The organism is Acinetobacter sp. GG2 (genome assembly GCF_000292385.1).
Lineage (GTDB): Bacteria > Pseudomonadota > Gammaproteobacteria > Pseudomonadales > Moraxellaceae > Acinetobacter > Acinetobacter seifertii.
Genome location: NZ_ALOW01000038.1, coordinates 230,686 through 283,090, shown reverse-complemented (window position 1 = coordinate 283,090; position 52,405 = coordinate 230,686). Strand labels below are relative to the sequence as shown.

General features: G+C 40.2%; 49 protein-coding genes and 2 pseudogenes (1 of these 51 cut by a window edge). 22 read left to right on the top strand and 29 right to left on the bottom strand.

Features of this window, described 5'->3' with window-relative positions; genetic code table 11:
• The first annotated feature begins 165 nt into the window (after positions 1-165).
• A complete protein-coding gene (locus B554_RS0114575) occupies positions 166-762 on the top strand; it encodes a glutathione S-transferase family protein (protein WP_019458627.1) in 597 nt (198 codons plus the stop codon).
• Positions 763-809: 47 nt separating this feature from the next.
• Here the strand turns inward: B554_RS0114575 and B554_RS0114570 are convergent, their stop codons facing one another.
• Entirely contained in the window at positions 810-1,502 is a 693-nt protein-coding gene (locus B554_RS0114570; protein WP_025465232.1) for a TIGR04219 family outer membrane beta-barrel protein, read from the bottom strand.
• Between the two features lie 630 nt (positions 1,503-2,132).
• On the opposite strand from B554_RS0114570, the gene B554_RS0114560 reads away from it, so the two are divergent.
• Both B554_RS0114560 and B554_RS0114555 read left to right on the top strand, forming a co-directional pair.
• On the top strand, positions 2,133-3,611 hold the full coding sequence (locus B554_RS0114560) for a sodium-dependent transporter (protein WP_019458625.1): 1,479 nt from the start codon (positions 2,133-2,135) through the stop codon (positions 3,609-3,611).
• A 12-nt stretch (positions 3,612-3,623) separates the two neighbouring features.
• Positions 3,624-3,767 (top strand): methionine/alanine import family NSS transporter small subunit, encoded by a 144-nt coding sequence (locus B554_RS0114555; RefSeq protein ID WP_004704675.1) that lies wholly within the window; start codon positions 3,624-3,626, stop codon positions 3,765-3,767.
• Positions 3,768-3,807: 40 nt separating this feature from the next.
• Here the strand turns inward: B554_RS0114555 and rsmB are convergent, their stop codons facing one another.
• Entirely contained in the window at positions 3,808-5,112 is a 1,305-nt protein-coding gene (gene rsmB, locus B554_RS0114550; RefSeq protein ID WP_019458624.1) for a 16S rRNA (cytosine(967)-C(5))-methyltransferase RsmB, read from the bottom strand.
• Complete coding sequence (gene fmt, locus B554_RS0114545; protein WP_019458623.1) at positions 5,109-6,071, bottom strand: methionyl-tRNA formyltransferase; 963 nt, start codon at positions 6,069-6,071, stop codon at positions 5,109-5,111. The genes rsmB and fmt overlap by 4 nt, the downstream gene beginning before the upstream one ends.
• A 348-nt stretch (positions 6,072-6,419) precedes the next feature.
• Between fmt and ilvD the strand changes: the two genes are divergently transcribed.
• The 3 genes from ilvD (at position 6,420) to B554_RS0114530 (ending at position 10,662) form a co-directional block, all read left to right on the top strand.
• A complete protein-coding gene (gene ilvD / locus B554_RS0114540; protein ID WP_019458622.1) occupies positions 6,420-8,249 on the top strand; it encodes a dihydroxy-acid dehydratase in 1,830 nt (609 codons plus the stop codon).
• A 313-nt stretch (positions 8,250-8,562) separates the two neighbouring features.
• Positions 8,563-9,852 (top strand): hypothetical protein, encoded by a 1,290-nt coding sequence (locus B554_RS0114535; RefSeq protein WP_019458621.1) that lies wholly within the window; start codon positions 8,563-8,565, stop codon positions 9,850-9,852.
• A 78-nt stretch (positions 9,853-9,930) separates the two neighbouring features.
• Positions 9,931-10,662 (top strand): sulfite exporter TauE/SafE family protein, encoded by a 732-nt coding sequence (locus tag B554_RS0114530; RefSeq protein WP_019458620.1) that lies wholly within the window; start codon positions 9,931-9,933, stop codon positions 10,660-10,662.
• A gap of 9 nt (positions 10,663-10,671) precedes the next feature.
• Here the strand turns inward: B554_RS0114530 and B554_RS0114525 are convergent, their stop codons facing one another.
• The 4 genes from B554_RS0114525 to B554_RS0114510 form a co-directional block, all read right to left on the bottom strand.
• Positions 10,672-11,562: a LysR family transcriptional regulator gene (locus B554_RS0114525; protein WP_019458619.1), complete on the bottom strand. Its 891-nt coding sequence runs from the start codon at positions 11,560-11,562 to the stop codon at positions 10,672-10,674.
• Between the two features lie 79 nt (positions 11,563-11,641).
• Entirely contained in the window at positions 11,642-12,937 is a 1,296-nt protein-coding gene (locus B554_RS0114520) for a solute carrier family 23 protein (RefSeq protein ID WP_004704691.1), read from the bottom strand.
• Between the two features lie 297 nt (positions 12,938-13,234).
• Positions 13,235-15,919, bottom strand: coding sequence for a phosphoenolpyruvate carboxylase (gene ppc / locus B554_RS0114515; RefSeq protein ID WP_019458618.1), 2,685 nt, complete (start codon positions 15,917-15,919; stop codon positions 13,235-13,237).
• A gap of 171 nt (positions 15,920-16,090) precedes the next feature.
• Positions 16,091-16,714: a TetR/AcrR family transcriptional regulator gene (locus B554_RS0114510; RefSeq protein WP_025465231.1), complete on the bottom strand. Its 624-nt coding sequence runs from the start codon at positions 16,712-16,714 to the stop codon at positions 16,091-16,093.
• A gap of 149 nt (positions 16,715-16,863) precedes the next feature.
• On the opposite strand from B554_RS0114510, the gene B554_RS0114505 reads away from it, so the two are divergent.
• From B554_RS0114505 to dnaJ, 4 genes are all read left to right on the top strand, one after another.
• Positions 16,864-17,970 (top strand): efflux RND transporter periplasmic adaptor subunit, encoded by a 1,107-nt coding sequence (locus tag B554_RS0114505; RefSeq protein WP_019458616.1) that lies wholly within the window; start codon positions 16,864-16,866, stop codon positions 17,968-17,970.
• Positions 17,967-21,092, top strand: coding sequence for an efflux RND transporter permease subunit (locus B554_RS0114500; protein ID WP_019458615.1), 3,126 nt, complete (start codon positions 17,967-17,969; stop codon positions 21,090-21,092). The genes B554_RS0114505 and B554_RS0114500 overlap by 4 nt, the downstream gene beginning before the upstream one ends.
• 139 nt (positions 21,093-21,231) lie before the next feature.
• The gene (locus B554_RS0114495; protein ID WP_004704698.1) at positions 21,232-21,609 is read left to right on the top strand and encodes a hypothetical protein; all 378 of its coding nucleotides are present in this window, start codon (positions 21,232-21,234) and stop codon (positions 21,607-21,609) included.
• Positions 21,610-21,713: 104 nt separating this feature from the next.
• Complete coding sequence (dnaJ, locus tag B554_RS0114490) at positions 21,714-22,826, top strand: molecular chaperone DnaJ (protein ID WP_004704700.1); 1,113 nt, start codon at positions 21,714-21,716, stop codon at positions 22,824-22,826.
• 114 nt (positions 22,827-22,940) lie between these two features.
• Here dnaJ and B554_RS0114485 read toward each other — a convergent pair whose 3' ends face one another.
• On the bottom strand, positions 22,941-23,297 hold the full coding sequence (locus B554_RS0114485) for a hypothetical protein (RefSeq protein WP_019458614.1): 357 nt from the start codon (positions 23,295-23,297) through the stop codon (positions 22,941-22,943).
• Between the two features lie 184 nt (positions 23,298-23,481).
• On the opposite strand from B554_RS0114485, the gene dapB reads away from it, so the two are divergent.
• Complete coding sequence (dapB, locus tag B554_RS0114480) at positions 23,482-24,303, top strand: 4-hydroxy-tetrahydrodipicolinate reductase (protein ID WP_019458613.1); 822 nt, start codon at positions 23,482-23,484, stop codon at positions 24,301-24,303.
• 51 nt (positions 24,304-24,354) lie between these two features.
• Positions 24,355-25,008 (top strand): START domain-containing protein, encoded by a 654-nt coding sequence (locus tag B554_RS0114475; RefSeq protein WP_004704705.1) that lies wholly within the window; start codon positions 24,355-24,357, stop codon positions 25,006-25,008.
• A gap of 40 nt (positions 25,009-25,048) precedes the next feature.
• Here B554_RS0114475 and B554_RS0114470 read toward each other — a convergent pair whose 3' ends face one another.
• Both B554_RS0114470 and dkgB read right to left on the bottom strand, forming a co-directional pair.
• The gene (locus B554_RS0114470) at positions 25,049-26,239 is read right to left on the bottom strand and encodes an MFS transporter (protein WP_019458612.1); all 1,191 of its coding nucleotides are present in this window, start codon (positions 26,237-26,239) and stop codon (positions 25,049-25,051) included.
• Positions 26,240-26,243: 4 nt separating this feature from the next.
• Entirely contained in the window at positions 26,244-27,047 is an 804-nt protein-coding gene (dkgB, locus tag B554_RS0114465) for a 2,5-didehydrogluconate reductase DkgB (RefSeq protein ID WP_019458611.1), read from the bottom strand.
• Between the two features lie 120 nt (positions 27,048-27,167).
• Here dkgB and B554_RS0114460 point away from each other — a divergent pair, with 120 nt between their 5' ends.
• Positions 27,168-28,070 (top strand): LysR family transcriptional regulator, encoded by a 903-nt coding sequence (locus tag B554_RS0114460; RefSeq protein WP_004704708.1) that lies wholly within the window; start codon positions 27,168-27,170, stop codon positions 28,068-28,070.
• On the opposite strand, the gene B554_RS0114455 is transcribed toward B554_RS0114460, so the two are convergent.
• Positions 28,054-28,428: a hypothetical protein gene (locus B554_RS0114455; RefSeq protein ID WP_019458610.1), complete on the bottom strand. Its 375-nt coding sequence runs from the start codon at positions 28,426-28,428 to the stop codon at positions 28,054-28,056. The two genes, B554_RS0114460 and B554_RS0114455, sit on opposite strands and share 17 nt — an antisense overlap.
• A gap of 90 nt (positions 28,429-28,518) precedes the next feature.
• Between B554_RS0114455 and B554_RS0114450 the strand changes: the two are divergent.
• Positions 28,519-29,944, top strand: a pseudogene (locus B554_RS0114450) (PLP-dependent aminotransferase family protein).
• Between the two features lie 2 nt (positions 29,945-29,946).
• On the opposite strand, the gene ahr reads toward B554_RS0114450, so the two are convergent.
• The 8 genes from ahr to B554_RS0114405 form a co-directional block, all read right to left on the bottom strand.
• Positions 29,947-30,975, bottom strand: a complete 1,029-nt coding sequence (ahr, locus tag B554_RS0114445) for an NADPH-dependent aldehyde reductase Ahr (RefSeq protein ID WP_019458609.1) — start codon at positions 30,973-30,975, stop codon at positions 29,947-29,949.
• Between the two features lie 38 nt (positions 30,976-31,013).
• Entirely contained in the window at positions 31,014-31,574 is a 561-nt protein-coding gene (locus B554_RS0114440; RefSeq protein WP_019458608.1) for a DNA-3-methyladenine glycosylase I, read from the bottom strand.
• 30 nt (positions 31,575-31,604) lie between these two features.
• A complete protein-coding gene (locus B554_RS0114435) occupies positions 31,605-31,850 on the bottom strand; it encodes a hypothetical protein (protein ID WP_001287364.1) in 246 nt (81 codons plus the stop codon).
• A gap of 9 nt (positions 31,851-31,859) precedes the next feature.
• On the bottom strand, positions 31,860-32,396 hold the full coding sequence (locus tag B554_RS0114430; protein ID WP_019458607.1) for a M23 family metallopeptidase: 537 nt from the start codon (positions 32,394-32,396) through the stop codon (positions 31,860-31,862).
• A 47-nt stretch (positions 32,397-32,443) separates the two neighbouring features.
• Positions 32,444-33,478: an A/G-specific adenine glycosylase gene (gene mutY, locus B554_RS0114425; protein ID WP_019458606.1), complete on the bottom strand. Its 1,035-nt coding sequence runs from the start codon at positions 33,476-33,478 to the stop codon at positions 32,444-32,446.
• Positions 33,479-33,619: 141 nt separating this feature from the next.
• The gene (locus B554_RS0114415) at positions 33,620-33,982 is read right to left on the bottom strand and encodes an HIT family protein (protein WP_004704723.1); all 363 of its coding nucleotides are present in this window, start codon (positions 33,980-33,982) and stop codon (positions 33,620-33,622) included.
• Positions 33,983-34,164: 182 nt separating this feature from the next.
• On the bottom strand, positions 34,165-34,902 hold the full coding sequence (locus B554_RS0114410; RefSeq protein ID WP_019458605.1) for a dienelactone hydrolase family protein: 738 nt from the start codon (positions 34,900-34,902) through the stop codon (positions 34,165-34,167).
• Positions 34,903-35,073: 171 nt separating this feature from the next.
• Positions 35,074-35,232, bottom strand: a complete 159-nt coding sequence (locus B554_RS0114405; protein ID WP_002053759.1) for a DUF1328 domain-containing protein — start codon at positions 35,230-35,232, stop codon at positions 35,074-35,076.
• Positions 35,233-35,425: 193 nt separating this feature from the next.
• Here B554_RS0114405 and B554_RS0114400 point away from each other — a divergent pair, with 193 nt between their 5' ends.
• From B554_RS0114400 to B554_RS0114390, 3 genes are all read left to right on the top strand, one after another.
• On the top strand, positions 35,426-35,884 hold the full coding sequence (locus tag B554_RS0114400) for a YcgN family cysteine cluster protein (RefSeq protein ID WP_019458604.1): 459 nt from the start codon (positions 35,426-35,428) through the stop codon (positions 35,882-35,884).
• A gap of 111 nt (positions 35,885-35,995) precedes the next feature.
• Positions 35,996-37,165 carry a PQQ-dependent sugar dehydrogenase gene (locus tag B554_RS0114395; RefSeq protein WP_193760138.1) on the top strand — a complete coding sequence of 390 codons (1,170 nt, stop codon included), beginning with the start codon at positions 35,996-35,998 and terminating at the stop codon, positions 37,163-37,165.
• A gap of 105 nt (positions 37,166-37,270) precedes the next feature.
• Positions 37,271-38,536: a replication-associated recombination protein A gene (locus B554_RS0114390; RefSeq protein ID WP_004704731.1), complete on the top strand. Its 1,266-nt coding sequence runs from the start codon at positions 37,271-37,273 to the stop codon at positions 38,534-38,536.
• Positions 38,537-38,551: 15 nt separating this feature from the next.
• Here the strand turns inward: B554_RS0114390 and B554_RS0114385 are convergent, their stop codons facing one another.
• From B554_RS0114385 to dapA, 5 genes are all read right to left on the bottom strand, one after another.
• On the bottom strand, positions 38,552-39,391 hold the full coding sequence (locus tag B554_RS0114385; protein WP_019458602.1) for a formate/nitrite transporter family protein: 840 nt from the start codon (positions 39,389-39,391) through the stop codon (positions 38,552-38,554).
• Between the two features lie 238 nt (positions 39,392-39,629).
• Positions 39,630-39,833, bottom strand: a complete 204-nt coding sequence (locus B554_RS0114380; protein ID WP_019458601.1) for a hypothetical protein — start codon at positions 39,831-39,833, stop codon at positions 39,630-39,632.
• Between the two features lie 191 nt (positions 39,834-40,024).
• Positions 40,025-40,744, bottom strand: coding sequence for a phosphoribosylaminoimidazolesuccinocarboxamide synthase (gene purC, locus B554_RS0114375; protein ID WP_002119240.1), 720 nt, complete (start codon positions 40,742-40,744; stop codon positions 40,025-40,027).
• Between the two features lie 36 nt (positions 40,745-40,780).
• Positions 40,781-41,380, bottom strand: coding sequence for a lipoprotein-34 precursor (NlpB) (locus B554_RS0114370; RefSeq protein ID WP_081400406.1), 600 nt, complete (start codon positions 41,378-41,380; stop codon positions 40,781-40,783).
• Between the two features lie 15 nt (positions 41,381-41,395).
• Positions 41,396-42,289, bottom strand: coding sequence for a 4-hydroxy-tetrahydrodipicolinate synthase (gene dapA / locus B554_RS0114365; RefSeq protein WP_004704743.1), 894 nt, complete (start codon positions 42,287-42,289; stop codon positions 41,396-41,398).
• Positions 42,290-42,618: 329 nt separating this feature from the next.
• Between dapA and pncA the strand changes: the two genes are divergently transcribed.
• Complete coding sequence (pncA, locus tag B554_RS0114360) at positions 42,619-43,263, top strand: bifunctional nicotinamidase/pyrazinamidase (protein ID WP_019458599.1); 645 nt, start codon at positions 42,619-42,621, stop codon at positions 43,261-43,263.
• Positions 43,264-43,317: 54 nt separating this feature from the next.
• Entirely contained in the window at positions 43,318-44,280 is a 963-nt protein-coding gene (locus B554_RS0114355) for a bile acid:sodium symporter family protein (RefSeq protein WP_019458598.1), read from the top strand.
• Between the two features lie 4 nt (positions 44,281-44,284).
• On the opposite strand, the pseudogene B554_RS0114350 reads toward B554_RS0114355, so the two are convergent.
• A pseudogene (locus tag B554_RS0114350) lies at positions 44,285-44,756 on the bottom strand (DUF523 domain-containing protein).
• A 519-nt stretch (positions 44,757-45,275) separates the two neighbouring features.
• Between B554_RS0114350 and hppD the strand changes: the two are divergent.
• Entirely contained in the window at positions 45,276-46,331 is a 1,056-nt protein-coding gene (gene hppD, locus B554_RS0114345; RefSeq protein WP_019458597.1) for a 4-hydroxyphenylpyruvate dioxygenase, read from the top strand.
• A gap of 65 nt (positions 46,332-46,396) precedes the next feature.
• On the opposite strand, the gene B554_RS0114340 is transcribed toward hppD, so the two are convergent.
• The 4 genes from B554_RS0114340 to fahA all read right to left on the bottom strand — a co-directional run bounded on the left by B554_RS0114340 (position 46,397) and on the right by fahA (position 49,963).
• Positions 46,397-47,176, bottom strand: a complete 780-nt coding sequence (locus tag B554_RS0114340) for an IclR family transcriptional regulator (protein WP_019458596.1) — start codon at positions 47,174-47,176, stop codon at positions 46,397-46,399.
• Positions 47,177-47,471: 295 nt separating this feature from the next.
• Positions 47,472-48,020, bottom strand: a complete 549-nt coding sequence (locus B554_RS0114335; protein WP_004704758.1) for a VOC family protein — start codon at positions 48,018-48,020, stop codon at positions 47,472-47,474.
• 16 nt (positions 48,021-48,036) lie between these two features.
• Positions 48,037-48,669 (bottom strand): maleylacetoacetate isomerase, encoded by a 633-nt coding sequence (gene maiA, locus B554_RS0114330; RefSeq protein WP_019458595.1) that lies wholly within the window; start codon positions 48,667-48,669, stop codon positions 48,037-48,039.
• On the bottom strand, positions 48,656-49,963 hold the full coding sequence (gene fahA, locus B554_RS0114325; protein ID WP_019458594.1) for a fumarylacetoacetase: 1,308 nt from the start codon (positions 49,961-49,963) through the stop codon (positions 48,656-48,658). The genes maiA and fahA overlap by 14 nt, the downstream gene beginning before the upstream one ends.
• A 356-nt stretch (positions 49,964-50,319) precedes the next feature.
• On the opposite strand from fahA, the gene B554_RS0114320 reads away from it, so the two are divergent.
• Complete coding sequence (locus B554_RS0114320; RefSeq protein ID WP_019458593.1) at positions 50,320-51,708, top strand: amino acid permease; 1,389 nt, start codon at positions 50,320-50,322, stop codon at positions 51,706-51,708.
• Between the two features lie 158 nt (positions 51,709-51,866).
• Positions 51,867-52,405, top strand: the 5' portion of a protein-coding gene (locus tag B554_RS0114315; protein ID WP_004704772.1) for a YcbK family protein. 142 nt of this gene lie beyond the right edge of the window; only the first 539 of its 681 coding nucleotides appear in the window; it begins with the start codon at positions 51,867-51,869; its stop codon lies beyond the right edge, outside the window.

Below are 52,405 nucleotides of genomic sequence, written 5' to 3'. Positions count from 1 at the left end.
TCGAAAGAAACCGGGGTGTTTTTTTATGGCTAAAATTAAAATAAAGATAAAACTCTGAATAAAGTAGACAATAAAAGCAGATATATATTAATTCTAAGAAAGAGTTCTGTTATAAATAATAAGAAAATTAATCTTTTAAGTAAGCATAATAAGGGAAGTGAATCGATGATAATTTATGGTGATGTAGGTTCTGGTAACTGTTATAAAATTAAATTATTACTTTCCTTATTAAAAATTAATCATACATGGATCCATGTTGATATTTTAAACAAAGAAACTCAAACAGATGATTTTTTGTCGTTAAATCCGAATGGAAAAATACCTGTATTAGTGCTGGATGATGGTCGTGTTTTGAGTGAATCCAATGCTATTTTAGGTTATGTGGCTGAAGGAACAAAATTTATTCCTACAGATCCTTTTATTAAAGCAAAAATGTACCAATGGATGTTCTTTGAGCAATATAGCCATGAACCGTTTATTGCAGTTGCTCGTTTTATTAATAAATATTTAGGTTTACCACCAGAAAGAATAGATGAATATCATAATTTACAACCAAAAGGGCATAAAGCGTTATCAATTATAGATAAAGCTTTAGTAGAGTATGATTATCTTGTTGGAAATCAATTAACCATTGCGGATATCGCCTTATATGCATATACACATGTCGCTGACGAAGGCGGCTTTGATTTAAAGTTATATCCAAATATTCGAGCATGGTGTCAAAGAATTCGAGAACATTTAGGTTATGTAGATATGATTTAAATAAAAAAGAACTCATATAGAGTTCTTTTTATATCTGAAAGTCTGATTTAAAAATGTGCTTCTAAACCTACATAAGGACCTTTAAACTCAAATTTTAGGTCATTATTATCATAATCATCTAAGTCAATATTGAGTACGCGGTAGCCAGCTTTCAAGCCTAAATCAACTGCTAAATTATCGATGAATTTATACTTTACCTCTGCTAATGCATCAGTAATTTTTGCATCATTAAAGTTTGTATAGGTTGCTTCGCCTTTAGCACTTAAACCTGTGAATGGAAGTTTTACTTCGCCTGACAAATAAGCGATAGGATATGTTTTATCAATATCCACACGTTTGCCAGTATAAGCAGTGATATCACCATTTAATACAGTTGCCCCAAGACCAGCATCTACACTCACAATATTATCGAGTAACTCGTAGTAAAGAATAAAATCGCTATGATCTAAATTAATTTTATAGTTAGCCTGGCCTAAGGTTTCTGACTTGGTTTGCGTATCTAGATTTACATAGCGAATTTTTGCATTTGGAATAAATGGAATTGGGTGCTCAAAAGCTAATGATAGTTGAGCACTACCTTTTCGATCTAAATCTTGGTCATCTGGTAATTGTGAAGACATGTTTGCTTTACCATCGTAAAACCAGTAACTCACGTCTCCTTTAACCCCTATAAAATCCGCTTGAGCAAATCCACTAAGACTCATCCCGAGTGCTAGAAAAGACATTTTTAATATCTTCATCATCATATCCTAAGAAAAAGAAATCTTTGAGCGCATGATATAGATATCTTGGTAGTTATGCATTGATGAAAAATAGTGTATAAAAAACTTATAGAGTTTTAATTTTTTAAAATATTATATATTTTTGATTTTTATATAAAAATATGTATTTTGTTGTGAAAATTATTTTATAGAACTTAGTATAAATTTTGTGAAAAAAGAAAATGATGTTTTACTCATTATTATGAGAAAAATTAGTTGATATATCCACTTTGAGAAATCTAAAAGAATTTAAATGGTAGAAAATATCATTGTATATAGCAGCACAATAATATGCTTTAAAATACTAATATCAGTTAAAAAATGATCAGACTAGATCAAAATTTCTAAAAAAACGTAAAATTTCAGATGGAAATTACAGTAAAAAGAAATAAAAACAGGTATTGTTCAGCTATATAGGGGCAAAAAATGGACAAAAATCTTTAAGGAAGAATTTTCTATTTTTGCTTGTTTGTTTAGGGAAGAAAAATACTCAAAAGGTTCATTTTATTTTCTACAAACACAAAAGTATTTTTTGGTTCTTTTTTTGCATGCGGAATAACAATCAACAATAGCAGTAAAAATAAGTAATCTCTTAACATTAGGTGTTCTATGACAGATTCTCGTGAAAACTGGACGTCACGATCTGGTTTTATTATTGCAGCCGTTGGTTCGGCTGTAGGCTTAGGTAATATTTGGCGCTTTCCATACGTTGCATATGAAAATGGTGGTGGTGCGTTTCTTATTCCTTACTTACTTGCACTCATTACTGCTAGTTTACCGTTACTATTTTTAGATTATGCGGTAGGTCATCGTAGTACAGGTTCACCTCCTAAAGCCTATAGAGCTTTGTTTAAGGGAGGAGAAACTTTAGGATGGTGGCAGGTTTGTGTTTGTATCATCATCGGTTTGTACTACGCAAGTGTACTGACTTGGGCTGGCAGTTATATTTATTTCTCTATTGGTCAAATGTGGGGAAGTGACCCAGAAGGCTTCTTCTTCAATACTTACTTACAGACCTCAAAAGCAACAGGCTTTGATTTGCAGTTTGTAAGTCATCTATTTTGGCCAATTGTGGGAATTTGGGCGCTGACTTTAATCATTTTATATGGTGGAGTGAAAAAAGGTGTTGAATTATCGAATAAGATTTTCATGCCTTTATTATTTGTTTTATTTACTATTTTAGTGATTCAGTCATTGCGTTTACCTGGTGCGGCACAAGGTTTAAATGCATTCTTTACCCCAAACTGGTCTGCCATGATGGACTATAAAGTTTGGTTAGCTGCTTACGGTCATACCTTCTTTTCACTTTCTGTTGGTTTCGGGATCATGGTGACCTATGCATCTTATTTAAAACCAAAAACCAATTTGACAGGTTCTGGTCTTATTGTTGGTTTTGCCAATGCATCGACAGAGATTTTAGCGGGTATTGGTATTTTTGCTGCGCTTGGTTTTATGGCGCATGCGGCAGGTACTGAAGTTAAAGATGTTGTGAGTGGTGGTATTGGACTCGCATTTATTGCTTTCCCTAAAATTATTTCAAGTTTAGGTTCTGGTGCTGACCTATTTGGTCTTTTGTTCTTCTCTTCATTATTTGTAGCTGGTATTTCTTCAATGGTTAGTATTTTAGAAGTACCTATTGCAGCGATGCAAGATAAGTTGAAGTGGGGACGTAAGAAAGCTGTAACCATTATTGGTGGCGGTAGTGCTCTAGTTTCAATTATTTTATTCTCAAGTGTAAATGCAATTAAGCTTGTTGATATTGTTGATCACTTTATTAATAACATTGGGATTATTGGTGGTGCATTGATCTCAATTATTAGTGTAGCTTGGTTTAAACGTTCAGCACTTAAAGAGCTTCGTGACCATGTAAACCGAATTTCAACCATTCAATTGGGTAAAGGTTGGGACTTCACTTTAACAGTCATTACTTCTTTAATCTTATTAACAACACTTTCTATGACTGTTTTTAATTTGATCAAAAATGGCTATGATACTTATAGTATGAGCTTACAAGGTATATTCGGCTGGGGCAGTGTAATTTTCTGTGCAGTCGTTGCTATCGTGCTAAGCAAAATGAAAGATCGCTAGGAGGATAAAGGAATGAATACTTCGGCAATCGTGATGATGATTATTTCAATGGTGTTTGTGTGGGGTGGGCTGGCTTTATCCATCTTACATTTATCTAAGCATCCTGAAGAGTTAGATGAAGTTTTAGAAGAAGTAAAAGACCAGCACACACTTTGATATTGGTCTGGAAAAAAAGCAGGCTTTTAAGCCTGCTTTTTTATGCGATTTTTTGGATTTTACAATAATAAAATCCATCACCAGATTGAGCTTGTGGCAACAATTGTTTGCCATGAGTTTGTTCAATTCCCCAAGCTGCTTCGATTTTCACTTCTTTTGCATCAGTATGCTCTGCAAAGAAGTCGATCATCTGTTGTTCATTTTCAGCTTTAAAAATTGAACAAGTGATGTAGAGCAATGTGCCGCCAACTTTAAGTTGTTGCCACATGTGTTCCAAAATCTGCTTTTGTAGCTCAATGGTTTGCGCTATATCGGTAGATTGACGCAATAGGCGTATGTCAGGATGACGTCGAATGACACCTGTAGCAGAACAAGGTGCATCAAGCACGATACAATCTACTAGTTCAGCTGGAGTCCACTCGGTTGCATCGGCAGCCAGAATTGCAGTATGGCTTTGATCTAGTGCTAGTCGGTTTAAGTTTTCAGTCACGCGGACTAAACGACTCGCGTCCTGATCAATCGCGATTAACTGTGCTGGTTTAAATTTTTCTAGCAAGTGAGCTGTTTTACCACCCGGAGCAGCACAAGCATCAATCACTGTTTTATTGTTTAAATCAGGCAATAGAGTTGCACATAGCTGTGCATGTTCATCTTGTACAGAAAACCATCCATCTTCAAAACCGGGCAGCTGGGTAATTTGTACAGATTGCTCAAGAACAATACCTGCTTCAGATAGAGCACATGCACGTGCCTGAATATCTAGACTTTGTAGTTTTGCTAAATAAGCATCTCGACCAATGTGTCGCTGGTTCACTCGTAAAGTTAAAGGTGCAACTTGTTTTAATGATTGGCAGAGCGCTTCGGTTTGTTCACCCCAATCTTTTTTTAGTCGCTTAAAGAGCCAACTTGGTAAGCCATGCGCTTGCTGTAAACCTTGCTGAAAATCATCAGTTTCACGAGTAGCTCGGCGTAAAATGGCATTTACAATGCCACTGAGTGCAGGGAATCCAAGTTGTTTGGTCGCATCTACTGTTTCCGAAATTGCAGCATGTGCTGCAATACGCGTACATAAAACTTGATAAAGACCAACGTATAGGCAGGTTTCTACTGTCTCATTATTTAAAGGCTTACTGAGTAGAGGTAAGCTAATTGATTTAAGGGCAAACCATTGACGCAATGTACCTAATACAAGCTCATGGAATAAAGCACGGTCACGCTCTGCCACTTGATTGAGCTGTGTATTTAAAATACTAGCAAGTGATTGTCCTTGCTGAACTTTTAATAACGTCTGGACGACTTGAGCACGTAGGTTAAAACGTGATGAATTTGAATTAACCTGACTCATGGCAAAATCTGTCCTACGTGAAGTTTTTGAGTTTGTGCAATTTGCTGAGCATTTAATGCTTTACCACCCGGCCATTGCACACTCGTCAAACAAACAAATGTATTTTCACCGCAAGCAACATGCACGCCTTGTTTATCAATTGCAATAATTTCACCAGCTTGGGCATCTGCTTTGCTTTGACTAGAAACTGTTGAGTTCCAGACACGCAGTGCATTGTTTTCATCAAGCTGAACAAAAGCGACTGGCCAAGGGTTAAATGCACGGATATTTCGGTCAATTTGAACAGCATCTATTGACCAATCAATACGAGCTTCTGACTTTACGAGTTTATGAGCGTAGACCGTTAAGCTTTCGTCTTGGATTTCGCGTTCTGCCAAATATTTTTGTAGTGTTTCTTCTGACTCAAGTACCGCACAAATTGCTGTTGCACCTTGATCTGCAAGTTTGTCATGTAAAGTCGCAGAAGTATCTTCGACAGTGATTGGGCAATAGGTTTTATACATCATATCGCCTGTATCTAAACCAGCAGCCATTTGCATGATGGTGATACCAGTTTCGTCGTCACCTGTTGCAATCGCGCGTTGAATGGGCGCTGCTCCACGCCAGCGTGGTAATAATGAACCGTGAATATTTAAGCAACCATATTTAGGTGTATCGAGCACAGCTTGTGGAAGAATTAAACCATAGGCTGCAACCACCATCACATCAGCGCCTAAAGCAGCAAGTTCTTGTTGAGCAGCCAAGCCTTCTTCAGTTGAAGCTTTGAAGTGGAGTGGTTGATAAACAGGAATATCATGTTCAAGTGCAAGCTGTTTTACAGGAGATGGCGTTAGTTTTTGTCCACGACCCGATTTACGATCTGGCTGAGTATAAACCGCGATAATTTCATGGGAAGTTTTTAATAAAGCCGCCAATGCTATTGCAGCAAATTCGGGGGTGCCAGCAAAAATAATTTTCACAAATGCAATCCAAAAAGAGTTTATGGGTAGTATACGTGAAAAACGCTTGAAGCCCTAAACTCATAGCGCTTGAGCGTTTTAGTTTTTTAATAGTGAACAAAAAATTATTGAAAAAATTTTATTGATAAAAAAAGGTTATAAAAAAATAAAAAATTATTCATGTAAGTTTTGCTAAATATTGACTGAGTATTATCGTTATTGGCTTTCCCTATATTATTTGCTTCTATAGAATGGAGAATGATCAAATTATGATGATGAGTCAATATTCCGACTGATCTAACGCTATATCAGTATCATTCAGCCAGAGTGGAAGAAATTCCGCTCAAGCACAACTTGTTGGAAACACAAATGCCTGACTATCGTTCAAAAACATCGACACACGGAAGAAATATGGCTGGCGCACGTGGCTTATGGCGTGCAACAGGAATGAAAGATGAAGATTTCGGCAAACCGATTATTGCGGTGGTCAATTCATTTACTCAATTTGTTCCGGGCCATGTCCATCTAAAAGATCTAGGGCAGCTTGTCGCAGCAGAAATTCAGGCAGCAGGTGGTGTTGCTAAAGAGTTCAATACAATTGCAGTAGACGACGGTATCGCAATGGGGCATGACGGCATGCTTTATTCATTACCTTCACGTGATTTGATTGCAGACTCGGTTGAATACATGGTGAATGCACACTGTGCAGATGCCATGGTGTGTATTTCTAACTGTGACAAAATTACACCGGGAATGTTGATGGCTGCGATGCGCCTAAATATTCCAGTAGTTTTTGTTTCTGGCGGACCAATGGAAGCGGGTAAGGTTAAATTCCGCGGTAATGAAAAAGCGATTGACCTTGTTGATGCCATGGTTGTTGCGGCTGATGAAAGTTATACAGACGAAGAAGTTGCAGAATTTGAACGTTCAGCATGTCCAACCTGTGGTTCATGTTCAGGTATGTTCACTGCAAACTCAATGAACTGTTTAACCGAAGCTTTAGGCTTATCTTTACCGGGTAATGGTTCGATTGTTGCGACGCATGCAAACCGTAAAAAATTATTCTTAAAAGCAGGTCAGCTTATTGTTGAATTGGCTAAGCGTTATTACGAACAAGAAGATGCAAGTATTTTACCTCGTTCAATTGCAACTAAGGCTGCATTTAAAAATGCGATGACACTTGATATTGCAATGGGTGGTTCAACCAATACAGTTCTACATTTATTGGCTGCGGCAAGTGAAGCTGAAGTTGATTTTACCATGGATGACATCGACGAATTATCACGTCGAGTTCCTGTACTTTCAAAAGTAGCACCTGCAAAACAAGATGTTCATATGGAAGATGTTCACCGTGCGGGTGGCATTATGGCGATCTTAGGTGAGCTTGATCGTGCGAATTTACTTGATGTATCTGTACCGACTGTACATGAGAAAACTTTAAAAGATGCATTAGATAAGTGGGACATTATTCGTACTGAAGATGCAGATGTTTATGAGTTCTATCGTTCATCTCCGGGTGGTGTTCCAACTCAAGTGGCATTCTCACAAAACCGTTACTACTCAACTTTAGATGGCGATCGTGAAAAAGGCGTGATTCGTAATGCAGAGCATGCATTCTCTAAAGATGGGGGTTTAGCAGTTCTATACGGCAACATCGCGCTTGATGGTTGTATCGTGAAAACTGCAGGCGTTGATGAATCGATCCTGAAATTTACGGGTACAGCACGCGTATTTGAAAGCCAAGATGCCGCTGTAGATGCAATTTTGGGCCATGAAATTAAAGCTGGTGACGTTGTGGTGATTCGTTACGAAGGTCCACGTGGTGGTCCGGGTATGCAAGAAATGCTTTACCCAACCAGCTATCTTAAATCGAAAGGTTTAGGAAAAGACTGTGCATTGGTGACAGATGGTCGTTTCTCTGGTGGTTCATCAGGTCTTTCAATTGGACATGTTTCGCCGGAAGCTGCGGAAGGCGGTGCAATTGGTTTAGTTGAAGATGGCGATACCATTGAAATTGATATTCCAAACCGTACGATTCACTTGAACGTTGATGATGCGACTATGGCGCACCGCCGTACAGTTCAGGAAGCGAAAGGCTGGCATCCGAAAGAAGAACGTAAACGTAAAGTATCAAAAGCGTTAAAAGTTTATGCAATGCATACAACAAGTGCGGCAAAAGGAGCTGTACGCGTTCTATAAAATGTTCAATTTTAATAATTGAATAGGAAACATGCACCCATTAACACGATGAATTGCTATCATGTTATGGGTGCATTTTTTATGTCTGGTAAAAAAAATCCGCTTGTAGAAAAAGGTGTTTTCAGATCATTCTATGGGTTTGCCATAAAATGGTGATAAAATCTTCACCTATGCAGAAACTCGCGAAATAACATGACATATTTTCTGCGCGAACTTAGGTAGTCATTTTTCTATCTCGACTACTGCTTAACCTTGCACTATGATCAAATAACTTTTGATCTCGCTTAGGATTTATTTTTTAGAGGCACTACTCATGTCACTGCTACGCCGTTGGTTTGACCCTATCCGATCGAGCTGGTTTTACCAAAAACCTTCTCGTCAAGCGGTGTTACCCACGGAAAATGGTTTAAGTATTTATTTACGACTTGATGATGTGTATAGCTATCTGGCTGTTCAGCAATTGTCTCAGCTTGATGAAATTTTAAGTGATGAGCTTAAACCTTTAAAAATTATTATTTCTCATACAGCTTCTGAACCTCCAAACAGCATGACGCATGAGGAGTGGCAGAATTATTGTTTAAATGATGCCAAGATTTTAGCAAATCAGCATCGATTTGCTTTTGATGAGTTCCCAGAAATCCCAAGCCAAGAAGCTTTAAAACAAGCCACTGTCATACTAAAAAGAACTCCATTACAAGGTCAGAACTTCTTCCATTTACTTGAAGATATCTTTCACATGCTTTGGCAACAGCAATATGGAAAGTTACGTACTTTACATGCCATGGCGGTGAAGCATCAGATGCCACAGCACTTCCCAGAACGTATTTTTACAGATGAGCCTGTACAGGCAGCGTACTTTGAATTTGGTGGACGTAAATATCACGCAGTGGATGATTTATTACGTCTAACCCGTCGTTTAAAACAACAAAAGTTACTGACAGGTATTCCGATTTTTTTAATTAATCATATCGAATGGCGTGAACATTTGATTAATGATGCTGAAGCACTCAATGAAATTCAGGCTCTTCATCCTGAGCTTGATGTATTTATTGCTTTAGAAGATCCAATGAGCTGGTTACTTCTTGCGTATATTAAAGAAGAACTCGCAGACTATTATGATATTCAGTTAAAAGTCTATCCGCTCAGTTACCAAGGTCGAGACTGGTTTGACTGGAGTTTGGCAACACGTGTTTCTAAACGTACTGAGGTGGCTTTTACACCGTTTTGTCGTCCTACAGAAGAAAGTACGCTTGAGATGGCAAAGCTTTTTTATAGTGTGCCGGAAAGTCAGCAACTCGATGCAATTTTTACGATTTTGCAGGCAGTTTGGACGAAAGGAAAAGACCTATCTTTCCAGAGGCATTTTCAAGAGTTACAACAGCAACTTGGCATTGAGCACTTAACTGAACAGGATGTCCCTTCTCTCTTGGAACAAAATGATGCTCTTTGCAAAGACAAGCATCAGCCTGATTTGCCTGTTTTAGAGTTACGTATTGATGGGCAAAGTTATGTATTTAATAGCTTGTACCGAGTTTGGATGATTGAAAGTATTTTTAGTAATTTTTTAGAAGAAAAATACAAAACGGCCTCAACCTCTAATTGAGGCCTACTCCTAAAAACAAGAATAGGGCAAAACCTGTTTTTTCCGTAGCATAACCATGTAGGGAATCGGAGATAAACAGTGACTTTTTTAGCAATTATTATGATGGTGTTCGCCTTTGCTGGCATGATCAAAGGCATGATTGGCCTAGGTTTGCCCGCAGTATCAATGGGCTTACTCACCATCGCAATGAGCCCTTTTCAGGCTGCATCTCTTTTGATTGTTCCTTCAATGGTCACCAATGTTTGGCAGCTTTTTGCTGAGGGGCATGTTTGGGCTTTTATTCGCCGTTTCTGGACCTTACTCGTAGGCATTGTAGTTGGTTCAATATGGAGCTTTTTACCCACTTTAAGTCAAAGTCATGGGCACAGTAGTGAGATTTTGTTGGGCTGTATGTTGGCCTTATATGGCCTTTATGGACTGTGCGTCAAAAAGCTTCCACACTTAGGGAAACATGAGCGTTGGTTATCGCCGATTATTGGATATATTGGTGGGGCAGTCACCGTAGCCACAGGCGTCATTATTATTCCTATCGTGCCTTACTTGCAGTCTTTGCATTTAAAACGTGATGAGTTGGTACAGGCTTTGGGACTAACATTTACCGTCTCTACCATTTGTCTTGCAGTCTTTTTACACCATAACCCGATGTCGGGAGTAACACTGGACTATCGTTTATCTTTTGCTGCGTTGTTGGCTGCACTCATTGGAATGTGGATCGGTAAAAAAATCCGTTATCGACTTAATGAGCAGTTATTTCGCCGTATCTTTTTTATAGGGTTGGTGTCGTTAGGGCTTTATATGATTTTGCACTGAGCCAAATTTCTAAGGGCGATGCTCTAATAGAAAATCTGCAAATTGCTTATAACTGCTAGGCAACTGGCTGAAATTTTGCGTTGCTAAAAGTAGTTTTCGGTTTGCCCATGCGCCGAGTAATTGGATGGAGTGGAAATCATAGTCCGATTGCAGGCGCTGCGCCGCACGGGCAGGCATAATTGCAATACCCACGCCTTTGGCAACGACTTCAGCAATTGCGCTAAAGTTAGGTAAGCGCAAACGGTACTGTATATTAAAGCCTAATAATTTCGCTTGAGTTTCAATGGACTGTTGCAAAGAGTGGTGGGCTTTAAGGCCAATAAAACCATAGCTTAAAGCCTCTACCAAATTCAACTGTTGATATTGTGCTAACTCATGTGTAGCAGGACAAATCAAAACTAGAGGATCACTCGCAAATTCTTTAGTTTGCAAATGTCGGGTATCAAAAAAACTTGAGACTAGGCCAAGACTTGCAATCCCTTGGGTTAATGCATCTACAATTTCTGAACTTTCTGCTTCGTGCAAATCGATATTCATTTCGGGATGAAGCACTAAATATTGCGGTAATAACGGAGGCAAATATTCGCTTTGAGCAGAAGAGTTACACCAAAGCGTTAAGGCTTGTATTGTAGAAGACTTAAAGCGCTGCATTTCTTGTTCGAGTTGATCTTTTTGTGCTAAAAGCTGACGAGCATGTTCTACAAAAGCATGTCCTGCTGTGGTGAGTTCTACACCTGTGGTTTGGCGAATAAATAAAGGTGTTTCAAAATACTGTTCGAGTTTTTTTATACGCTCACTCGCTGCTTGAAGAGAAATAGCAGAGCGGTCCGCACCTTTAGTTAGGCTACCAGTCGAGACAATATGAAGAACGAGCTGTAAATCAAAAAAATCAAAACGCATGATAGGAACGTATTGAAGCGCAAAAATTTATCATACTAAATCGGAATGAAAAAAGGCAGCTTACGCTGCCTTTTTGAATTTAAGTTTTATCTTTTAAACTAAACAGCCAATTTAGAATAATTGCCGCAAATGTTGCGGTACCAATACCGCCTAAATTGAAATTACCGAACAATAATTCAAAGTTACCGGCACCTAAAATAATCGTGACTGAAGCAACAATCAGGTTTTTATTGTTAGAAAAATCAACTTTGTTTTCGATCCAGATTTTTGCACCAGCAATAGTAATTAAACCAAATACGACAATAGATGCACCTGTCAAAACTGCGCTTGGAATGGTACTAATCACCGCGCCAAATTTTGGAGATAGACCTAAGAAAATGGCGAAGACGCCTGCAATCACAAATACAATAGTTGAGTACACACGAGTGACTGCCATCACACCAATGTTTTCACCATAAGTGGTCATCCCCGGCGCGCCGACACTACCAGAAAGCGTTGTTGCCAAACCATCTGCAACAAATGCTTTACCTAATTGTGGTGTTAGGTTTTCGCCAGTCATTGCACCAACAGCTTTAATATGGCCTAAGTTCTCTGCTACTAAAATGAGCGCAACTGGCGCAATAATTAGCATAGCTTTAGTATCAAAAGTAGGATGTGAAAAGCTTGGAATACCGAACCATGCAGCCTGTGAGATCTGGCTAAAATCGATTGGTTTACCTAAACCTAAACCATTGGTCGTGACGGCATAAATTGCATAAGCCAAGATTAAACCAACCAACAGAAGTAGACGTTGTAATAAACCACGGGTAAAGACTGCAATACTGCCCATACAAAGCACAGTAATTAATGCCATCCACATTTCAAATGGTTGGCCTGCAACGCCTTTAATGGTAACAGGTGCAAGGTTTAGACCAATAATCATCACAATTGCGCCAGTCACCACAGGCGGCATGAGTTTTTCAATCCAGCGCGTACCCGTAAGCATGACAATAAAACCGATGAGTGCGTAAAAAATACCACACGCTACGATTCCACCTAAAGCCATAGACAGGTTTGGATTGGCACCCGAACCTGTAATGTGCCCAGTCGCTGCTGCAACCACACCAATAAAGGCAAAACTTGATCCTAAGTAACTTGGAACACGACCACCTGTAATTAAGAAAAACAGGATGGTACAGATACCGGACATTAAAATAGCAAGGTTAGGATTAAAACCCATGAGTAGCGGCGCTAAAACAGTAGCTCCAAACATGGCAAATGCATGTTGGATACCTAAAACGGCACTTTGAACTGGTGGGAGATATTCATTGGTAGAGACCGGTCGATGGTCAACATCACCTTGGTAAGGCTGCCATTTTGGAAACCAGTTGGACATAAAATAAGCTCATTATTCTTTAATTGGTGCAATCATACCCTTTCTTGGGAAAGCATTTAATCTCTAGAGAGAAGTATATGGGAGAAAAGTAATTATTTTTTAACGATTGGTATAATTTTAATAATTCTAAATATGCGGAATTAGTTATTTTTTTATAATAAAGCTTAATTTTATGATTTTAGAAAAATTTTTAAAAAAATAAAAAATCGGGGAAAATTTATGAAAAATGGGGAACTTTGCAAGTAAAAAGCAGCACATCTGTGATGTGCTGCTTTGTCAAACGATTGGTAAAAAAGCTTAACCCGTATTGCGTAAACCAGCAGCAATACCCGCAATACTGACCATCAGTGCATGGTCAACGGGGGTATTCTCTGCCTGACGCTCCGCTAGGTAATCGCGGCGGCGTTTCATGAGTTCAGCCTGTAAAAGATGCAAAGGAAGTAAGTATGGTTTGCGAACCTGCATAGATTGATCAAGAACATCATTATTGCTAAGAAGTTTTGACTCATCTTTTAAGGTTAATAAAGTTTGTACAGCATCTTTTAGGCGCTGACGTAACTGGTTGCCGAGTACTTTTAAATCTTCATCTTCAGTTAAATGAGATTCGTAGTAGAGTGCAATGTTGGCATCGGCTTTAGACAATACCATTTCCAACATATCAATGAGCGTTTGGAAATAAGGCCATTGCTGAAGCATTTCATCAAGTGTTGCTTTTTGCTGATCGGCAATTACTTCATTAATGGCAGCACCTGTACCTAACCATGCAGGTAACATCAAACGGATTTGAGTCCATGCAAATACCCATGGGATGGCTCGTAAAGACTCGATGCCGCCACTCACTTTACGTTTTGCTGGACGCGAGCCTAGAGGCAACATTTGTAATTCAAGCTCAGGCGTGACAGTACGTAAATACTTCACAAAATGTGGATTTTCACGAACTGTTTGACGATAAACCTTCACAGAATGATCTGTCATACGGTTCATGAGTTCACGCCATTCTGCTTTAGGCTCTGGTGGTGGCAACAGTGTCGCTTCAAGTGTTGCTGCGGTATAGATTTCAAGGTTTTGCATTGCAATACCTTCTAGACCGAATTTGAAGCGGATCATTTCACCTTGTTCTGTCACACGAATTGCGCCAGAGATTGAACCTGGTGGTTGTGAGAATAGTGCCTGTTGGGTTGGGGCACCACCACGGCTAATTGAGCCGCCACGACCGTGGAATAGGGTCAACTGTACGCCGTGTGTACGAGCAATAGCAGTCAGTTCTTCTTGAGCACGATATTGCGCCCAGTTGGCAGACATAAAGCCAGCATCTTTTGCGGAGTCGGAGTAACCGATCATCACTTCGTGTTTACCCTGAATATGCTGTTTATACCAATGCATATTGAACAGCGTATTCATGGTTGTTGCAGCGCCATCTAAATCTTTTAGAGTTTCAAACAGAGGCACCACGCGTAAAGGATGCTGAATACCTGCTTCTTTTTGCAATAACAATACCGCCAAAACATCACTTGGATATTCAGCCATCGAAATAATATAGGCACCTAAAGACTCAGGCGGTTGGTCTGCCAAAGTACGCATGGTTGCAAATACTTCTTGGACATCTGGGTGGCCGATTAAACTCCCTTCCGGTTCATTAATATATTTCGGTAGAAGTGGGCGTTTGCTTTGGAGTTCCTGAATGAGGAAGTTTTGGCGTGCTTGCTCAGTCCATGACTCAAAATTACCTAAACCTAAATATTCGGTAATGGCTGAAATGGCTTGGCGATGACGACCTGATTCTTGGCGAATATCAAGTTTAAGTAATTCAATACCAAAACAGTTCACACGGTAGATAAAGTCGAGAAGTTGACCATTTGCAATTTCAGGAAGGTTACTGTCAATTAAAGAGCGATAGCACAGCAATAATGGTTGTAACAGCTCATCTTTGCTTTTAATGACATTGCTGTCATCTGCTTCTAAACCTTGTAGACGCTGTGCTAACCAGTGGCGAGTTGCTTTTAAGCGTTCGCGTGTAGCACGTAAATACTCACGATAAGGTTCTGCATGTTGGCTACCAATCGTTTGAATCATTTCTTCGGAACACGTCTGAATTGAAAGTTCCCAACGTAAGTTTTCAATATCTCTGAGGTAAAGGTCAGCAGCTTGCCAGCGTGATAACCACAACACTTCTTGAGTGATTTGATGAGTAACGTTCGGGTTACCATCACGGTCTCCACCCATCCAAGATGCAAAGCGCACTGGCGCAATATTGAGTGGTAAGTTTTGTTGGCAATTGTCTTGAACCAACTCATTCAATTCACGAATGAATTTAGGTACGGCATTCCAAAGCGTTTGCTCAATGGTTGCAAAGCCCCATTTTGCCTCATCGACAGGAGTCGGGCGGTGCTGACGAATTTCATCTGTTTGCCAAGCCGAACTAATTTGCTGTTTTAAGTTCGCAAGTGCGTTTTGGCGTTCACGTGGAGTAAGCTTTTGCTGATCAAGCTGTGAAAGACAAGCGTTGATATCGTCATATTTTTGAATGAGGGTACGACGGCTGACTTCGGTTGGGTGCGCCGTAAGTACCAGTTCAATATTTAAATCACAAATTTGCTGAAATAGTTTTTCTGTCGAAATACTTTTGTCTTTAAATTTTTGAAATAAGTGAACAAGTGGATTTGGAGAATTAGCCTCCGAATCAAATTCTGCCTGTCTGCGGCTACGCACGACATGGTATTGCTCGGCAATATTGGCAAAATTGAGGAAGTGAGAAAAAGCGCGGGTGAGAGGTAATAGCTCTTCATCGGGCAGTTCTAAAAATAATTGTTCTAATTGCTTTTCGGCTTCAGCTTGACCATCACGTGCACCTTTAGCAAGTGCACGGATTTGCTCGATCTGATTAAACAGTTCCTGTCCTGCATGTTGTTTTAGGGTTTCACCTAACAAATTGCCAAGTAAGCGGACATCCTCACGCAGTGGCGCATCGATTTGCTGAACCATGCTATTTTTCTCCTGTTCTTATTCTTATCGAATATAGCGCGATTAACAAACATTCCAAGCTTTGAGCGTAAGAAAATGTGAATTTTTGCTTAAAAAATAACATTTAATTCGTTTATAGCGACTTAAAAGATGACATGCACTCAGTGCAACTTTCGGCAATCGGACTTTGGTTTAATTCCGATATTTAAGCAGGAATAAATGAATTGCATCTTGAATAATCTGGTCTAACTCTTGCGCATTCGGTACAGCAATAATCCTAAGTAGAACTTTATGGTGACGTACACCAAGCAACAAAGTTAAAAGAAGCTCTGTTTGATAAACGGGATCATCGGCCTGAATAAAACCTAGCTCAGCTGCTTTTTGGAAGAACGCGGCTAACAGATTTTGAAGTCGGGTATGGGATGCCGTGAAAAATTGTTCAGCTAAAGGGCTCTGTTCTGCTGCGAGTTCAAATAACACATGTTCAAGCTTTAATGCTTCAGGTGAATAAATAATCTGCAAGGCACGCGAACACACCATATACAGTGTTTGATAAAAATCTGCCGATGCATCTAATTCAAATGGTTTAGTGCCTAGAGTCTCTTCGCAAGTTTCGGTAATCGCGCAGATAAACAGGTTTGCCTTGTCTTGAAAGTGGTTATAAACCGTGAGTTTAGTAACTCCGGCTTCCTGTGCAATCTGGTTCATGCTGGTCCCGTGATAACCAGATTTTAAAAAAATAGCTTTAGCGGCTTGTAAGATACGAGCACGCTTTTCCAGATCTTTAGGACGACCACTTTGATTAACTATTTGCACAAAACCCTCTAATAAAAGTTTAAAAAAATAGATATTTATAAGTTTTTCTTTAATTAATGTACCCATGGGTATATTAATTAAAAAACAAACAAACTATGATGCAAGCATATTGTGCCTTAAAAAACCAGTTTGAATAAGAGCGATAAGATATGAATCTGTTAAAACCTCTCATCATGAGTATGGTGATTGTTTGCACGGTCACATTAATGGGGTGTAGTAAAGAGGCTCCCAAAACAGAAGAAATACCCTATGTGATGGTGACGCAGCCTTCGACCACACTAAACGAATTAAAAAGCTATGCAGGAGATGTACAGGCTCGACAACAAACTGCCTTGGCATTTCGGGTGGGTGGACAAGTTACGGCTCGCTATGTCGATGTCGGCGACCGAGTTAAAGTTGGACAAGTATTAGCAAAGCTCGATGTAGCAGATGCTCAGCTACAATTAAATGCTGCCAAAGCTCAATTACAAAATGCACAGGCAGCAGCGAAAACAGCATCAGATGAACTTAAACGTTTTCAACAATTATTACCTGTCAATGCAGTAAGCCGTTCACAATTTGATACGGTCAAAAATCAGTACGACGCGGCTCAAGCAGCGTTACAACAAGCCCGCTCTAACTATGAAGTTTCTGCAAACCAAACTGGTTATAACCAACTCATTTCTAATAAAAACGGGGTGATTACAGCGCGTAATATTGAAATTGGACAAGTCGTTTCAGCAGGTCAAGCAGCTTATCAATTGGCGATTGATGGTGAGCGTGAAGTGGTCATTGGTGTACCTGAACAAGCAGTTGCCGAGATTAAAGTTGGTCAAGCGGCTTGGATTACTTTGTGGTCGAAACCGAATGACCGATTTGCCGGATATGTACGCGAAGTTTCTCCTGCGGCTGATCAGTCTCGTACCTTTACAGTTAAGGTAGCTCTCAAAGAAGGCCAATCTGCTATTCAGCTTGGACAAAGTGCTCGCGTATTTTTTAGCTCGACTCAAACTAATGTCATGAGTGTTCCTCTTTCGAGTGTTTCAGCTACAGATAATCAAGCTTATGTATGGGTAGTCAATGCCAACCAAACTTTACGTAAAGTACCTGTAACCGTTGGGGCATATGGCAGAGATAGTGTGCCTGTGTTAACTGGTTTAACACCAAATGATTGGGTTGTGATTGGTGGGGTTCATTTGCTACGCGATAAGCAGAAGATTCATCCGATTGACCGTGAAAACCGTGCGGTGAAAATTCAGGGGGCAACGAAGCCATGAAATTCAATCTCTCGGAATGGGCACTGAATAATAAAGGCATTGTCCTTTATTTCATGCTGTTGCTTGGCATTATCGGTGCAATCTCTTATTCAAAACTATCACAAAGTGAAGATCCGCCTTTTACCTTTAAAGTGATGGTCGTCAAAACCTACTGGCCTGGAGCGACTGCCAAAGAAGTTTCAACGTTGGTAACTGATCGCATTGAAAAGGAACTGATGACCACAGGGCAGTATGAAAAGATTATGGCCTACTCCCGCCCGGGTGAGTCTATGGTTACTTTCTTTGCCAAGGATTCATTGAAGTCGGCACAGATTCCTGATGTTTGGTACAACGTTCGTAAAAAGGTCAATGACATTCGCACTGAACTCCCAAGCGGTGTACAAGGCCCTTTTTTCAATGATGAGTTCGGTGATACTTTCGGTAATATTTATGTACTGACAGGCAAGGACTTTGACTATGCACTTTTGAAAGAATATGCCGATCGTTTGCAATTACAGCTGCAACGCGTCAAGGATGTTAGCAAAGTCGAATTGGTTGGCTTACAAGACCAAAAAATCTGGATTGAGATTTCAAACACTAAAGCAGTTCAGCTCGGTATTCCTCTCTCTGCAATTCAAGAAGCCTTACAAAAGCAAAATAGTATGGCAAGCGCTGGCTTCTTTGAAACCGGTACGGATCGTATTCAAATTCGGGTAAGTGGACATTTACAGAGCGTTGATGAAATTAAGAAAACGCCTTTACTGGTAGGCAACAAAACCATTCAACTTGGTGATGTCGCTGATGTTTACCGCGGTTTTAGTCAACCTGCTCAACCTCGTATGCGTTTCATGGGTGAAAATGGTATTGGCCTTGCCGTATCAATGCGTAAGGGCGGTGACATTATTGCCTTGGGTAAAAATCTGGAAACGGAATTTGCCCAACTGCAAAAGACTCTACCTTTAGGTATGAAACTGCAGAAGGTGTCTGATCAACCAGTAGCTGTGCAACGCAGTATTCATGAGTTTGTGAAAGTACTTGCTGAAGCAGTCATTATTGTTTTGTTAGTGAGCTTTTTCTCTTTAGGTTTCCGTACAGGTTTAGTGGTCGCTTTTTCCATTCCTTTGGTTTTAGCAATGACTTTTGCCGGCATGAATGTATTCGATGTCGGACTACATAAGATTTCTCTGGGTGCTCTGATTTTGGCTTTAGGCTTACTGGTCGATGACGCGATTATTGCGGTCGAGATGATGGCAATTAAGATGGAGCAGGGCTATAGCCGAATTAAGGCCGCTGGATTTGCGTGGAAAACCACAGCATTTCCAATGCTGACAGGGACACTCATTACGGCAGCGGGCTTTTTACCTATTGCTACGGCACAGTCTAGTACAGGTGAATACACGCGTTCGATCTTTCAGGTAGTGACCATTGCCTTATTGGTGTCTTGGGTTGCCGCAGTTTTATTTGTGCCTTATTTGGGTGAAAAACTACTGCCTGATTTTACTAAGACAGGACATCAAGCACCTTGGTATGTTCGTTTATGGGCAAGATTAACGAAAAAACCGCAAGCACAAACTATCGAGATTTCACAGGACCATCATTACGATCCTTATCAGTCTAGTTTCTATTTACGTTTTAGGAAAATGGTCGAGTTTTGCGTGACCTATCGTAAAACTGTAATTGCAACGACAGTCGGGATATTCGTGCTCTCTGTGCTGATGTTTAAAATGGTTCCTCAGCAATTTTTCCCACCTTCAAACCGTACCGAGATTTTAGTCGATTTAAAACTTGAAGAAGGGGCTTCATTAACCGCTACAGAACAAGCGGTGAAAAAGGTTGAACAGTTTCTGTCTAAACAAAAAGGTATTGATAACTATGTGGCTTATGTGGGTACAGGTTCACCGCGTTTTTATTTACCGTTAGACCAGCAATTGCCACAGGCTAGTTTTGCACAATTTGTGGTTTTAGCGACCTCACTTGATGACCGTGATGAAATTCGTCGCTCTTTAGAAACCCAAATTAAACAGCTGCTTCCACAAGTTCGTACTCGTGTGTCATTACTAGAAAATGGTCCACCTGTGGGTTATCCATTGCAGTATCGTGTGTCAGGTGAAGATCTCAATTTGGTACGTAAAGAGGCTCAGCAGGTTGCGAAGGTCATTAGTGAAAACCCGAATACCACCAATGTGCATTTGGACTGGGGTGAGCCAAGTAAGATTATTGCAATTCAGATTGATCAAGACCGTGCTCGACAAATGGGTGTCTCTAGTGTGGACTTGGCGAACTTCCTGAACGCTTCAATTACAGGCAGTGCAATTGAACAGTATCGTGAAAAGCGTGAACTCATTGAAATCCGTTTACGTGGAGATCAAGCTGAGCGTGTTGAAGTCGCTTCACTGGCAAGTTTAGCAGTCCCAACAGCCAATGGAACGACAGTACCGTTAGCCCAGATTGCGAAAATTGAATATAAGTTTGAGGATGGCCTGATCTGGCATCGTAACCGTTTACCAACGATTACTGTGCGTGCAGATATTCGTACCAAATTGCAGCCAGCGACTGTTGTGGGCGAGTTAGCCGAATCAATGGACAAGTTACGCGCTGAATTACCAAGTGGTTATCTGATTGAAGTGGGTGGAACTGTCGAAGAGTCGGCACGTGGGCAAAGTTCAGTTAATGCGGGTATGCCACTGTTTTTAGCGGTTGTGATGACATTACTGATGATTCAGCTTAAGAGTCTGTCTCGGGCAACGATTGTGTTCTTGACTGCGCCATTAGGTTTAATCGGTGTTGTTCTGTTCTTACTTCTGTTTAATAAACCATTTGGTTTTGTGGCCATGCTAGGAACGATTGCCTTGTCCGGTATGATTATGCGTAACTCGCTCATTTTGATTGATCAGATTGAACAAGATAGGCAAGCAGGGCATCCAACATGGGAAGCGATTATTGATGCAACAGTACGTCGTTTCCGTCCAATTATTCTGACAGCTTTAGCAGCTGTGTTAGCGATGATTCCACTTTCGCGGAGTATTTTCTTCGGTCCAATGGCTGTTGCAATTATGGGCGGACTGATTGTAGCGACCATGCTGACATTATTTTTCCTACCTGCATTGTATGCTGCGTGGTTTAAGGTGAAAAAAACCGCATAAAATACATAATTTTTTTGTGAATAAAGGTGCGAAATATTGAAAACTCCAATATAGTAGCACCTGTCTTTACACAAAAAATACAGGATTACTTCGCTGCATAAAAAATAGGCATAGTGCAGCGAATTGAGGTGAAATACAGATGGGGCAAGACCATATCGAACAGCATCGCCGTTATATTGTAATTTCTTATGCGTTCATGTTTCTTGCATTGTTTACGGTTATTTTCGCGGCCTTTGCTTATCTGGTCGCTCGTAAAGTAGCTGTTGTGGATAATGCTGAAGTTTGGATTCATGCCCATGCGCTCTGGATTATGCGCAATGGTATTCTATTCCTCTTCATGTCAGTTTTTGCTGTTGTTTGGTTTATTCCTCTCTTCTTTTTTGCATGGAACAGCAATCTTTGGGTAACGGCATCAACAGTTGCTGGTGTTGTTTTTAGTGCTATTGCTTGGTTGTTTTTATTAAATGCATGGTTAAAAGGCTTGTCTAAATATTTAAAAAATAAGGCAGTTTTTTAATATATCTATTTTTTAAACATTTTCCCCTTGTAAATTCGGCTAAAGCCCCCCATTTAGTCGGCAATAGAGTATTGATAAAATTTCCGTGAGGAGCACCGCCAAACATGGCTAAACGTGATTATTATGAGGTTTTAGGCGTTTCAAAAACCGCAAGTGATGATGAGATCAAAAAAGCCTATCGTAAATTGGCGATGAAATATCATCCTGACAGAAACCCTGACAATGCCGAAGCAGAAGAAAAGTTTAAAGAAGCTTCTGAAGCTTATGAGATTTTATCCGACAGCGAAAAGCGCAGCATGTATGACCGTATGGGACATAATGCATTTGAAGGCGGCTTTGGTGGCGCTGGTGGTGGCTTTGGCGGTTTTAGTGCAGAAGATATTTTCAGCCAGTTCGGTGATATCTTTGGTGGAGCGTTTGGTGGCGGCGGACGTCAGCAACGCCAACGTCGCGGTTCAGACTTACGCTATGTCATGGAACTTACCCTTGAAGAAGCTGTAAAAGGGGTTAAGAAAACAATTACCTTTACTGCTCCGGCACCATGTGATGTGTGTGATGGTAAAGGTTCTCAAAATCCAAAAGATGTAGAAACCTGTAAAACTTGTCATGGTTCAGGACAAGTACGTATGCAGCAAGGTTTCTTCTCTGTACAACAAACTTGTGGCACATGTCGTGGCCAAGGCAAAATTATTAAAAATCCATGCCATGCATGTCATGGTTCAGGCGTAGCTGATCGCCAGCAAACATTAGAAGTTACTATTCCAGCGGGTGTCGACAATGGCGACCGCGTTCGTTTAAGTGGTAAAGGTGAGGCTATCCGTGATGGTCAAGCGGGTGACTTATACGTTGAAGTGGTTGTTCGTGAACACGAAATTTTCCAACGTGATGGCGCCGATTTATATATGGACGTACCAGTAAGCATTGCTGATGCTGCACTTGGTAAAGAAATTGAAATCCCGACTTTAGAAGGTCGCGTTAGCTTGAAGATTCCTGAGGGAACTCAAACAGGTAAATTATTCCGTTTACGTGGCAAGGGTGTTCGCCCTGTACGTAGCAGCATGGTGGGTGATTTACTTTGCCGTATCGTCATAGAAACACCAGTCAACTTAACGTCTCGTCAACGTGAATTACTCAAAGAATTACAAGCATCTTTCGATGGTGAAGACAGTGCTTCTTCACCAAAGAAAAAATCATTCTTTGATCGTTTATTCGATTAATGCTTGATTAGATCGTAAATTAAAAAGAAGGCGGATATTGATAAAATATCCGCCTTTTTATTGCGCTGATTCATCTTATTATTTTTATTCTGCTTAAAAGAAAATTACGTCTGCTTACTCTGTAGGGTGAGCAACATCGATGTCGTCAACACTTACAATAAGTTCGCTTGATGCAACTGGAGCTACTACAGCAGCTTGAGTTACTGGTTTTACAGCTACTTTTACTGTTTCTACATCGGCAGTTTTTTCTTCAATGATTGGGTCAATATCTTCAACTTTGACTTCAGCAGTGGTATTGCTTGCTATGCTTGTTTGAGCTGTAGGTATCGCCGCTTTCGTATTTACGTTCGTAGTAATGCGTGCTTTAGATAAGCTTTCTAGTGTGTCCCCTGGTTGGATTGCAGGCTCTGCAAATGCCATTGAACTCATCATCCCCATAACAGCTATTAAGCCCATAATTTTCGAATGCATGCTGAACTCCTTATAGTCATCTTTTTTTCATTCGTGGCTCGGTAGTGTGCAGATCAATTCTTTAACTTTTGTGAAAACTGATTAAATTTCGGTTCATCTTAAAAAATATTTTTTACTTTTTATTGTGAGCAAAGAGTTTTGATATAGTAAGCCAATTACGTAAAACACAAGATTGGGAAGGATTATGTCAGCAGCTCCACGCATTGGTATTTTGGGCGCAGGTGGCCGTATGGGTCGCACACTTATTCAGGCAGTTCAACAAGCAGGTTATCAATTGGCTGCAGCAGTAGAACGTCCAGAGAGTAGTTTGGTCGGCACTGATGCTGGTGAACTTGCAGGAATTGGCTCAGTGGGGGTAAAGGTTTCAGGAAGTTTGGCAGAAGTTCTTAAAGACTGTGATGTCATCATTGATTTTACTGCACCGGTTGCAACTGCTCAGCATTTAAAGCTATGCCGTGAAGCTGGGGTAGCCATGGTGATTGGAACAACAGGTATGTCCGATGAACAAAAAGCTGAGCTTGATGAAACGGCAACACATACACCTGTAGTATATGCGGCGAACTACTCTGTTGGCGTAAATGTATCAATCAAGTTACTTGAGCTTGCAGCAAAAGTATTTGGCGATACAGTAGATATTGAAGTGATTGAGGCTCACCATCGTCATAAAGTAGATGCACCATCTGGTACAGCATTAATGATGGGTGAAGCGATTGCTGATACTTTAGGCCGTAACTTAAAAGAAGTTGCTGTTTATGGTCGTGAAGGGCATACCGGTCCACGTGACCGCCAAACTATTGGTTTTGAAACCATCCGTGGTGGCGATATTGTAGGTGAACACACTGTTATGTTTATTGGTGAAGGTGAGCGCGTTGAAATCACTCACAAAGCCACTAACCGTATGAACTTTGCTGCAGGTGCAGTACGAGCTGCTGCATGGGTTGTAGGTCGTGAAGCGCGTAAATACGACATGAAAGATGTTTTAGGGTTGAACGAGGTACAGGTGTAAGCCATCTGTACACGTCCTACATATGGCGAGAAAAACAAGATAGAGCAGAACATGAATAAAAAACAAATTGCTTTGACCACTCTTCTTTGCTTAAGCAGCCTCTATGCAGGGGCTGCCTCTACAGACAAGGCGAAACTCAGCCTTGACCGTAATCATATTAAAGTGTGGACCTATCAAAAGGCTGATAACCCCGTCTTTCAGTACAAAGCTGAAACAACATTTGATGTACCCATTGAGCGTGCGGTGGCGGTGATTTTAGATGTAAATCGCGCAGCGCAGTGGGTGCCTTATATGGGTAAAGTTGAAATGCTTTCTCAGGATGAGAAGAAGGGCGAATTTACATTATATATGGTGTTGGATTTTCCTTTTCCGCTAAAAGACCGCGATGTTGTGGTGAAAGGGAAAATGAGTAAAGCCGCTAATGGCACTATTACGATTAAGAACACAGCGATTAATAGTAATTATCCGATTCAGCCCGATGTGGTTCGTTTAACTCGTTATGAAGGTGAATGGACATTCCAGAAACTAGCGAATAACAAAGTTAAAGTAACCACGAGTGGTTATGCTGACCCAGCAGGTTCAATTCCTTTAAGCTTTGTAAATATGTTTGTTCAGCAGCAACCATATCAGATGCTGCTTAAAATGAAGCGGGAAGTAATGAACCCGATTTATGAGCAACCTAAATTGCCCGATATTTTAAAATAATAAGCAATAAAAAAGCGCCTGAGATGAGGCGCTTTTTTTATTAGTCGGAACATTGCTGCAAACTTTGTGCAGAGCTGCTTTCGCGTTTGATTTGAAATAAAACTAACAACAAACCTAACCCAGCCAGTAATGCACCAGCAAATGATACTGCGTTATAACCCAAACCTAAATCGAGTACTACCGCACCTGCTGCCGCACCGACTGCGTTACCTAGATTAAACGCACCGATATTTACAGAAGAGGCAAGTCCTGGTGCTTCATGAGCAACTGACATTACACGCATTTGTAATGGCGGTACTAAAGCAAAGGTTGCTGCACCCCAGATTACTAAGGCAATGGCTGCTCCAGCCTGACTTTGTGCAAGCACTGGGAAAGTCACCATCATGACAATCAACAGAATGAAAAAACCGATTAGAGTTTTGTTGATGGACAAGTCTGCAAAACGACCACCTAAATGGTTACCAATTGAGAAACCAACACCAATTAATACCAACATGAACGTAATGAAGGTCGGTGAAGCATGGGTAAACTCAGTCAAACTTGGCGCAATATAGGTATATAGCGTAAACATTGCACCCGCACTAAGCACTGTGGTGAGTAGAGCCAGTACTACAGGAGTACGTGTTAATACTTTTAACTCAGCTTTCACATTTGGTTTTTGGGCAACCATACCTTGTGGCAGTGCCTTCCATAAAGCGAGCATGGTAATCACACCAAGCAATGAGATTGCAAGGAAAGACATACGCCAGCCAATATTTTGTCCAACCCATGTTGCCAACGGTACACCACCAATATTAGCAATGGTTAAACCCATAAACATGGTGGCGACAGCACTGGCTTGTTTATGTGCGGGTACAATACTCGCTGCTACAACAGAACCAATCCCAAAGAAGGCGCCGTGGTTAAGGCTAGTAATGAGACGTGCACCTAATAAACTCATATAGCTTGGGGCAAATGCTGCAAGCAGGTTCCCGACCGTAAAGATCGCCATCAGGAAGATAAGCGCATTACGTCGTGCAAAACCACCAAACCACAGGGTCATGAACGGGGCACCTAGCATGACGCCAAGTGCATAGCCCGTAATTAACATTCCGGCTGTTGGAATTGAAATACCTAAATCATGAGCGATATTCGGAAGTAATCCCATTGGTGAGAATTCCGTGGTGCCAATGGCAAAGGCACCAATTGCCAATGCCAATAACGAGAACGCCGTATTTGATTGAGTGTTCATGAGTTTAGTCCCAAACTGGTGCCCATGGCTCTGGGCTAACTTCACGACTGTTACGATCAAGTTCGGCAATCATTTGCATTTCAGCTGGAGTTAACTCGATATCCTGTGCTTTTAAGTTGCTAATCAGGTTTTCACGTTTAGTCGAAGATGGAATAACTGCAAAACCACGTTGCAATGCCCATGCAAGTGCAATTTGTGCTGTCGTTGCTTTATGCGCTGCTGCAATTTCAGTTAAAACAGGGTCTTGAAGCACTTTGCCATATGCCAGTGTCATGTAGGAAGTGACATCTATGTTCTTGTCTTGTAAGAAATTTACAAGTTTATAGTTTTGAAGATAAGGGCTTAACTCGATTTGGTTGGTTGCAATATGCTCTAAACCGATTGTGTCAATGGCTTGTTGAGTAAGCTCAATATTGAAGTTTGAAATACCAATTTGTTTGGTAAGACCTTGTTGTTTCGCTTCAAGTAAAAGCTGCATAATTTCAGGAATAGAAACCCCTAAGTCCGGTGCTGGCCAGTGAATCAAAGTAAGATCAACATGGTCAGTACGAAGTTTTTGTAAGCTCTCTTTTAAACTCGGAATAAACTTATCTTGCGCAAAATTATCTACCCAGATTTTTGTGGTTAGAAATAAGTCCTGACGCGCTACACCACTTTCAGCAATGGTTTGTCCAATCGCAGCTTCATTTTCATAGATTTGAGCTGTATCAATTACACGGTAACCTACTTCTAAAGCTGTTTTAACAGAATCAATCACCGCTTGTTCTTTAAGGCGATAAGTTCCTAAACCAAAACGTGGGATATTCATGTGTTCACCTAAATTTAAATAATTGTTTAACTTGAGGTGCATTTTGCTTGGATTATTGTTGCGAAAAAATAGATGAATAAGCAAAATATCTTTGATGATTAGTCAATAATAGAATAAGTCATGAAATCAACAATTGAAGAACTGGTTGCCTTTATCACAATTGTTGATACAGGTTCCTTTGTAGCCGCAGCAGAACACTTAAAACAAACGCCTTCAGGAATGAGTCGCTCTCTTACACGTTTAGAAGCAAAGTTAGGCGTGACTTTATTAGAGCGAACAACACGTAAGTTGAAACTCACACAAGAAGGGCAGCAGTTTCTGATAAAGGCTCGTAAAATTTTAAATGAGCTGAATGCTGCCGAAGAAGATTTGCAAAAGTCTGATCAGGGTACCGCGGGACTGATTCGTATTGATTCTGCAACGCCGTTTGTTTTGCACGTGATTGCACCATTAATGCATAAGTTTCGTAAGTGCTATCCCGACATTGAAATCGAAATAAATAGTAATGATCAGGTGATTGATCTATTACAACATAAGACCGATGTGGCATTTCGATTTGGGGAACTCAATGATTCGAGTCTTCATGCCAAGTTAGTGTGCAAGAGCCGTTTATATATTGTGGCAAGTCCAGAATATTTGGCGATCAAAGGTACACCGACTCAACCTGAACAACTTGAGCATCATGATTTGATTGGTTTTACCAGACCTGATTATATTAATAACTGGCCGATTAAAGTCGGAGATGAATATTTTTTCGCACAAGCACACATTAAAGCTTCAAGTGGTGAGACTGTGCGTCAGCTTACGGTTAGAGGACATGGTATTGCACGGCTATCTGAATTTGAAATTTGGAAAGATATTCAAGAGGGACGATTGACCGCGTTATTTGAAGATCAAATAGAACATCAATATCAAAGCATCCATGCTGTCTATTATCAACAAGAGCATCTACCAAAACGAATCCGTTTATTCATTGAGTTTTTGGCAGATCAATTAAAAGATGGTTTTAAAACCTGTCTCTAAACTTACCATAAGCATCACTTGGAAAATGAACTTCTAAAATAGGAGTCGTTTGTCCTTGTGATGAATGTTGAGATAAGAAATAGCTTTGTTGCTGTTCTCGACAACTAAAATATAAGTTTGAATAAACCGAATTTACCATGACAACTTCGTTTGAGTTATTACGTTTGTATTGATAATGAGAAATTGTATTGGCTTTATCATCAGTGCGCTGCTCTAGTTTGTAGTCTTGTTGGTTGGTCATTTTTAAATAACCTTCAATTAAACTCTGGCAAACCGTATGTCTGTGCTGTTCAGTTTTGGGTTGTGACTGGCAACCTGTCAAAATAATGGTAAACAATAATATAGCTTTTAATTTCATTATCTTACTACTCTTGGAGTTGATTTCTATAGCCTAAAGGTGTTCTATAAAGCAGTACAGATACAGAAATTTTTAAAAAAGCAGCACAGAATGACTTTTCAATATCAGGTTCTTGCCAATCAATTAGCACATCGTATTTACCAAGATGAGCTTAAACCTCATCAGAAACTTATTTCCTTACGAGATTTTGCCCGTCAGCACAGCATTAGTTTAAGTACAGCAAAAAGTTGTTATGAGTTACTTGAGGCGAGGGGGCTTATTTATGTAAAGCCAAAGTCAGGTTATTTTGTGGTTGCTCGTACCCAATCTAGTCCTATTCCAGATAGTCCAGATTTCTTATCTTTGCCGCGACAAGTCTCCAATCTGGAGTTACATAACCAAATTCAGGAGGCTGCCTTACAAAGTCATCTTGTACCATTAGGCTCTATTCAGTTGACACCTCATTTTATTCCTGTTGAGGGTTTACGCCGCTCTATTCAACGCGCTTTAAAAAATTGTCAGCCCCAAGATTTTCTTTATTGTAATAAACAGGGTCATGAGCAGTTAAGAAAAGCACTATCTGATCATTGGCGTGAAGATGGGATTTTTATCGCGGCAGAAGATATTTTTATTACCAATGGCTGCATGCCTGCTTTATCTTTGGTAATTCAACATCTAACAGAAGTAGGCGATAGTATTTTAATTCCGACGCCTACTTTTAATGGACAACTACAGCTTATAGCCAGTTTAAAACGACAGATTATTGAAATTCCAGCGCATCATCGTGGTATCGATCTTGAGCGCTTAGAATCATTTATGAAGCAGGGTTTAGCTAAAGTTTGCTTAATGACAGCCAACTATCAGAACCCATTGGGATACTGTTTAAGTAATGCAGAAAAACAAAAGATTGCCGAATTAGCAGCAAAGTATCAGTGCTTTATTATCGAAGATGATATTTATGGAGAGTGTGGCTACAGTGATGAGCGACCATTACCTATTCGCTATTGGGACCGTGAAGGCTATGTAATTTGGTGTGGATCGGTTTCTAAGTCATTATCGAGTGCATATCGCGTAGGGTGGTTCTGTTTAAGCGCGAAGCTACAGCATTTAAGGCTTGAGCTGGTAGCCAGTAATATTGGGGTTAATACACCGCTACAATTAGGCCTAGCTGATTTTATTTATAGTCGTGCTTACAGGGAGCACTTAGAGCAGTTAAGACCGAATTTGATGCGGCAAGTCGAGGAGTATCGTAGTTGTATTTTAAATGCCTTTGAAGGTGTTCCAATTGCACTGAGCCAACCAGAAGGGGGGTTATGCCTTATGGATACAGTTACCTAAAACTGTAGATAGTTTGGCGCTCTATTACACTGCAAAATCTCACGGAATTACCGTAGTTCCCGGACATGTTTTTGGTGAGGATGAACGCTATCGGCATTTTATTCGATTAAATGCAGGTCATGAGTTAACAGTAGATGTCCGCCAAGCGATTAAACACTTGGCGAACTGGTCACGACAACAGATGAAAACCGTAAGTTAGTTTTATTCTGCGAAGTCTGCTTTAAGCACAATTCGGTAACGTGCTTGACCTGAGTGTAGACGTTCAATTGCTTCATTGAGCTGTGACATTGGAAACAGCTCAATTTGAGGCGCAATTTTTTTGCGTGCAGCAAACTTTAAAAGCTGACGTAGTGCAGCAGGTGAGCCTGTAGGTGAACCAGTCACTGACTTAGCACCACCAATAAGAGAGCCAACAGAAACAGGAACAGGCTCAAGCGTAAGACCTAAGAAATGTAAGGTTCCGTTTGGTGCCAGTGTTGCAATAAAAGCAGACCAATTTAGAGTCACATTCACGGTACTCAGCAATAAATCGAATTTACCTTTTTGAGCTTTTACTGCGTTGGTATCGCGGCTATTGACGACATGGTCGGCTCCCATTGCTTTAAGCTCTTCTGTTTTGTCTGGGTTAGAACTAAATGCCGTGATTTCACACCCCCAACCTTTAAGGAGCTTAATCGCCATATGACCTAAACCGCCAATGCCAATCACACCCACATGATGGGTTGCCTGAATCTTGTGTTTGAGGAGTGGATCAAAAACGGTAATTCCGCCACAAAGTAGAGGACCTGCACTTTCTGGGTCTAAATCTTCAGGGAGGGGAATAGCCCATTGCCAGCCAGCACGAACTTTATCGGCAAAACCACCAGCATGCCCGACGATTGTTGCAACATTTTTGCCCGTACAAAGTACTTGCTGACCACCAATACATTCATCACACGATTGGCAACTTTCAGCTGTCCAGCCGATACCGACACGTTGCCCGATTTGTAGACCTTTGGCTTCTGAACCCAAAGCTACAATTCTTCCAATAATTTCATGACCTGCAACCACAGGGTAGACAGTCGAGCGCCATTCATTATTCAGAACTGAAATATCAGAATGACATAAACCACAGTATTCAACTTTTACTTCAACCTGATGCGGCTGTAATTCACCTGCGTCAAATTGGTAAGGAACTAGTTTTTCACCTGCTTGCATTGCAGCATAGGCCTGAATCGTATTGTTGCTCATCGGAAACTCCTTAAGCGGATTTGAACCGTTCTGGTGGGTTATGAAGCTTTAAATTGACAATCGTTTTCATGATCATCGACCATACCTACAGCCTGCATAAACGCATAGCAAGTGGTTGGACCGACAAATTTAAAACCATTCTTTTTAAGGGTCTTGGAAAGTTTTACACTGAGTTCAGTCTGTGCAGGAGCCTGACGGTAGTCTGCAACATCATTGTTTTGTGGAGCCGCATCTACAAACTGCCAAAGCCATGTCGGTACATCACCAATTTGTGCTTTTAGTGCTTGCCAAGCAATCGCATTATCACGAATAGCTTTGAGTTTACCCAAGTGACGAATTAAGCCTGCATCGGATAATTTTAGTTCTAAAAAATCATCTGTGAATGAAGCAATTTCTGCAATCGGATGATTAAAAAAATGCTGACGGTAGCTTTCTCTTTTTTTTAGTACGGTAATCCATGATAAGCCAGCTTGCTGACCTTCGAGGCAAAGCATTTCAAATAACCGTGCTTCGTCGTGTTCTGGCTTACCCCATTCTTCATCATGATAGGCAATATATAGGGGATCGTCGGAACACCATCCGCAACGTTGAGTTTTCATGATAATGCTCCTTATATTTATCTTAGAATTTTAAAGTTTAAATAACACCCATTCATTTGGGCGAGTATCCCAATAATACAGTTCAGCTTGAGTTAAGTCTTCAAACTTTAGCCAAAAGTCTTTGCCTACTTTATCTGAAAAACCGGTACTGATTAGCAGGGCATCATCACTGATTTCCATGATCCAGCCTTGATAGCTATTGCCATTTAAAATGATCTTTTGCTGGTTGCCCGACTCGGCAAACTCTACTAAGCGATTGATCAGCGCTTCCGACATAAAATGTTCCTAGCGTAAATATGAATAAGGGTTAACGGCACCACGTCCTTTACCATCTAGATAAAGACCATAGTGGAGATGAGGTGAAGTATAACGTGCATTGCCCGTGTTGCCGACATATCCAATTAAATCGCCTTTTTTGACATAGTCACCTACATTTAGGCCACGTTTATGACCGTCAAGATGAGCATAATAATGCCATGTTCCTGCTGGACCTAAAATCCAGATGACTTTGCCTCCGAGGTTATTATTACGAAGATCAGCAACGAGTCCTTCGGTTGTGCTATACACTTTGGTTCCACGTGGAGCCAAAATATCAATTCCTTCATGGCTACGGCCTTGACTACGAGCAGCTCCCCAAGTGTCTTTTAGTTCATCTCGATCGACACCTTTTACAGGTACAGGTAGTCGATTTGGAAGCTGCATACTTTTGAGCTTACTGACTTGAGTGGGGGAAAGTGGTGTAGGTCTTTTAGGTGCACTGGCACAAGCTGCCAATAGAATAATGAGAAAACCAAGTGAGAGATGAGAAACAAAACGTCGCACGAAATACTCCCTGTCATAGTTATATCAAAATTATTTTGACCACTATGTCATGAACGGCTAGTCGAGATCAATTTTTTCATTGCAGTTGGTACACCTTTGGAAATTGCTTGTTCTGGAGTCAACCATTGGCCTTTAAGTTCAATCGCCAGATGTTCTTTTTGATCAGGTTCCACGTGGAACGTGTGAGCATTAAGTAGCCATGTGAAATGAGTGAAGCTATGACTAATCTGAAAAGTTTGTGCTTGAGGCTGTAATTTAAATTGCTGGCTTATGCTCAGTCGTTCATGTTCATTTTCTAAAATAGGTAAACAGAATAAACCGCCCCATAGACCATGGGCTTGGCGCTGTTGCCAGAACCATTCATCTTCACACTGAATAATAAGAACGTCTGCCGTTTTAACAGGCGGAGTTTTTTTGGGTTTTTTAAAAGGTAGTTCTTGTTCTAAACCTTGTTGGTAGGCCTGACAATGAGTTTGCATTGGGCAATATAAACACAGCGGTTTTTTAGGCGTACAGATAGTTGCACCTAAGTCCATTATGGCTTGAGTATAGTCATGATTACGATGCGTAGGACAAAGCTCTTCAGCGAGTTTCCACATTTCACGTTCATGCTGCGGCTTACTTAAGTCATCTTCAATAGCGAAGAAACGCGCTAGAACACGTTTCACATTGCCGTCCATAATCACACCGTACTGACGCAAACCTAAAGACATAAGTGCGCCTGCTGTAGAGCGTCCAATGCCGGGTAGAGCAATCCATTCTTCTAGGGTTTCAGGAAATTTACCTTGTTGTGCTACAAGGCCAGCGGCTTTATGCAAATTGCGAGCACGAGCGTAATAGCCAAGGCCAGCCCAATAAGGAGCGACATCATCCCAAGTTGCATGACCTAAAGCTTCTACCGTTGGAAAGCGCTCCATGAAGCGGTCAAAATATTGCAGAACTGTTTTTACCTGAGTCTGCTGTAGCATAATTTCAGAAACCCAAACCTTGTATGGATCATCTGCAACTTGCCAAGGCAAATCGTGACGACCATGTTGATCGAACCAGTTTAAGAGGGCATCAGAAAAAGAAAATTCAGGCATGAACAGCTATAGAAGAAAAGTAAGGGCTAAATTATAGCTGAAATTGGAGAGAAGTTTTGTTTAAAGCAAGCAACCAGAACGAGCCTGTTAAAACAGAGATCACTTGAAAATAAGTGGTCTCTGCTTCAAGCATAAAGAGAATTAATCCTCTTTTACTCCCCAACGTTGATCAAGTTTCAACGGTTGGTTTTTGTAGTATGGAATGACATGAATGTGGAAATGGTCAGAGCTTTGGCCAAACACTTCACCATCATTAAAGCCGATATGAAAACCAGCAGGCTGATGACGAAGCTGGGTTTCGTGGCGGGCAATTTCAAGAAGTGTAAGTAAGCTTTCATGCTCTTTAGAGGTAATGTCAAAAAACGAGCTTACATGGCGCAGTGGAGTCACTACACAGTGGCCTTTAGACAACGGATTTGGGTCAGGTAAAATTACAGCAAATTCATTCTTATCAATGATGTCATATTCATCAAATTCGCAATACGGACATTTCTTGTCAGCCATTGTTGTATCCTCTCATGTTATTCCATTAAACCCCGAGTGCGGGAAATAAGACTAGGCTTTGCTCTAGCTCAACGGGAGTATAGTTATTGAAGTATGGTTTAAAAAATACAGTAAAAATATTGCAAAGTCATAAACATTTAAGGGAGCAAATGCAAAAAACATTTGCTCCAAATTTGCTTCTTTTATTTTAAAGTACGTTCTAACAAAGCGTACATTTTAGCAAGGCCTTGTTTCTCCGCTTCGCTGTTGTAGCCAAGGTCTACACCATTCGCTTTCGCTTTTTCATCTGCAAGCGGGTTACTAAAGCCATGTTTAGCACCTTTTAAAACCACTACCTCATGTTTAACTTCAGCAGCTTGCATCTCTTTTTCAAAATTAGCAACATCTTCTAAGGTGACCATGCTGTCTTGTTCACCATGTAGAACTAAAACCTCACCTTGAATGTTGCCTTTTTGAGCAGGTGCTTTCGGTGCTAATGTAGCATGGAATGTCACAACTGCTTTAAGTGGTGCACCTGAGCGCGCAAGGTCTAATACAACTTTACCACCATAGCAAAAGCCAATTGCAGCCAGTTTTTCACTATTTACTTCTGGTTGTGCAGCAAGTGTCTGAAGTGCTGCATTGGCACGATCAGTTACCGTGTCTAACTCTTCAAATGTCTGCATCATCCATTCATATGCTTGAGCTGCGGTTGATGTGACTTTTTTATCGCCATACATGTCAATCGCAAGAGCCGCATAGCCGTGTTCAGCAAGTTCACGTGCGCGTTGTTCAGTATATTCATTACGGCCCCACCATTCAGGACCAATAATAATACCTGGTACAGGTGTTTCACTTTCTGGAGCTGCAAAATAACCAATTAAATGGCTGCCGTCTGGTGCAGTATATTGAATTTCACGGGTTTTAATTGCTGTACTCATGACATTAATCCTGAAATTAAACTTGGTTTAAACACGCTTGATTAAAGCATAAAAAATTAAAATTCATATTAATAACTATGTAAAAATCTACGTCAAAAGAAAAAGATAGAAACATTTAGGCAATAAAAAAGAAGGAAACAAGTTCCTTCTTTTTATGTAGTCATGATTGAATTAGGTTCGGCCTCGCGAAATAAAACCAATAACTGCGAGAATTACAGCCACAACCAATAAAATCACGGCAAAGTCTTTAGATAACCCTGCAACACCACCAAACCCTAATAGACTGGCAATGAGTGCAATCACTGCAAAAATTATTGCCCAACGGAACATAATGTTGTCCTCCTTATTTTTCATTGTGTTTTTACTATATAGTGGCTTTTTTGCACGGAATGTGTCGTTTATGTGGTTGAAATGTATATTAAACAATCATTTTGTGATGCTAAAAATACAGTTTCTTTCCTTAAGCACACTGCCTTCAATGCTATAATCTGACTTTGCTTTATGTATACAGCTGTTAAAACCTATGTCTACCGAGACCTCACTTCGTCCATTATTTTGGAAAAATTACACGCTAGAGCAGCTTACTCAGGCTGAGTGGGAAGCTTTGTGCGATGGGTGTGGTTTATGCTGCTTGGTCAAGCTAGAAGATGAAGATACTCATGAGGTTGCTTACACCAAGGTAGCGTGTAAATTGCTTGATTGTGGTACAGGGCGTTGCTCAGACTATTCAAATCGTCAGCAGCAAGTGCCTGACTGTTTACAGTTGACGCCAGAAAGCTTAAAAACAATTCACTGGTTACCTTCAAGTTGTGCATATAAACGTTTGAATGAGGGTAAAAATTTACCTTCTTGGCATTATTTAAATACGGGTACGAGACAAAGCGTAGTTAAGGCGAAAAAGTCTGTTGCAGGGCGTTGTATTCCTGAAACTGATGTACATGAAGATGATCTTGAAGATTATGTGGTACGTTGGGTGCGTTAATACGCTCCCAATGGACATTTTTAATTACAGCGTATAATAAAGTAACATTTTAATCGTAAAGTTTTTAACCATCTCCGTTATATAAAAATAAAAGCGAAGGAGATAAAAATGATGAAACGACTAGCAGCCCCCTTATTATGTAGTAGCTTTTTCTTGTTAATGGCTTGTGGTTCTAAAAATACCAACTCAAAAAATCCAGAACAAAATACAACTGCAAAAACAGAGCAAACTAGTGCTGCCAAACAAATTTATCAGGTCGAGACAGTCGCACATTTTAATGAACCTTGGGCGATTATCAGTTTGCCAGACCATCGTTTATTAGTCACTGAGCGACAAGGTAAGTTAAAACTTTTTAACCCCCAAAATAAACAAATGTTAGATGTTCAAGGTGTTCCAGCAGTGAACTATGGCGGACAGGGTGGTTTGGGCGATGTTATTTTACATCCTGACTTTGCCAAAAATCATTGGATATATCTCAGTTATGCAGCTAAAGGGCAAGGCGGATCTGGTGCAGTGATTTCACGTGCGAAATTAGACTTATCTAACCCTAATCAGCCAAAACTTATAGAGGTGAAACAGATTTGGCAGCAGGTGCCTAAAGTCTCAGGACAAGGCCATTATGGACATCGTATGCTCTTTGATGCAGATGGTAAGCTTTGGGTCAGTTCAGGTGAGCGCCAAAAGTTTGATCCTGCCCAAGACATGAAGAGTAATTTGGGCAAAGTCTTGCGTTTAAATGAGGATGGTTCAGCAGCCGTAGGTAATCCTTTTTATAAACAAGGTGGGGTTACTGCGGAAATATGGTCACTTGGACACCGTAACCCCTTAGGTATGGCTTTTGACCGCAAAGGACAACTCTGGGTGGTTGAAATGGGGCCTAAAGGTGGTGATGAGCTTAATATTATTACCAAAGGTGAAAATTATGGTTATCCAATTGTCTCAAATGGTGACCACTACTCGGGTGAGCCTATTCCAGACCACCATACTCGCCCTGAATTTAAAGCACCTAAGATTGATTGGACACCTGTCATTTCACCGTCGAGCCTAATCATTTATCGAGGCCAACAATTTCCTGCATGGCAAAATAAAGCCTTAATTGGTGGGTTATCTTCCAAAGCGATTGTGGTTGTAGATTTAGAGCATAAACCTGTAAAAGAAATACAAAGATTAGAGATTAAGCAACGTATTCGTGGTTTACATGAAGCACAAGACGGTTCAATTTGGGTAATTGAAGATGGCCCGGATGCACGTTTGCTGAAACTCAGTAATAAACCATCTTAATGCTACGAGTTAGCCTGTAAATAAAGAACGCGTCTCATAGATTCAAATTGTAGATTTCTGTGAGACGCAATAGACTATAGTGAAAAGACGATAAAGCTATTTGAGATGTCAGACACCCATATTCCACTTCCTGAACGCCTGCGCCCGAGAGATTTGTCTGAAATTATTGGGCAAGATCATTTGTTAGGTGAACACGCACCACTGCGTCAAATGATTGATCAGGGGCATTTACCTTCTATTATTTTTTGGGGACCGCCAGGTGTTGGTAAAACAACAATTGCTTTGCTTTTGGCGCAAGCAATAGACCGCCCATTTGTGAGTTTGTCTGCTCTGAATACGGGGGTAAAAGAATTACGTGAAGTAATTGCAGAAAGTGGTGATTTACTAACACCTGTGGTTTTTATTGATGAAATTCATCGCTTTAATAAATCACAGCAAGATGCATTACTAGGGGCTGTAGAAAAAGGAAAAATTACCTTAATAGGCGCGACCACTGAAAACCCGTCTTTTGAAGTCAATAGTGCGCTTTTATCTCGTTGTCAGGTCTATACCTTAAACAGTTTAGACAGCGAAGCAATTCAGACGCTACTCAACAATGCTCTCCAAGCCGATAAATTCTTAAAAGAACGTTACATTCATATTGAAGAGTACGATGCCCTTTTGCAGTTTGCAGCAGGCGATGCCCGTAAAGCGCTTAATTTACTAGACTTAATTGCGAGTACTTTTGAGCCAGAAATTGAAAATACCATTACCAATGCTGTGGTGGTAAAAGTTGCCCAGCAAAACATTGCACGTTATGACAAATCGGGTGAGCAGCATTACGACCTCGTGTCTGCATTTATTAAATCGATTCGTGGTAGTGATCCAGATGCAGCTCTGTATTGGATGGCTCGTATGCTTAAAGGCGGAGAAGATCCTGTTTTTATTGCAAGACGTATGTTGATTGCAGCCTCAGAAGACATTGGAAACTCGAATCCAAATGCGCTTTTGCTTGCAGGTGAATGTTTCCGCTCTGTTCAAGCAGTAGGTATGCCTGAAGGTCGAATTATTTTGGGCCAAACCGCGGTTTATTTAGCAACAAGTGCAAAAAGTAATAGTACTTATTTAGCAATTAACAAAGCATTGGAACTTGCCGAGAAAACGGCAAATTTACCAGTGCCTTTACACTTGAGAAATGCACCAACCAAGCTGATGAAACAGCAAGGTTATGGCATCAATTATCTCTATCCTCATGACTACCCGGAGCACTTTGTGTTGCAAGACTATTTGCCACCTGAGTTGAAGGGAACCAAACTCTACGAGTCCGCGAGAAATAAGCGTGAGGTTGAAGGCGAACGCTTACAGCAACGCAGATGGCAGCAGGAACAATAGTTTTATTCAGTCCTGCTATTGTTCCAATTCCTCAGTAACCTGACCATAAATCAGCAGGGTAAACACGCCTGTACCACCAATAATATTTCCAATGGTGGTTGGAATCAGGAAATTAAAAATATATTCACTAATAGAGGCATCTCCTTGCCAAACTAGATAAGACATTTCGGTAGAACCTACTACTACATGGGTAAAGTCACCGAGTCCTATCAAATATGTCATGAAAAAGATGAGTAGGAATTTATTACTAACTGAAGGCAGCATCCAGACTAGTGCAGCAATTAACAGCCCTGACATAATACCTTTCAGCAAGTTTTCGGTCGCAGAAAAAGACGCAACATGATGTGCTAGCTCGTCTAGTGCCTTGTCAATATCGGGTGTAAACAGGTGAGTAGTTAAGAAAAATAAACTCGCTAAAGCTGTTCCAATGATGTTGCATAAAATCACAATCCCCCATAATCGGCCTACAGCTTGTAATTTTTCGAGAGTAAAGGGTTTGAATAGAGGTACAACTGTGGTGATGGTATTTTCGGTGAAGAGTTGCATATGGCCCAAAATAGCGATCAGGAACCCAATGGTATAACCGACATTGGTGATTAAATCGGTCCAGACCGCATCAGTTGGAAGATAAGAAGCGATAATCGCCTTAAATACAAAAGAAAAACTGATGACTAGACCTGCCGCAATTCCTGAAAAGATTAGTGCAGCTGTTGGCCGTTCCAGTTCTTCTGCACCATCACGGCGGATAATTTCATAGACTAAACGGGGTGACAGTTTTTCATGTTCTTCGACTGCCATTTTTTCACGCCAGCTTAAGGTTTGCTCGACCTTTTTTTCCTCTATTTCATGGTCCATCATGCTTACTCCTTATAAAATAAATATTTTCTACTTATTATTTTTGTTTATTGTTAAGGCAGCATTCAGAATAAATCTAGTTGATTCATAACAGCTTTATGTATCTTTTTATAAATTGAAAGATACGACGCTAAGCAAAATAGTATGCGAATAAAAGCAATTAACCAGATAGGACAGCTAAATATAAGAAGAGGTCGATAAAGATTTACAGCAAATCAGATAACAGCAGTAACAATAATTAAAGTAAGGTATATGTTCTCAAAGTCCGTATGAGTTTCATATAGTCACCTTGAGAAGCTTCAGAAATGACGGTTTCCACTTCAGCTTCGCTCCAACCTTGTTTCAAAGCAGAGTCGCTAAAATTAGATAAAATCACTAATGGATTTTCACCAAAATGTATTGAGTGATTCATTAATCTCTTTTCAGGCTTAAGTAGTTCCATAGGGTTCACCATACTTTAAATTTAATTATTGTGATGCAATTAATGTTTTTTTAGATTTTAGTGCTTTGCTTTTATATTGTGCAAGTAATAATTTAATTAAATATACAAATCTGTCTACTTTTCCTGAATTTTAGTGCCTAGAAAATAAAAAACCGAGCAATTCAGCTCGGTTTCTTATAAAGTCTGGCTAATTAGATGTCAGATAAATCTACGCCTAAACGAGCTGCAACTTCTTCATAAGCTTCAACAACACCGCCTAAACCTTGACGGAAACGGTCTTTGTCGAGTTTCTTCTTAGAGTCTTTGTCCCATAAACGGCAACCGTCTGGAGAGAATTCGTCACCAAGTACGATACGGTCATGGAAAACACCAAATTCAAGTTTGAAGTCCACCAAGATCATGTTGCCTTCAGCAAATAATGCTTTTAATACATCATTTACTTTATAAGTTAACACTTTCATTTGTTCTAACTGTTCAGCAGTCGCCCAACCTAAAGCAATCGCTTGAGATTCGTTAACCATTGGATCGCCTAGGCCATCATCTTTGTAGAACAATTCAAATGTAGGAGGAGTAAGTTCTTTACCCTCTTCTACACCTAAACGACGGCATAGAGAACCAGCTGCGTAGTTACGAATTACGCATTCAACAGGAATCATTTGAAGTTTTTTTACAAGAACTTCAGTTGGAGAAAGCAATTTTTCAAAATGCGTTTCAATACCCGCAGCAGCAAGTTTTTCCATGATGAAGGCGTTAAAACGGTTGTTCACCTTGCCTTTACGATCTAGTTGTTCGATTTTTTCGCCATTGAACGCAGAGGCATCATCACGAAAGACTAAAATCAGATGGTCGGCATTGTCTGTTTCATATACAGATTTTGCTTTACCAGTATAGAGCAAGGTTTGTTTTAACATGAGGGAACCTTTTAAAAAAAAATGCCTAGTAAACGACTAGGCTGGCCAATTTTGGTAAATCTGGTTTAACACTTCTGCCGCAACTTCAGGGCTTGCAAAAGTGTTGTCTGGATTAAAGAGAGCAAGGCTATGACTAGAGCCAACACCAGTCAGTTTAAGCACATAAGTTTTGTCATTTACTTTAATCGTCGCTTGATTACTACCTTGAGCGATGATGCTGTAATTTAACGTGCTTAGGGTTGCTTTGGTGTATTGCCAAATTTCAGCGGTACTTCCATCAATTTTTAACAGTGGGTTTTTATTACCATCTGTTACAAGTTGAGGGCGACTAAGCGCGCTACCTGATTGAGCAGATGTATCTGCTGTATCACCTTGAGTTTGTTCAGGGCGAGGCAATGCAAAACGATTGCCACGCTTGTTTTCAAACTTCGGTGCGTGATCGATAGCGAGCTGGTCTACTGTTGGTGCAGGATACAAAGGCGTCGCTGGTCGTACAGTTGCATCGGCAGGATACTCAAGCGGGGCGAGTTGCTTTGCTTTTTTATAATCTAAAGAGTGATTATTGAGTGCGAAGCGACCACAGCCAGCTAAACTTAAGGCTGAAACTGCAAGGACTAAACCAAGACGTAATTGCATCATAAATTGCTCTTATTAAATAATTCCCGCATCTTTTAGGGCATTGCGGAGAGGTTCGCGATATTGCTCAGCGAGAGGAGTGAGTGGTAAACGAATACCAGTATCAATCAGTCCCATCTCATGTAGTGCCCATTTCACAGGAATTGGGTTAGATTCGCAAAATAGAATATTGTGTAAATTTGCAATCTTATTGTTAAGCGTCTTCGCTTGTGGCTCATCTTTAGCAATTGCAACCGCACATACTTCGCTCATTGCCTTAGGTGCAATGTTTGCAGTAACCGAGATATTACCATCTGCGCCAAGAAGCATAAGTTCCCATGCAGTTTCATCGTCACCTGAGTAAACAGCCATTTTGCCGTTTAAAGCATCGATTAAAGCTTTACCACGAGGCACATCACCTGTTGCGTCTTTAATACCTACAATGTTAGGAATTTCTGCTAAACGTACCGCTGTATCGTTTGACAAGTCTACGCCTGTACGACCAGGTACGTTATAAAGAATAAGAGGTAATTCAACAGCTTCAGCAACCGCTTTATAGTGTTGGAAAAGGCCTTCTTGGGTTGGTTTGTTATAGTATGGTGTTACAAGTAAAGCGGCATCAGCACCGAGGTCTTTAGCTGCTTTAGTTAATTCGATTGCTTCGCGGGTTGAGTTTGCACCAGTACCGGCAATAATTGGAATACGTTTATTGGCTACACGAATAATTTCTTTAATAACCTGTGTGTGCTCTTCCATGCTCAATGTTGAGGCTTCGCCGGTTGTACCGACGGCTACAATACTGTTTGTACCTTGTTCTATGTGCCACTCAACCAGCTTCTCAAGACCCTTCCAATCTACACCGCCATCTTTCAACATGGGAGTGACAATTGCGACGATTGAGCCTTGAATGGTCTGTGCTTGCTGAGTCATTTTAAAAAATATCCTATTTATCCATCCGAATCTGAGGTAAGAAAAACAAAATGTGGGATGGTTGCAGTATTTTGATTGTCCAGTTCTAACAATAACAGATTGTTGAATGACAATTATGCAAATTATGACTGATCAGACGCATAAGAACAATATGCTTAACTGATAAACCCTATGTAAACTTGAGCAAAACATAGAATGCCAATTTGATCATTTCAAGTAAAAGACAGTAAATATGACAATATGATTCAATTCTGCGAATCCTTACTTGCTACGGTCTTTTTTATGGCAAGATAAAATGCATATTTTTCCCGAATGGGACTTAAGATGGCATGAAAATGAAGAAACAACCACAAAATTCGGCTTTAGTCGTAGTTGATGTACAAAATGGTTTTACGCCGGGTGGAAATTTAGCAGTTGCCGACGCCGATACAATTATTCCAACCATTAACCAATTGGCGCGTTGTTTTGAAAATGTCGTTCTGACACAAGATTGGCATCCAGATAATCATATTTCTTTTGCTACCAACCATGTGGGTAAACAGCCATTTGAAACCATTGAGCTCGATTATGGACCACAAGTGCTTTGGCCTACGCATTGTGTACAAGGTAGCCAAGATGCCGAATTTCATCCAGATTTGAATATTCCAACGGCCCAGTTGATTATCCGAAAAGGCTTTCATGCTCATATTGATAGCTATTCGGCTTTTATGGAAGCAGACCACAGCACAATGACGGGTTTAACGGGTTACTTAAAAGAGCGCGGCATTGATACGGTTTATGTGGTCGGAATTGCTACGGACTTTTGTGTCGCATGGACTGCTTTAGATGCAGTTCAACTCGGCTTTAAAACTTTAGTGATTGAAGATGCCTGTAAGGGTATTAATCTGAACGGCTCTTTAGAACAGGCATGGCAAGCGATGCAGCAACAGGGTGTTGTCCGTATTCAATCGACTGATTTGTTGAGTGAATGTTAAAGAGAGTGCTCATGTTATTTGGGCTTTAATTGCGATTTGATATGGATGAACAGCATGTCTGCATTATTACGTTTTACTCAATTTGTTCAGAAAACGTTTGCTTTATGGGTCATTGTTTTTGCGGCTCTAGCGCTATGGCAACCTGAGTTTTTTGTCTGGCTTAAAGCGTACATCCCATGGATCTTAGGGATTATTATGCTCGGTATGGGAATGACCATGACCGTTGATGACTTTAAAGGGGTATTGCAAAGCCCTAAAGCCGTCTTAATTGGGGTGGTTGCCCAGTTTGTGGTGATGCCCGGTTTAGCATATGTTCTATGTAAATTATTTAATTTACCGCCTGAAATTGCAGTCGGCGTTATTTTAGTGGGGTGTTGCCCAGGCGGAACAGCTTCAAACGTGATTACCTATATGGCCAAGGGCAACGTGGCTTTGTCGGTCGCCTGTACATCGGTATCAACACTTTTAGCACCTGTATTAACACCTGCAATTTTCTATCTGCTAGCCAGCCAATGGTTAAAGATAGATGCAGCTTCGATGTTTATTTCGATTTTGCAGGTGGTGCTACTGCCTATTGTGATTGGTCTGATTTTGCGAACTTGGCTTAAGCGTCAGGTCGAATCTTATATTCAAGTCATGCCTTTAGTTTCAGTTATTGCAATTGTCGCGATTGTGGCAGCCATTATTGGTGGAAGCAAAGCAGCTATTCTTCAATCGGGTTTGCTTATTTTAGCTGTGGTGATATTGCATAATGGGTTTGGTTATTTATTAGGTTTTACCGCAGCTCGTTTCTTTAAATTGCCTTATGCAGACAGTAAAGCAATTGCGGTAGAAGTCGGTATGCAAAACTCAGGTTTAGGTGTGGCACTTGCAGCAGTACATTTTGCTGCTTCTCCGATTACAGCAGTACCAAGCGCGATTTTCAGCCTTTGGCACAATATTTCTGGTCCTGCGCTTGCGACTTATTGGGCAAGTCGTACAGAGGTAGACAAATCCATTCAATTAAAAGCTGATTAATTCACTAAAGGGGATGTGCTGCTAACCATTCTTCAATTTTCGTTTTCAGAAATCACTTTAAAACCATGGCGCTGTAACAGTGCTGTGGTAATCCCAACACCCGTAATTCTCTCACCTTGAAAAGTTCCGTTATAAATTTTTTGACTGCCGCAAGATGGGCTATTTTCTTTTAAAACCACACAACTTGCTTTTATTTGCTGTGCAATTTCTAGAGTGCGGTGAGCACCTTTTAAATAGAGCGCTGTCACATCTAAACCAGATGAGTCAGTAATTTTTGCCTTGCAATCAAGTACATCTTGACCTGTTCCTCCTACAATTTCTGCGGGTAAGCGAGGCGTGCTAAATCCACCTAATAACTCTGGGCAAAGTGCATGGGCTTTTTTATTTAAAAATAACTGCTGAAGCGTAGTGTGCAAGCATGATCGGCCGTCATAACGTACAGGTTCACCAATTAAACAAGCACTGATTAAAATCATGAGTTTTCCGCCGTTAGAACTTTAAAAGCCATGTGAGTGTACCCAATGATTTATAAAATATGAAATCTAAAACAAGCACAAACAAACTGCATAATTTGATTAATAAATTACACAATTCATAATTAAATTATGTATTGCATAATTTAATTGTTTTTAGTAGCATCTGTTTTAAGGTAAATGGCCATTGGAGGTCCAACAAGGATGTTGGCCTCCATAAATCTAGGAATGACTTTAGGAAAAGGCGATTTTTAAAGGTTTATTGAAAAAACTCAATCGTACTTTTAGATAAGAAAGGACTGTGTGTATGGAAAATAAACACCATATAGAAGGGAAATTAATCATCGGCTTCGTGCTCACTCAATCATCGTTTTAATTATTGGTTTTTTTCTCATAGGATGCGTTGGGCTAAGGCATTTTGACGGTTCAAACACTCTCCTAGCAAATGCGTATTCTATAGAGAAAGGAGCTGACCAGATCAGCAGAAATAAACGGATCAGGTAATCACCAGAGGGAAACTAGATGGATATTTTAGAGAACCCATTAGAACTATGCGGTTTTGCATTTATTGAGTTTGTTTCAAAAGAAAATGAATTAGATACAATTTTTGAAACCATCGGCTTTTCAAAAGTAGCCAAGCATAAATCGAAAAAAGTGTACTTATGGCGTCAAGGAAATATCAATATTATCCTGAATTATCAGCCAGAATCTTATGCTTCATTCTTTTTCAATGAGCATGGCCCATCTGCTTGCGCAATGGGATTCAAAACACGTGATGCGGCAAAAGCTTTTAAAAAGGCTGTTGAGCTTGGTGCAGAACCAATGCAATCTAATATTGGGCCAATGGAGCTTAACATTCCGGCAATTAAAGGTATTGGTGGCATGCCAATTTTCTTAGTTGACCGTGACATTTATGAAAATGACTTTGTTTTCTTTGATGATGCACAGCGTCACCCTGAAGGTGCGGGTTTAAATGAAATTGACCACTTAACTCATAATGTCTACAAAGGCCGTATGGAGTACTGGGCAAATTTCTACGAGAAGATTTTTAACTTCCAAGAAATTCGTTACTTCGACATTAAAGGCGAATATACGGGTTTAACATCTAAAGCGTTAACTGCTCCAGATGGCATGATCCGTATTCCTTTAAATGAAGACTCAGACAAAGGTAACGGTCAAATTGCAGAATTCTTAGCTGATTTTAATGGCGAAGGTATTCAGCATATTGCGTTTATTTGTGATGACTTAATTTCGACTTGGGATAAGTTAAAGGGCTTGGGTCTACAATTTATGACTCCACCGCCAAACACGTATTATGAAATGTTGGAAGACCGTTTACCTGAGCATGGCGAACCGACTAGTGAATTACAGCAGCGCGGTATTTTGCTTGATGGTAATACTAAAGATGGTCAGAAGAAGCTTTTATTGCAAATCTTCTCTCAAAATATGATTGGACCAGTATTCTTCGAATTCATTCAACGTAAAGATGATGACGGTTTTGGTGAAGGTAACTTCAAGGCACTGTTTGAATCGATTGAACGTGACCAAATTCGCCGTGGCGTTCTCGAAGCAAAATAAGTTTTGCTTTGTCTCTAATCTAAAAAAACCAAGAGTATTGCTCTTGGTTTTTTTATGGCTCATGATTAGCGGCTTTTAATATATTGATTAATTAAATTAATCTCATTTTTAAGCGTTTCAATAATTTTACTTTGTGGGTCGACGGGTAAAAACATTTCACTATCCAGTGCCACAATACAAAACTCAATGCTCTGGTTTGAGTTAAATACTGGTAGACCTACTGCGTTAATACCTGTGAGTAAATCACCTTTCGCTGCTGACATTTGTTGCTGGCGAATAGTTTCTTTAAGTTCTAAAAATTCTTGCCAGTTGTGTGGGGCAATATTTAGCCCAAGTTCCTGATGCTTTTGCCATTCGGCTTCCATTAAGGGGCGAACAAAATGCTCTGGAAGATAAGAAGCAAATAAACGTCCTGCAGCAGAATTAACTAAAGGCATAATCGAGCCGACTTTAGTAACAATCGAAATAGGGTGGTTAGACTCAATTGACTGAACCACGACAGGGCCTTTAGGCGACCATTTACTAATTTGTATGCCGCAACCAATTTTGTTTTGTAGGTCGTAAATTAAATGCTGTACGAGCTGTAGTGTGTCGCTATGTTGAACACAGTTTAGACCTAAGCGCCATGCCTGATCGCCTAGGGCGTATTGACCATCATCAAGCTGTTTTGCATATTCCATACGAATAAGGCTAACCAGATAGCGGTGTACTTTAGCCGGATGCATTTCTAGCTTGCTAGATAGATCTTTGAGAATAATAGGTTGATTGTGTTCCAAGAGGGCGTTTAGTACAGATAAACCGACTTCAAGTGATTGAACCCCCCCAGATACTTTTTCTTCAATCATTTAAATACCCTTAATAAATTTACTTCAGCTGTTAAACAGTGACGATCAAAATATAAATTGAAATTGCTGCGATTTACATCATGCCTGAGCCTCGCGAGAAATAGAAATCACCTTTTTCTATTAGCGAAATTGGCATGTTTAATAATCAACAATTTTCTAAAATCACTATGCTCTCATTTATAGCGCAATTTTCTAGAAATTTAGCGTTTTTAAATAATATAAATCGGCATTGATATAGAACCGTTCATTCAAACAATTCTAATCAATGCCGATTTTTTAGTTTGCTGTTTTAAAATTAGGTTCCTAACTCTTCTTCATGTAAGAAGTGAGTGTGGTGTGGAGCGCGTTTGGTTTTGCTCCATTCATCTAACATTTCAGCTTTCATTTCTTCAGTAATTTTTGCAATTTTTTCTTCAGCATGAACATCGTTATAAGTCAGTTCTAAACGATGGCCATTTGGGTCGAAGAAATAAATTGAGTGGAAAATTCCATGGTTCGTCACGCCCAACACTTTCACGCCATTTTCTTCTAAATGTTGTTTCGCAGCCATTAGGGCATTTAAGTCTTCAACTTCAAAAGCAATATGTTGAACCCATTGAGGCGTATTTTCATCTCGACCCATTTCTGGTTGAGTTGGTAATTCAAAAAATGCCAAAACGTTGCCTTGACCAGCATCTAGGAATAAATGCATATAAGGATCAAAGGCTTTTGTTGAAGGAACATGGTCTTCAGCAAAAGCTAAGATAAAGTCCATATTGAGCATTTTTTTATACCACTCAACAGTTTCTTTCGCATCCTTACAACGATATGCAACGTGATGTATTTTTTTAATGGCAAATGTCATGTTGAAACTCCTTTTACTATTCCCAATCTGGTTGTTGTTCTGGTGCCGCGTTATAGAAGGCTGGGATAGACAAACAATGTTGATAAATTGATTCAATTTTTGGAAACGCAGATAAATCTATCTTGAAGCGTTTCGCATTGTAGACCTGTGGAATCAGGCAGCAATCGGCAATCGTTGCTTGTTGTCCAAAGCAAAATTGTCCATTTGAATCTTGAAGTTGCTGTTCGAGACTTTGAAAGCCTTCAATAATCCAGTGCTGATACCAATAATTTTTTTGTTCGTCCGAGACATTTAAGTCATTTTTTAAATATTTCAGAACGCGTAAGTTGTTTAAGGGGTGAATATCACAAGCGATTGCTTGTGCAAAAGCACGGATTTTGGCTCTCTCTTTCACATCATTTGGAAGTAGTTTGGTTTCTGGATATTGTTCATCTAGATATTCCAAAATACTTAATGACTGTGACAAGGTTAAATCGCCGTCCACTAAAGTTGGCACTAGGGCACTGCGATTTAACTTTAAATAGTCTTTACTTTGCTGCTCATTTTTAACTAAATGAACTGGTGCAGTTTCATAAGCGAGACTTTTTAGGTTGAGGCCAATCCGTACTCTGTAAGCTGCAGAGCTACGAAAGTAACTATACAGCTTCATAGTCAGGCTCCGAAGTTTCTGCAAAATCAAAATCTAATGCAGGAAGTACAGTGTTTCGAACTTCACCAAAGCCAATACGGATACCATTTTTCTCACAGTGACCTTTCATGATGAGCGTATCGCCGTCTTGTAAGAAACCACGAGTTTCACCATTGGCAAGTGTTAATGGTTTAGTGGTGTTCCAAGTGAGCTCAAGCAAGCTGCCATAAGAGTCAGGTGTAGAACCTGAAATGGTACCTGAACCCATTAAGTCACCGACCTGAACGTTACAGCCTCCAATGGTGTGGTGAGTCAGCTGCTGAGCCATAGACCAATACATATATTTGAAGTTGGTTTTACAGATCACATCAGTTTGTGCTGATTTTGGTGTGTGAATCTCAACACTCAAATTAATGTCGTAACTGTTGGCGATATTTTCTTGTAAATAAGCCAGTGGTTTTGGTTCTTGTTCCGGGCCTTCAACTTTAAATGGTTCAAGTGCTTCAAGCGTTACCACCCAAGGTGAAATAGCGCTAGCAAAAGATTTTGAGTTGAATGGACCTAGAGGAACGTATTCCCATTGCTGGATATCACGTGCTGACCAGTCGTTTAGCAGAACCATTCCAAAAATATGGTCCCAAGCATTTTCAATCGAGATAGGCTGCCCCAACTGAGTTGGTTTTCCTACAATAAATGCTGTTTCAAGTTCGAAATCGAGTTTACGAGTTGCTGAGAAAACCGGACGTTCTTCATTTGGAAGTTTGATTTGACCTGATGGGCGTACCACTTGAGTTCCGCTCACGACAACAGAGCTAGCACGACCGTTATAACCTACAGGTAATTCGGTCCAGTTTGGAAGCAAGGCATTTTTAGGGTCACGGAACATACAGCCGACATTGGTCGCGTGTTCTTTAGAAGAATAGAAATCGGTATAGCCAGGTACGCGAACAGGTAAATGTAAAGTCACGCTGTCTTGCTTCACTAGAACTTCTTGGCGTAATGCTTCATTTTCTTGAAGCGTTAAATTTTCAACTGAAAGAAGAGACTGTAATGTTTTACGAACTTTAGACCAGTTAGCTTTGCCTGATTCAATAAATTTATTCAGTGTAGGCTGGTTAAAGTATGTGTCTTGATCTGAAAGTTTTAAAAGACCATGCTTTTCAAGAGCAGCGAGATCAATGACCCAATCACCAATAGCTACACCGACCTGACGCTCGCCTTCGGCTGTTCTACTAAAAATACCATAAGGCAAATTATGAATAGTGAAATCAGATTGAGGTGAAACTTCAATAAAAGAGTTTAGTTTTTGTTCCATTTTCGCTTCCTTGTCTTCATCTCGTGTCTTATACAAATAAAAGTTCGGTCTAGGGACTGAGCTACTCAATAAGTTTTAACCTTGTTTAGATCATTTTTTTACTTATGGGTTTGATATAGACCGAGCCAACCAATTGCTTCATGGTTCTTATAATACTGAATTCATAAAATTACGCAATACATAATTTAATTACACATTGCATAATAATTGTTATTTCTTGCATTTTCTGTTTTCATGCGCGGTTATGAGAAAAGTAACGCAATTATTTTTTCATCAATCTCTATGAAAATCTGATCAATTTATGATATACGTAATTTATTGGAAAAAAATTACGTGACAAGGATGAGAATAATCATATGTCAACACAAGAGCAAGGAAACCTGAAACACGGTTTGAGTAATCGTCACATCCAGCTGATTGCATTGGGTGGAGCGATTGGTACAGGGCTGTTTCTTGGTATATCACAATCGATTAAATTGGCAGGTCCATCGGTAATCTTGGGTTATGCGATTGCAGGATTTATTGCTTTTTTAATGATGCGCCAGCTCGGTGAAATGGTGGTCGAAGAGCCAGTAAGTGGTTCTTTTAGTCATTTTGCTTACAAATATTGGGGACCATTTGCAGGCTTCATGTCAGGATGGAACTACTGGGTACTTAACGTACTGGTATGTATGGCAGAGTTAAGTGCAATTGGTCTGTATATTCAATATTGGTGGCCGCAAATCCCAACGTGGGCATCCGCGCTAACGTTCTTTATTCTCATTAATGGTATTAATTTATTGCACGTTAAGTTTTTTGGCGAAATGGAATTTTGGTTTTCCATTGTTAAAATCTTAGCAATTTTAGCCATGATTGCTTTCGGTTCGTATTTACTTGCAACCGGTACAGCAGGGCCACAAGCAAGTATCAGTAACCTTTGGGCATTAGGCGGTTTCTTCCCGTTTGGTGTTGAAGGCTTGGTGATGGCAATGGCAGTCATTATTTTTGCTTTTGGCGGTATCGAGCTTTTCGGTATTACTGCGGCTGAAGCACGTGACCCAGACAAAACCTTACCTAAAGCGGTAAATCAGATTATCTATCGTATTTTGATTTTCTATATTGCAACGCTTCTTGTTTTATTCTCATTATTCCCTTGGAATCAAATGGCACAAGGTGGCAGTCCTTTTGTAATGGTGTTTGCTTCTTTAGACAGTCAAGGCGTTGCGACTTTACTCAACTTCGTGATTTTGACTGCTGCGGTTTCAGTTTATAACGGTACAAGCTATTGCAGTAGCCGTATGTTGTTAGGCCTTGCTCAGCAAGGAAATGCACCAAAAGTATTTGCACGTATTAATAAACGCGGTATCCCAACCAATGCAGTGATTCTTTCTGCGGCAGTCACTATTTTATGTGTATTGTTAAATTACATTTTCCCTGAAAAAGCATTTGGTTTGCTCATGATGCTTGTAGTTGCAGCGATTGTGATTAACTGGGTGGTAATTTCATGGACACATTTAAAATTCCGTAAATTCATGATGCGCCAAGGTCAAACTACGAAATTCCCAAGCTTCATGTACCCATTTAGCAACTATCTTTGCATGGTGTTTATGCTTGGAATTTTAGTTGTCATGTCGCTAACGCCAGATATGCGTGTGGCTGTGATGATGATTCCGGGATGGATTTTGTGCTTAATGGTGGCTTATCAATTTAAACGCCGTAAGTTAAAAGCTGAGCAGCCTGTACATGCTTTAGAAGCAGATATGTAATCAGGTCTGAGTTAGAAACTAAAAAGGACGTATTAATACGTCCTTTTTTATTTTTAAAATTTACAACAGAAATTAAAGGACTTTATAATTGTTATATTATAACATCTGTTGAATGAATAACTAAGGCTTCCCGATGTTGAGGGAGGAACAACATATTTATGAAATATTCCTATTTAGGTTTAATCTTACTTTCTCTTACCGCGTGTACGACTCAAACACCTAAGCCAACGGTTTCTAAGCATCCTCACTCTTTGCCTCAGCCATCTAAAACAGTGGTAAGAATAAAACAACAACCCGAAGATTATATTGTTTGGATCGCAACCGCAGATCACGCGCAGTCTGTGCAGGCTTATAAGCAATTTCTGAAGCAGAAAGGACTTGCCAATTTAGTGCCAGATTATGAGTTATTACGTTCAGCTCGAGACTGGCAAAAATGTGGAGTCGAGCCTTATGCGGTGCCACCGAGAGAGATTTGGTCCAACATCGTTCCTACGCTTAGCATTTTAAAAGCATTGGTTGATGATGGTGTGATTAATGATTTTGAAGTGACATCAGCCTATCGAGCTTTATCTTTAAACCGCTGTGCAGGTGGTGCAGATGCTTCTCGACATGTCTTTAATGCAGCGCTTGATTTTCGAATTGGACCAGAACAGCCTAGCGACTTAGACCAATTCAATATTCAGCAAACCAAAACTAA

What these genes read in the sequence shown, in the direction of transcription:
- ilvD (WP_019458622.1), top strand. Translation starts at nt 6,420, where the DNA reads ATGCCTGACTATCGTTCAAAAACATCGACACACGGAAGAAATATGGCT.
- dapA (WP_004704743.1), bottom strand. Translation starts at nt 42,289, where the DNA reads ATGACTCAGCAAGCACAGACCATTCAAGGCTCAATCGTCGCAATTGTC.
- hppD (WP_019458597.1), top strand. Translation starts at nt 45,276, where the DNA reads ATGGATATTTTAGAGAACCCATTAGAACTATGCGGTTTTGCATTTATT.
- B554_RS0114440 (WP_019458608.1), bottom strand. Translation starts at nt 31,574, where the DNA reads ATGAAAACTCAACGTTGCGGATGGTGTTCCGACGATCCCCTATATATT.
- B554_RS0114340 (WP_019458596.1), bottom strand. Translation starts at nt 47,176, where the DNA reads ATGATTGAAGAAAAAGTATCTGGGGGGGTTCAATCACTTGAAGTCGGT.
- fahA (WP_019458594.1), bottom strand. Translation starts at nt 49,963, where the DNA reads ATGGAACAAAAACTAAACTCTTTTATTGAAGTTTCACCTCAATCTGAT.
- maiA (WP_019458595.1), bottom strand. Translation starts at nt 48,669, where the DNA reads ATGAAGCTGTATAGTTACTTTCGTAGCTCTGCAGCTTACAGAGTACGG.
- B554_RS0114395 (WP_193760138.1), top strand. Translation starts at nt 35,996, where the DNA reads ATGAAACGACTAGCAGCCCCCTTATTATGTAGTAGCTTTTTCTTGTTA.
- B554_RS0114535 (WP_019458621.1), top strand. Translation starts at nt 8,563, where the DNA reads ATGTCACTGCTACGCCGTTGGTTTGACCCTATCCGATCGAGCTGGTTT.
- B554_RS0114355 (WP_019458598.1), top strand. Translation starts at nt 43,318, where the DNA reads ATGTCTGCATTATTACGTTTTACTCAATTTGTTCAGAAAACGTTTGCT.
- dkgB (WP_019458611.1), bottom strand. Translation starts at nt 27,047, where the DNA reads ATGAATATCCCACGTTTTGGTTTAGGAACTTATCGCCTTAAAGAACAA.
- B554_RS0114405 (WP_002053759.1), bottom strand. Translation starts at nt 35,232, where the DNA reads ATGTTCCGTTGGGCAATAATTTTTGCAGTGATTGCACTCATTGCCAGT.
- dnaJ (WP_004704700.1), top strand. Translation starts at nt 21,714, where the DNA reads ATGGCTAAACGTGATTATTATGAGGTTTTAGGCGTTTCAAAAACCGCA.
- B554_RS0114575 (WP_019458627.1), top strand. Translation starts at nt 166, where the DNA reads ATGATAATTTATGGTGATGTAGGTTCTGGTAACTGTTATAAAATTAAA.
- B554_RS0114385 (WP_019458602.1), bottom strand. Translation starts at nt 39,391, where the DNA reads ATGGACCATGAAATAGAGGAAAAAAAGGTCGAGCAAACCTTAAGCTGG.
- rsmB (WP_019458624.1), bottom strand. Translation starts at nt 5,112, where the DNA reads ATGAGTCAGGTTAATTCAAATTCATCACGTTTTAACCTACGTGCTCAA.
- B554_RS0114390 (WP_004704731.1), top strand. Translation starts at nt 37,271, where the DNA reads ATGTCAGACACCCATATTCCACTTCCTGAACGCCTGCGCCCGAGAGAT.
- B554_RS0114435 (WP_001287364.1), bottom strand. Translation starts at nt 31,850, where the DNA reads ATGTCGGAAGCGCTGATCAATCGCTTAGTAGAGTTTGCCGAGTCGGGC.
- B554_RS0114485 (WP_019458614.1), bottom strand. Translation starts at nt 23,297, where the DNA reads ATGCATTCGAAAATTATGGGCTTAATAGCTGTTATGGGGATGATGAGT.
- pncA (WP_019458599.1), top strand. Translation starts at nt 42,619, where the DNA reads ATGAAAATGAAGAAACAACCACAAAATTCGGCTTTAGTCGTAGTTGAT.
- dapB (WP_019458613.1), top strand. Translation starts at nt 23,482, where the DNA reads ATGTCAGCAGCTCCACGCATTGGTATTTTGGGCGCAGGTGGCCGTATG.
- B554_RS0114455 (WP_019458610.1), bottom strand. Translation starts at nt 28,428, where the DNA reads ATGAAATTAAAAGCTATATTATTGTTTACCATTATTTTGACAGGTTGC.
- mutY (WP_019458606.1), bottom strand. Translation starts at nt 33,478, where the DNA reads ATGCCTGAATTTTCTTTTTCTGATGCCCTCTTAAACTGGTTCGATCAA.
- B554_RS0114505 (WP_019458616.1), top strand. Translation starts at nt 16,864, where the DNA reads ATGAATCTGTTAAAACCTCTCATCATGAGTATGGTGATTGTTTGCACG.
- B554_RS0114470 (WP_019458612.1), bottom strand. Translation starts at nt 26,239, where the DNA reads ATGAACACTCAATCAAATACGGCGTTCTCGTTATTGGCATTGGCAATT.
- B554_RS0114335 (WP_004704758.1), bottom strand. Translation starts at nt 48,020, where the DNA reads ATGACATTTGCCATTAAAAAAATACATCACGTTGCATATCGTTGTAAG.
- purC (WP_002119240.1), bottom strand. Translation starts at nt 40,744, where the DNA reads ATGTTAAAACAAACCTTGCTCTATACTGGTAAAGCAAAATCTGTATAT.
- B554_RS0114410 (WP_019458605.1), bottom strand. Translation starts at nt 34,902, where the DNA reads ATGAGTACAGCAATTAAAACCCGTGAAATTCAATATACTGCACCAGAC.
- B554_RS0114475 (WP_004704705.1), top strand. Translation starts at nt 24,355, where the DNA reads ATGAATAAAAAACAAATTGCTTTGACCACTCTTCTTTGCTTAAGCAGC.
- B554_RS0114460 (WP_004704708.1), top strand. Translation starts at nt 27,168, where the DNA reads ATGAAATCAACAATTGAAGAACTGGTTGCCTTTATCACAATTGTTGAT.
- B554_RS0114555 (WP_004704675.1), top strand. Translation starts at nt 3,624, where the DNA reads ATGAATACTTCGGCAATCGTGATGATGATTATTTCAATGGTGTTTGTG.
- B554_RS0114495 (WP_004704698.1), top strand. Translation starts at nt 21,232, where the DNA reads ATGGGGCAAGACCATATCGAACAGCATCGCCGTTATATTGTAATTTCT.
- B554_RS0114525 (WP_019458619.1), bottom strand. Translation starts at nt 11,562, where the DNA reads ATGCGTTTTGATTTTTTTGATTTACAGCTCGTTCTTCATATTGTCTCG.
- B554_RS0114400 (WP_019458604.1), top strand. Translation starts at nt 35,426, where the DNA reads ATGTCTACCGAGACCTCACTTCGTCCATTATTTTGGAAAAATTACACG.
- B554_RS0114500 (WP_019458615.1), top strand. Translation starts at nt 17,967, where the DNA reads ATGAAATTCAATCTCTCGGAATGGGCACTGAATAATAAAGGCATTGTC.
- B554_RS0114415 (WP_004704723.1), bottom strand. Translation starts at nt 33,982, where the DNA reads ATGGCTGACAAGAAATGTCCGTATTGCGAATTTGATGAATATGACATC.
- B554_RS0114380 (WP_019458601.1), bottom strand. Translation starts at nt 39,833, where the DNA reads ATGGAACTACTTAAGCCTGAAAAGAGATTAATGAATCACTCAATACAT.
- B554_RS0114320 (WP_019458593.1), top strand. Translation starts at nt 50,320, where the DNA reads ATGTCAACACAAGAGCAAGGAAACCTGAAACACGGTTTGAGTAATCGT.
- B554_RS0114570 (WP_025465232.1), bottom strand. Translation starts at nt 1,502, where the DNA reads ATGAAGATATTAAAAATGTCTTTTCTAGCACTCGGGATGAGTCTTAGT.
- ppc (WP_019458618.1), bottom strand. Translation starts at nt 15,919, where the DNA reads ATGGTTCAGCAAATCGATGCGCCACTGCGTGAGGATGTCCGCTTACTT.
- ahr (WP_019458609.1), bottom strand. Translation starts at nt 30,975, where the DNA reads ATGAGCAACAATACGATTCAGGCCTATGCTGCAATGCAAGCAGGTGAA.
- B554_RS0114560 (WP_019458625.1), top strand. Translation starts at nt 2,133, where the DNA reads ATGACAGATTCTCGTGAAAACTGGACGTCACGATCTGGTTTTATTATT.
- B554_RS0114520 (WP_004704691.1), bottom strand. Translation starts at nt 12,937, where the DNA reads ATGTCCAACTGGTTTCCAAAATGGCAGCCTTACCAAGGTGATGTTGAC.
- B554_RS0114370 (WP_081400406.1), bottom strand. Translation starts at nt 41,380, where the DNA reads ATGCAATTACGTCTTGGTTTAGTCCTTGCAGTTTCAGCCTTAAGTTTA.